Annotated in this window: 32 protein-coding genes (2 of these 32 cut by a window edge); 17 read left to right on the top strand and 15 right to left on the bottom strand. The window is 43.6% G+C overall.

The annotated features are described in order from the left end of the window. From INQ51_RS15995 to INQ51_RS16045, 11 genes are all read left to right on the top strand, one after another. Positions 1-2,653 carry the 3' portion of a TonB-dependent receptor gene (locus INQ51_RS15995; RefSeq protein WP_233378956.1) on the top strand. 776 nt of this gene lie to the left of the window's left edge, so only the last 2,653 of its 3,429 coding nucleotides appear in the window; its start codon lies off the left edge, out of view; its stop codon occupies positions 2,651-2,653. A gap of 11 nt (positions 2,654-2,664) precedes the next feature. Further along, positions 2,665-4,428, top strand: a complete 1,764-nt coding sequence (locus INQ51_RS16000) for a RagB/SusD family nutrient uptake outer membrane protein (protein ID WP_233378957.1) — start codon at positions 2,665-2,667, stop codon at positions 4,426-4,428. A 68-nt stretch (positions 4,429-4,496) separates the two neighbouring features. Continuing rightward, positions 4,497-6,977: a hypothetical protein gene (locus INQ51_RS16005; RefSeq protein ID WP_233378958.1), complete on the top strand. Its 2,481-nt coding sequence runs from the start codon at positions 4,497-4,499 to the stop codon at positions 6,975-6,977. 23 nt (positions 6,978-7,000) lie between these two features. Further along, entirely contained in the window at positions 7,001-9,424 is a 2,424-nt protein-coding gene (locus INQ51_RS16010; RefSeq protein WP_233378959.1) for a sugar phosphate isomerase/epimerase, read from the top strand. A 65-nt stretch (positions 9,425-9,489) separates the two neighbouring features. Continuing rightward, entirely contained in the window at positions 9,490-11,592 is a 2,103-nt protein-coding gene (locus INQ51_RS16015; RefSeq protein WP_233378960.1) for a hypothetical protein, read from the top strand. Positions 11,593-11,860: 268 nt separating this feature from the next. Beyond that, positions 11,861-12,448, top strand: coding sequence for an RNA polymerase sigma factor (locus INQ51_RS16020; protein WP_233378961.1), 588 nt, complete (start codon positions 11,861-11,863; stop codon positions 12,446-12,448). Between the two features lie 146 nt (positions 12,449-12,594). Next, a complete protein-coding gene (locus tag INQ51_RS16025) occupies positions 12,595-13,638 on the top strand; it encodes a FecR family protein (RefSeq protein WP_233378962.1) in 1,044 nt (347 codons plus the stop codon). A gap of 250 nt (positions 13,639-13,888) precedes the next feature. Continuing rightward, the gene (locus tag INQ51_RS16030; RefSeq protein ID WP_233378963.1) at positions 13,889-17,161 is read left to right on the top strand and encodes a TonB-dependent receptor; all 3,273 of its coding nucleotides are present in this window, start codon (positions 13,889-13,891) and stop codon (positions 17,159-17,161) included. A 12-nt stretch (positions 17,162-17,173) separates the two neighbouring features. Next, the gene (locus INQ51_RS16035; protein ID WP_233378964.1) at positions 17,174-18,754 is read left to right on the top strand and encodes a RagB/SusD family nutrient uptake outer membrane protein; all 1,581 of its coding nucleotides are present in this window, start codon (positions 17,174-17,176) and stop codon (positions 18,752-18,754) included. Positions 18,755-18,879: 125 nt separating this feature from the next. Next, positions 18,880-20,328, top strand: coding sequence for a sulfatase (locus tag INQ51_RS16040; protein WP_233378965.1), 1,449 nt, complete (start codon positions 18,880-18,882; stop codon positions 20,326-20,328). Between the two features lie 446 nt (positions 20,329-20,774). Further along, on the top strand, positions 20,775-22,223 hold the full coding sequence (locus tag INQ51_RS16045) for a carbon starvation protein A (protein ID WP_233378966.1): 1,449 nt from the start codon (positions 20,775-20,777) through the stop codon (positions 22,221-22,223). Between the two features lie 43 nt (positions 22,224-22,266). Here INQ51_RS16045 and INQ51_RS16050 read toward each other — a convergent pair whose 3' ends face one another. From INQ51_RS16050 to INQ51_RS16100, 11 genes are all read right to left on the bottom strand, one after another. Then, positions 22,267-23,403 (bottom strand): dipeptide epimerase, encoded by a 1,137-nt coding sequence (locus INQ51_RS16050; RefSeq protein ID WP_233378967.1) that lies wholly within the window; start codon positions 23,401-23,403, stop codon positions 22,267-22,269. Between the two features lie 39 nt (positions 23,404-23,442). Then, positions 23,443-24,612 carry a C40 family peptidase gene (locus INQ51_RS16055; RefSeq protein WP_233378968.1) on the bottom strand — a complete coding sequence of 390 codons (1,170 nt, stop codon included), beginning with the start codon at positions 24,610-24,612 and terminating at the stop codon, positions 23,443-23,445. Between the two features lie 76 nt (positions 24,613-24,688). After that, positions 24,689-26,509 carry a SusD/RagB family nutrient-binding outer membrane lipoprotein gene (locus tag INQ51_RS16060; RefSeq protein WP_233378969.1) on the bottom strand — a complete coding sequence of 607 codons (1,821 nt, stop codon included), beginning with the start codon at positions 26,507-26,509 and terminating at the stop codon, positions 24,689-24,691. Positions 26,510-26,530: 21 nt separating this feature from the next. Next, a complete protein-coding gene (locus INQ51_RS16065) occupies positions 26,531-29,680 on the bottom strand; it encodes a SusC/RagA family TonB-linked outer membrane protein (RefSeq protein WP_233378970.1) in 3,150 nt (1,049 codons plus the stop codon). Between the two features lie 257 nt (positions 29,681-29,937). Next, entirely contained in the window at positions 29,938-31,788 is a 1,851-nt protein-coding gene (locus tag INQ51_RS16070; protein WP_233378971.1) for a PQQ-binding-like beta-propeller repeat protein, read from the bottom strand. Between the two features lie 44 nt (positions 31,789-31,832). Next, the gene (locus INQ51_RS16075) at positions 31,833-33,041 is read right to left on the bottom strand and encodes an N-acetylmuramoyl-L-alanine amidase (RefSeq protein WP_233378972.1); all 1,209 of its coding nucleotides are present in this window, start codon (positions 33,039-33,041) and stop codon (positions 31,833-31,835) included. Between the two features lie 145 nt (positions 33,042-33,186). Further along, positions 33,187-34,380, bottom strand: coding sequence for an exo-beta-N-acetylmuramidase NamZ domain-containing protein (locus tag INQ51_RS16080; protein WP_233378973.1), 1,194 nt, complete (start codon positions 34,378-34,380; stop codon positions 33,187-33,189). Between the two features lie 114 nt (positions 34,381-34,494). Further along, positions 34,495-36,327 carry a RagB/SusD family nutrient uptake outer membrane protein gene (locus tag INQ51_RS16085; RefSeq protein ID WP_233378974.1) on the bottom strand — a complete coding sequence of 611 codons (1,833 nt, stop codon included), beginning with the start codon at positions 36,325-36,327 and terminating at the stop codon, positions 34,495-34,497. Between the two features lie 13 nt (positions 36,328-36,340). Further along, positions 36,341-39,709, bottom strand: a complete 3,369-nt coding sequence (locus INQ51_RS16090; protein ID WP_233378975.1) for a SusC/RagA family TonB-linked outer membrane protein — start codon at positions 39,707-39,709, stop codon at positions 36,341-36,343. Between the two features lie 156 nt (positions 39,710-39,865). Continuing rightward, entirely contained in the window at positions 39,866-42,871 is a 3,006-nt protein-coding gene (locus INQ51_RS16095) for a glycoside hydrolase family 3 N-terminal domain-containing protein (protein ID WP_233378976.1), read from the bottom strand. A gap of 43 nt (positions 42,872-42,914) precedes the next feature. Further along, positions 42,915-44,024 (bottom strand): acyltransferase family protein, encoded by a 1,110-nt coding sequence (locus tag INQ51_RS16100; protein WP_233378977.1) that lies wholly within the window; start codon positions 44,022-44,024, stop codon positions 42,915-42,917. 354 nt (positions 44,025-44,378) lie between these two features. Between INQ51_RS16100 and INQ51_RS16105 the strand changes: the two genes are divergently transcribed. Then, positions 44,379-45,491 carry an anhydro-N-acetylmuramic acid kinase gene (locus INQ51_RS16105; RefSeq protein ID WP_233378978.1) on the top strand — a complete coding sequence of 371 codons (1,113 nt, stop codon included), beginning with the start codon at positions 44,379-44,381 and terminating at the stop codon, positions 45,489-45,491. Here INQ51_RS16105 and INQ51_RS16110 read toward each other — a convergent pair. The 3 genes from INQ51_RS16110 to INQ51_RS16120 all read right to left on the bottom strand — a co-directional run bounded on the left by INQ51_RS16110 (position 45,488) and on the right by INQ51_RS16120 (position 51,051). After that, on the bottom strand, positions 45,488-46,936 hold the full coding sequence (locus INQ51_RS16110; RefSeq protein ID WP_119439621.1) for a sodium:solute symporter: 1,449 nt from the start codon (positions 46,934-46,936) through the stop codon (positions 45,488-45,490). The genes INQ51_RS16105 and INQ51_RS16110 overlap by 4 nt on opposite strands. A gap of 53 nt (positions 46,937-46,989) precedes the next feature. Further along, on the bottom strand, positions 46,990-48,441 hold the full coding sequence (locus tag INQ51_RS16115) for a transglutaminase-like domain-containing protein (RefSeq protein WP_233378979.1): 1,452 nt from the start codon (positions 48,439-48,441) through the stop codon (positions 46,990-46,992). Positions 48,442-48,573: 132 nt separating this feature from the next. After that, positions 48,574-51,051 carry a glycoside hydrolase family 9 protein gene (locus INQ51_RS16120; protein ID WP_233378980.1) on the bottom strand — a complete coding sequence of 826 codons (2,478 nt, stop codon included), beginning with the start codon at positions 51,049-51,051 and terminating at the stop codon, positions 48,574-48,576. Positions 51,052-51,159: 108 nt separating this feature from the next. Here INQ51_RS16120 and INQ51_RS16125 point away from each other — a divergent pair, with 108 nt between their 5' ends. Together INQ51_RS16125 and INQ51_RS16130 are read left to right on the top strand one after the other, a co-directional pair. After that, positions 51,160-52,005 carry an ATPase gene (locus INQ51_RS16125; RefSeq protein ID WP_233378981.1) on the top strand — a complete coding sequence of 282 codons (846 nt, stop codon included), beginning with the start codon at positions 51,160-51,162 and terminating at the stop codon, positions 52,003-52,005. A 10-nt stretch (positions 52,006-52,015) separates the two neighbouring features. Further along, entirely contained in the window at positions 52,016-52,831 is an 816-nt protein-coding gene (locus INQ51_RS16130) for an N-acetylmuramic acid 6-phosphate etherase (RefSeq protein WP_233378982.1), read from the top strand. A 3-nt stretch (positions 52,832-52,834) separates the two neighbouring features. On the opposite strand, the gene INQ51_RS16135 is transcribed toward INQ51_RS16130, so the two are convergent. Then, on the bottom strand, positions 52,835-53,563 hold the full coding sequence (locus INQ51_RS16135) for a FadR/GntR family transcriptional regulator (protein WP_119439655.1): 729 nt from the start codon (positions 53,561-53,563) through the stop codon (positions 52,835-52,837). Positions 53,564-53,880: 317 nt separating this feature from the next. Between INQ51_RS16135 and INQ51_RS16140 the strand changes: the two genes are divergently transcribed. The 3 genes from INQ51_RS16140 to INQ51_RS16150 form a co-directional block, all read left to right on the top strand. Then, the gene (locus tag INQ51_RS16140) at positions 53,881-54,453 is read left to right on the top strand and encodes an RNA polymerase sigma-70 factor (RefSeq protein ID WP_233378983.1); all 573 of its coding nucleotides are present in this window, start codon (positions 53,881-53,883) and stop codon (positions 54,451-54,453) included. Between the two features lie 296 nt (positions 54,454-54,749). Then, a complete protein-coding gene (locus tag INQ51_RS16145; RefSeq protein WP_233378984.1) occupies positions 54,750-55,676 on the top strand; it encodes a discoidin domain-containing protein in 927 nt (308 codons plus the stop codon). 67 nt (positions 55,677-55,743) lie between these two features. Next, positions 55,744-57,671, top strand: partial view of a SusC/RagA family TonB-linked outer membrane protein gene (locus INQ51_RS16150; protein ID WP_233378985.1) — the 5' portion only. It continues 1,072 nt past the right edge of the window; the window shows 1,928 of its 3,000 coding nt (coding positions 1-1,928); its start codon is at positions 55,744-55,746; its stop codon lies beyond the right edge, outside the window.

Raw genomic sequence — 57,671 nt, forward strand, 5'->3', positions numbered from 1 at the left:
TCCTTTGTTTGTAATTGATAATATAATTTCAGATAAAAGTGATTTTGATGCTTTGGATGCCAACGAAGTGGAAAGCATTAACTTCCTGAAAGACGCGGCAAGTGCAGCAGTTTATGGTTCGCAGGCCGGTAACGGAGTTGTAATTGTAACCACCAAAAAAGGTGCGGTTCAAAAGCCAAAATTCGAATATAAATCTTCTTTCTCCACCTCGCGTACTACGCAACCCATTCAAACGTATACAGCCCAGGAAGAGTTACAATACTTGAATGACAGGGAAATAACACTGGCTACCATTGCAGGTAGAGAGCCCAACATCCCGTACGGGCAGGACGTAATCGATTATTTCGCTGACAAAACCTACGACATTAATGACCTGATCTGGCAGGATCCTAACTCGCAACAGCACAATCTGAGCGTGAACGGTGGATCAGAAGCCATTAGTTATTACATGGCTTTGGGATACCACAAAGAAAATGGTTCGTACCACAATACCGATTACGATCGTTACAACTTTCGTTCGAATGTAACGGCCAATGTCACAAAACGTTTTAAGATAAACCTGAATCTTAGCGGAAATCAGCGTAACTACAATCGTTGGTACTGGCCTTATGATGGTTCCGAAGACCAGGCGGTTGGCGACTGGTTCAGGTCTACATTTAACTGGTCGCGTTTACGTCCGTTTTATGTTGCCGAAGACGGTACTCCTACCAACGATCCGAATGATTATCCTGTGGGTATTGCATCTGGTTTCCATCCTCCTGAGATTATGCTTCACGGTGGTTACCGCGATACCAAATACAGAACGTTGAACGGAATTTTACGTTTTGACCTGGATCTGGGACAATACGTGGATGGACTGAAAACCAGCTTCCAATCGAATATTACTGCCTATGACCGAAATATGAAATCGTTTGTGAAACACAACAAATGGTATGTATTTCAGTCGGCAGGAACAGATAATAAGTTTATTCCCGGCCCTATTGATTTTACCCAAATGGCCGGCCACAGCCTGAGCAATGCTTACGAAAATGTTCAGGAAGATGTAACGCTTAGTACAGAGTATCAGGTTAACTGGTTTCTGAATTACGATAAAACGTTTGGTGATCACGAAATATCGGCTTTGGCAGTTTACGAACAACGGGGCTACAATGGGAAAAATGTTTTCGGAAGGGCCGAACAATTACTCTCGTCATCCATCGACCAGATTTACAATGCTTCTTCCGATACAGAAAGAAGATGGTTTACCGGTTCTGAAGGTGAATCAGCTGCAACATCATGGATTGGCCGTGTAAACTATAGTTATGCCTCGAAATACATTGTCGACTTCTCGTTCCGATACGATGGCAGTTATTTCTTTGCTCCTGAAAATAGGTGGGGATTCTTCCCATCCGTTTCAGCAGCCTGGCGTTTGTCGGAAGAAAAGTTTATGAAAGATATTGCCTGGTTAAGCAACCTGAAATTACGCGGATCGTTTGGTACTACTGGTAATATTAGTCCAATTGGTCCCTGGCGTTGGACCAACAAATACCAGAAAGTGGGCGGTTATGTATTTGGGTCTTCATTTATGGATGGCCTGCAGCCCGGAGCAATGCCAAACTACGACATTACCTGGGAAACGGTTGAAAACTGGGACCTTGGTTTTGATTACGGTTTATTTGATAACAAACTTACCGGTGAATTCAGTGTTTGGGGAAAAACAAGAAAAGATATTCTTGGAGAACGTTTAGGTTCAACACCATCCACATTGGGAGCGAGTTTACCGGCTGTAAACTATGCACAACAGTCATTAAACGGATTTGAAATTTCAGCATCGTACAAAAATAAACTGGGAGAACTTAATTACGAAGTATATGCCAACATGGGTTATACCATTGACAAATGGGATATTTATGACGAAGCCGAAGCATATACCAATGGTACTTACAAAGACAACTGGAGAAGTCGTATCGGACATCCTGATAATCGGGTTTATGGCCTGATCTGTACCGGAATGATTCGTACTCAGGAACAATTGGATGAACTTGTTTCCTCGGGATATACCGTTTACGGGCGTCAGCCAATTATGGGAACCCTAATGTTTGAGGATATTCGTGGTGACAACTATTCGGAAGGTCCTGACGGGAAAATTGACGCCAACGATATGACCTATTTAAGTGACAATGGCGCTCCACGTATCAACTATGGATGGGGAGTTAATCTCGACTGGAAAGGATTTACGGTTAATGCACACTTCCAGGGTGTAGGCGCTTACGACCGTATGGTAGCTACCCGAAACTCAACGGGCGGTGGTGTATTCCAGATTGGTGACAGACCTTATTTCGAAATGTGGGCTCGGGATTACTGGACTCCTGAAAATCCGGATGCAAAACTTCCAAGGGTTTCCGGAGCATGGTTGCAGGCTGAATACGCTGGTACAGCTTCTACCTATTGGATGAAGAACGGAGCTTACATGCGTCTTAAAAACTTAAACATTGGTTACGACCTGCCTTCTCAGTGGTTCTCAAAAATCGGGGTTAGTAAGGTGCAATTGTTTGTCAATGGAACCAACTTGTTTGTCCTCACCGGCTTTAAAGAATACGATCCGGAACAGGCAACGCTTGATTCCTATCCGTTGATGAAAACCTTTACAGGTGGTGTAAATATTAATTTTTAAAATTTACAACAATGAGAAAAACAATATCAAAAAATAAAACTGCAATAAAACTGCTAAGCATCTTTTTTGCCTTGCTTATTGCAACAGGGTGTGGAAATGTGCTCGACGAGGTGGAAGATCTGAGCAACTACCCGGGTGAAGGTACTTTCGACGATATTCAAACTGTACAGGCATACCTGGCCCGTTGTTACAATTTAACGCTTGGCGGTTGGCCCGTAAACGATGGCAACAAAGCCGATGAAAGTGGTAGCATTATTCCTACCGACTGGATTACAACCAGCAACGGAGCCATGAATTACTGGCCTTATTCAAGTATCCGTACTATCAACATTCTTATTCAGGAATTGCCTGAAGGAGCTGTTCCGGAAGACGATAAACCTGCAATTCTTGCACAAGCCAGATTTTTAAGGGCCTACCATTATTTCAAAATGGTGGTGTATCATGGTGGAGTCCCAATTATAAGGGAACCTCAGAGTTTGGAAGATGATCTTATGGTAAGCAGAAACTCTACCAAAGAATGTTTCGATTTTATTATCGAAGACCTTGACTATGCCATTGCCAATCTTCCCAATAAGTATACTGGTTCCGACTTTGGAAGAATTGACAAGGCATCCGCTCTGTCATTCAAAGGCCGTGTATTGCTTTACAAAGCATCGCCACAGTTTAATTCATCGAATCCATATGGAAACGCATATTGGCAGGAAGCATATACAGCCAACAAAACAGCCATTGATTTCTTAAATGCCAATGGTTATGGTTTGCTAGAGGATTATACTTCTATTTTCGAAACAGAAGGGCACAAAGAAAATATCCTTTCAGTAGTTTATAAAGATCCGGTAAAATCAAACGGGCGTGGAGAAAATTCTGTACGTCCGCTTTCTGAAACAAAAAATGCTACCGGTGGAGACCAGCCAATTTGGGCGCTCGCCGAAGCTTATCCTATGCTGGATGGAAAAATGCCCGGTGATCCGACATCAAAATACACGTACGATGTACAAACTTTCTGGAAAGATCGTGATCCGCGTTTTGCCGCTACCTTGGTTTGGAACGGCGAAGTTTACGAGTTAAGCGGAAAATCAGGCCGTCGCCAATACACCATGACAAACATTGCTTCTTCGGTTGATGCTTTTGGTTATGTCATTCAGGGGGAAAGTACTTACCGTACAGGTTTGTTCTGCCGTAAAGGTATTAACGAATCGCTTACGCCAGAATTGGTTGGTACCAACGATTACGACTGGGTGGAGATTCGTTATACCGAAGTACTTTTCAACTACGCAGAATCTGCTAACGAAACCGGTAAATCAGACGTGGCTATTCAGGCTTTGAAAGACATCCGTGAACGTGCAGGTATTGAGCCTGGGACAAACGGAATGTTTGGGCTTAAATCGGGTATGACCAAAGAAGAAGTTCGTGAAGCGCTGCTTCAGGAAAAATACATTGAAATGGTTTTCGAAGGAAAACGTTTCTGGGATCTTCGCCGCCACCGTATGTTAAACCGTATAGATGGAATGCATAAATACGGTATTATGACTATGAAAGTGGAAGACAGAACTTACGACCAGGTAACACCTGACGATGCTGCAAAAGCAAACAAATACGAATGGTTACCTGAAAACTTTACCTACTCGGTTGAAGAATTAATTACTACCGGTCAAACTCAAATGTCAATGCCGGATAAATATTATTTCTTCCCAATCCAGTTGGATAATATTGATAAAGACCCGAACCTGGAACAAAATAAAGATTGGGGCGGTACTTTTAATCCTGAGTTATAGAAATCAATATGAACATTATAAAGGTTGCTCCACTATGGGGCAACCTTTTTTATAATTAACGGAAAACCATGTTACTAATAAACCGAAAGCTATTTTTACCTCTTATCCTCGTTTTTCTTATCCTGATTTCGTGTACACGCAAACCGGTGCAACTGCAAACTGAAACGTTTACACTGGATATCAATCAAAAAGGATTGCTCGTTAAGCTATGTGATACCAACAATAACAATTACTTGGTTCCTGATTTGTCTTCCCCGATTTGTCAAATATCAATTGACGGAAACTATTTCAAGCCCACCCGCCTGACACTAAGAGACGGCTATTTGAGTATTAATTTTGAAGAACAAAACACCCGCCTGAAAATAGCCTGTACAGAAAAGCACAATTACATTACCTTCGAACTTGTCGAACTGAATTCTCCTGAAAAAATTCAAAAGATTGTCTGGGGCCCCTATAACGTCACCTTGGCTGATAAAGTTGGTAAATCGATAGGACTTGCTTATAACAACGATTTTGCAATCGGGTTAATAGGGCTGAACCTGAAGAGCTGTGGTGGCTTTGAATTAATTCCGCGCGAACGTTTTGGAAATGCAGCTCAAAAAACAGAACACGGAGCTGTTTTGCAGGGATTTACCAAAAACCGTTCAGAACAAGTATTGGAGAACAGTTGTTTGCAGGAATTGACACAGGCTGCTCCGGTAAACGATTCCGATTCTACACTCATCGGATCGAAATTTGCTATTTATGGTGTACCCACTGAAAACTTAAAAACATTGATTCCAGAGATTGAACAGCATGAAGGACTACCTTATTTGACCCACAACAATGAGTGGCTAAAGAATACGCTATATGCCACTTCTTCCAAATTTATTATGAGTTTTAACTCCCATAATATTGACGCTTGCTTGGATGTCGCCGAAAAAGCAGGAATTACCTGCATTTATCATCCCGGCATCTTTGAGTCGTGGGGAACTTACCCGGTTCGCGAAAAAGATTTTCCAAACGGATACCAGTCGGTTTTGGAGTGTACACAAAAAGCAAAAGCACGGAACATGACTTTAGGTGCACACACCTTATCGAATCTCCTGACCAAAGACGATCCACTTGTCTCCCCGGTACCACATCCTAACCTGCAACTGGCTGGTGTAACTTCGCTAAAAAAGGCGATTTCGGAAGATGATATTGAAATAATACTTGCGGACCTGCAAATGGCTCCGGCTTATACCAAAGACAAGCTGGACATATCGCCCGAAGAATTAAACGCCAATGAAAATAAAAACCGCGAAACTTTTGCGGTAAAAATTGGAAATGAAATAATTGAATATTCAACAGTAACAAAAAACGGAGAGTTGCTTATAAGCGGGTGTAAACGCGGAGCTTTTGGTACCCAAAAAAGCAGCCACAATGCAGGAGCAAAAGTTGGTCGTCTGGTTTCGCATTATTACAAGGTATTTTTTCCCGATATCAACCTGCAAGATGAGGTAGCCAAAAACCTGGCTCACTTTTTTAACCAGACGAAACTTGAGCGCATCAGTTTCGATGGCATTGAAGGAGCAATGGCAACCGGTCATGGCAGATACTCGTGCGACCGTTTTATAAAAGTCTTTTTCGATCATCTGGAAAACAAAAATATTATCGCCAATTCATCGGATGTAATGCACTACAGCTGGCATTATTTTGCCAACGAAAGCTGGGGCGAACCCTGGTGGGCGAAAAATTTCAGAGAGTCGCAGCTCGATCACCGTTTAAAAGTGCAAAAAGAACTGGAAGAAGACCTGATGCCACGCAAAATGGGGCAATTCAGAATTGATGATAAAACTACATTCAAAGATATACAATGGGTAATGGGGCTTTGTGTCGGTTACGATGCCGGAGTCGATTTTTATATCAGCCCCCAAAGTATTAAGCAGAACCGGGAGGGCGAGGAAATACTGAACGAGATTAAACGATGGGAAAAAGTGCGTTGGGATCAGACTCTTACCGAGGAACAGAAAGAGCAACTTCGCGATCCCTTTAGTTTTTATCAGCTAAATGATTCGGGAAGTAAACCGGAATTGGTGTTTGTGGAATCGTGGGCTCCCGAAACGGGCAAAATTCAGGGCGACAACGACCGCAATACATTACCCGAAACCATTCTGAAAAGAGATTCTGAAACGGTAATCTCACTCGATTATGAGCATATAAACATGCAAAAAGAACCCGGTCAGCCTACTTTTGCTGAATGGGAATTTTACAATGCAGGAAAAAAACAGAAGCTGCAATTTTCCATACGTCTCCCAAAAGAAAGTAAGGAAAACGCAAGTGGAATTTACCTGAAAATAGATGCGGACGTGTGCGCCATCCCTTTCACCCTAAAACCCGGTGAATATGTTACGGCAGAAGCCAACGAACAGGCTGCACATTACTCGGCCGATGGAAAGCTTTTGGCGTCGGAACCGATACCGGAACTTTTTATTGAAAAAGGAAAGAATAGTATACTGTTTGATTATAAAGGAAAAGGCCGCGAAGCCGGACCAAAAATGCTTGTAAATTTTAAAGTACAGAAGTGATTAATAAACTAAAATAGAATGCGATGAAAAAATATATTTTCCATTTAATTGTACTGGTTCTTTTGGCCTCTTGTTCGCAAAAGAATCTGACACTGACCAACAACAATTTTCAAATTGAAATAAACAGTAATGGACAGATTAAAAGTTTATGCGACCGGCAAAAAATGACTGAATATTTTCCGGAAAACCAAATTTCGTATCTATTGTCGCTTCGTGCTGACGGAACCATTGTTCACCCCGACAAACTGGTGTGGAACGAAGATAATACATCCTTACACCTCACTTTTAAGTCCATTAACACCGTGGCACAAATTAAAGTGGAGCAAAAATCCACTCACACCACTTTTGAGTTGCTTAAGATTGAAGGGAATTCAAATCCCGATTTAGCCATTTGGGGACCTTTTGCCACAACCATTAACAAAACTGTGGGCGAATGTGTGGGGGTTGTCCGGAATGATGATTTTGCAATAGGTATTCAGGCCTTAAACATAAAAACATTGGGTGGCTACCCAACGAATGAAGACGATACAGAACCGGCCTACGATATTTTTGCTTCCAGCAATTTGGTAGATATTGGCGATTCTGTAAAAGTGTTGTACCGTGGGCAAACCGCCAAATACACCGAATTTGGGAGTGTGTTACAGGCTTATTGCCGCGACCGAAGTCATGACCGGATAATTCCTGTTTGGAAACATGATAATTATGAAGTACCGGCATTTGATGACGGTGGTTTAACAGGAACTAAAATTGCTCTTTTCGGCTGTGCTGCGTCCAATGCCCTTGAAACCATCGGGAAGGTTGAAATAGAGGAAGGATTACCCCATCCCGAAATTGAAGGAGAATGGGGAAAAACAGCAAACGCCGCTATGGCATCGTATTTAATTCAGTCGTTTTCTGAAGACAATCTCGACCGTGCTATCGAGCTCACCAAAAAAGCCGGTTTAAAATACCTTTATCATGGCGGGCCGTTTAAAAACTGGGGGCATTTCGATTTGCAGGAAAAACCCTTCCCCGACAATTGGGAAAGTATGAAACGCTGTGTGGAGCGTGCTGAAAAGCGGGGCGTGCGCCTGGGATTGCACACGCTTTCGAATTTTATTACGACCAACGATCCGTATGTTACGCCAATTCCCGATCCGCGCCTGGCCAAAGTGGGTAGCAGTAAACTGACTTCGACCATCGACGAAAACGCCACTGAAATTGTAATTGAAGATCCCATGTTTTTCAACCAAATGAAAAACAACAGTCTGCATGCCCTTGTTATCGATAATGAAATTGTCCGTTATGCAAAGGTATCGGAGACCGAACCGTGGACTTTGCTGGATTGTGAGCGCGGTGCTTTCAATACCCAAAAAGATTCACATCAGAAAGGTACTATCATTTCCAAACTAATGGATCATGGCTACAAAACCTTCCTGACCAACAACGAACTTTCGGATGAAATGGCCGTAAAAATCGCTGATTTATTTAATTATACCGGGCTACGTCAGATATCTTTCGATGGCTTGGAAGGCAATTGGTCAACCGGTATGGGACAATATGGCAGAACGCGTTTTGTAAAAAAATGGTACGATAGCCTGAAACCTGAATTGCAGGGTAAAGTAATTAACGATGCCAGCAATCCCGGGCATTATTTCTGGCACATGTTTACCCGTATGAACTGGGGCGAACCCTGGTACGCCGGATTTCGCGAGAGCCAAACCCAATATCGCCTGATGAACCAGGACTTTTACCGCCGTAACCTCATGCCTTGTATGCTGGGATGGTTCAGCATGTCGGAACAGATCAGTCTGGAAGATGTGGAGTGGCTGCTGGCACGAGCTGCCGGATTCGATGCAGGGTTTGCTTTAACCACATCAGAACAAGTTGTAGCGGCCAACGGTCTGGGAGAACAGTTGTTAGAAACCATTGCCATGTGGGAACAACTGCGCCATGCAGGAGCCTTCTCTGCCGAACAGAAAAAATTGATGGAAAACATCAAAAATGAATTTCACCTGGTTCCTGCATCCGAAAACAGCTGGACTTTGTATCAATATAAAATAGACCGTTTTGAGCACAAACAAAAAACGCGTCAACCCGGTGAACCGGTATTTTCGAAATTCGAGTTTGAAAATACCAATGGAAAGCAAGCCCTTCAGTTTATATTGACAGCACCCGACGAAACTGCAATCAGCAATTTGAGTTTCGATATTGATAATTTTAAAAGAGTGGGGCTGGCTGTAAACATTCCGGCAAAACACCATTTAAAGTACGAAGGTGGAGAACATGCAGTCGTTTACTCTCCTACCTGGAACAAAGTGAAAACCGTTGATATTAATGCCGGTAGTTTTGAAGTGGATAACGGAAGTTGCAGCCTGATTTTTGATTGTAAATTTGTTGGGGAAAGCGATTCTCCGGTAAAGCTGGAGTTAAAAACGATAGACGAAGGAGAACTTATAACTCTCTAAATTGATGGAACAATTTGGACAATATTATTACTAAACATAAAAAATATCCAAATAAGAGTTTGACAATGAAATTCAATAAAATCAGTTTCAAATCAATGGTATTCATTGTTTTATTGATGATAATAGTATCCGCCAATATTCAATGTACGCAAAAATCAGAGTTTACAATCGGCAACAATTTTCTGTCACGTACAATCAGTATTGACGGAGGATTACTGCATACCCTGAAATTAGAAAACAAAGTATCGGTAAAAGAGCTGGTTCCGAAAAACAATACCGAATTTCAAATTCGGATTTCAGAAGGGACGGATAAGGAAGGAACCGATGTAATCCTTACTTCGGCAGACTTTAAAGTGAACAAAGTTCTATCAGAAACACCGGAGAAACTGGAATTCCTGTTGATAAATAAAAAACACGATTTGGAAGTTGAGGTGGTCTATGAAATTCAAGCCGGTAATTTTTACATGAACAAGTTTCTCAATATCCGGTCGGGAAAAGAACTGACACTTGAAAGGATTGATGTGGAAACAATACAACTTGACGACATGTACCAGCCCTATCAAATGAAGCAGATTACTGCCTGGGGGCCTTCACAGTGGCGACCGGGTTTAGGGCAGCCGCTTTACACAAAACAATCGGCAACCTTTTGGGGAACAGAATTTCCTGCTTCCTATAACTATGTGGAAAACAATACTGCTTATTGCGGTTATCTGTGGGGAAAAGCAATACAAGCGGGAGAAACGTATTCATCCTATAAATCGGTTTTTGGGGTGGGAGATGATGCTAATTATATTCAGGATACTTTTTTTGATTACATCGACAAAATCCGTATTCGTCCACTGCGTTTGCAAGTACAGTACAACAGCTGGTTCGATTTCGGGCCAGGAGTTGATAAAGAGAAGTTTGCTGCGAGTGTAAAAAAAGTGAGCCAGGAACTGAACGCTTCGCGTAGCGTTGCACCGTTAAGTGCTTTTGTAATTGACGATGGTTGGCAAAATGTAAAAATCGACTGGAGTGATAAGGTCTGGAAAGTGAACAATAAGTTTGATGCTGATTTTACAAGCAGTTTTGAAAACGTTAGGGAGGCTGGTTCCAATTTAGGTTTGTGGTTAAGTCCGGGCTGTAATTTTGGGGCTCGTCCCACAGTGCCGCTTATGCGCGAAAAAGGCTTGGAAGCACTCGACCAGTACATGTCGCTGGCTGGACCACAATACATGCAACTGCTTGAAGACCGCATGGTGGAACTAACAGAAATGGGCGTAAGCTATTTCAAATTAGATGGTTTATTCGGGCATCTGAACCGCCGGGAATTTGATTTTAATGGTGATGATTATGGAGTGCCAACAATGCCTCAACTCGATACCAAAGATTTTAGTCCGGCTGATGAACGTTTGAACGACCCAAAATACGACGAGCTGAAAACCTACTACCTGGTTGCCGGCACAGAGCGATTAATGCAAATTTTCGAGAAACAGCATAAGGTGAATCCTGATGTCTACATCGTCATTTCAAACGGAGCCTACCTCAGCCCATGGTGGTTGCAATACATAGATGCGGTATGGATGATTAACGCCGGCGACGCAGCAGGTGGAAGCAACCGGAACCAGGAGCTTGTGTACCGCGATGGCGTTTATTATGACACCTGGGTTACAGAGAAAACGCAATTTCCGATAAATTCAGTTTTTAACCACGAACCCAAGAAAACCAAGACCGGCGAAAGCAGAGAGCAGTTCAGCGAATACCTGTGGATGAACCTCTCGCGCGGAACTGGTTTTGTCGAGCTGTATATCATTACACAAAACCTGTCGGAAGCCGACTGGGATGTTCTGGCAGACGGACTGAAATGGGTGCGCAAAGTTTTTCCTTATTTCAAATACGCTAAAATGCACGGCGGAAATCCAAAGAAAGGAGAAGTTTATGGTTACACTGGATGGAACGAAAACGGTGGTTATACCTCCTTTCACAATCCTTCTGAAACTGAAGCGCAAACCTATTCATTCACTCTCGGCAGAGCTTTCGGTTTGAATGAAAAGCTGGATAAACTATTTATCTCTTCGCCACTCCCAAATGCCAATGAATTGGTTGGTAAAGCAATATCGGGAGGCGAAAAACTGGAGATTTCCTTACAACCAGGGGAAGTTAAAATTCTTGAATTCAATAAAAACTGAAAAATATTGTAGTGGTCGCTTTTTCCTGAGAATCTGTAAGATTAACCATACGATCTTTTTAAAATAGCAGAACGGGGAGCAGTGAATCTGCTTCCCGAAAAGTGGTTCCAGAGTTTGACGGTTGGTCCTTATAAGCACGAATCGACTTTCCCTCCTGATGAATTCAGGCGGGGTTGCAGTGGTCTAAAGATGACATTTCACTGAGGAGAGGTCCGATATATAATTAATATATATAGTTATCTTTATAGCCTAATTTATCTAACGGCTTTTGAAAAACAGTAAGTCAAATAAGGAGTTAATCATTCAAATTAGAAATGGGAATCGGGTAGCTTTTTACAATATCTACGAACGATACTGCAAAAGGCTTTATGGCTTTGTTTTGAGGTATATAAAAGTGGAGGCCGATGCCGAAGAAATCGTTCAGGAGGTTTTTGTTAAAATCTGGCAGGCACGGAACAAACTTGATGCCTACTCTTCGTTTGAGTCGTTCTTGTTTACCATTGCCTATAACACAACAATCGATCTTCTTCGCAAACGGGTAAACGAAAGAAAATACCTGGAAAACCTTGTTGCTTTGCAGCAAATTCAGGAAGCACCGGATATTCTGGACGAAATTCATTTTAAGGAGTTGGACGACAAACTTAAAAAACTCCTTGATGAACTTACTCCCCGTCAAAAGGAGATATTTCAGTTAAGCCGGGAAGAAGGTTTTTCGCATGAAGAAATTGCCGTAAAACTGGGTATTTCTGTAAACACGGTAAAAAAACACATGGCGAACACACTTTCTTTCTTAAAATCTCACTTCGATTATGGATTGATTATCAGTGGTTTGTTTGCAGATTTGTTTCTCTCGTAAAAAAAAAAGTCATTTTTATATAATCCCAAACTACAGCTTAATCGTATTACTGTAGCAAATGAGCACAAATAATAGAGATTAGGTTGTTAAGTTAGATTAGTTAAAATCTATACCACCCTGTTCTAGGGTGGTATAGCTCTAAAAAAATGACGTTAGAATTACTAAATAAATATCTGCAAAATAAACTGAGCGGAGAGGAGCTGCAGGAAGTGTTGCACTGGATACGCCAGGAAGCATTGACCGAAGACGAGAGAAAACTGGCGTTGGCCGATTGGGAAAATTACCGGGCAGAAGATACTTCGGAGTCTGATACCAAGTTTGTAGGACTTTTTGATCGAATTCAGGACGAAATTGAACGGCGGGAAAAAAAGACCAGGCTTTTACCTGCCGGATGGCTTTTGCGCGCCGCTGCCATTTTGTTATTGCCGGTTCTGGCGGTTTTGTTTTATACGCTTACCGAGAATATATCCATCAAGTCGCAATATACTTCAGCTGCTGCGGATTCTCTTGAGATCATCGCGCCAATTGGTTCCCGCTCAGTTGTTCAGCTTTCTGACGGCTCGCAGGTACACCTGAATTACGGTAGTAAAATCAGGTATCCGCTTTTCTTTTCAGGTGAAACACGTGATGTGGTATTGGAAGGAGAAGGTTTTTTTGAAGTGGCCCACAATCCTGAAAAACCATTTATTGTAAAGGTCGGAGATATAAATGTAAAGGCGCTGGGAACCGAATTTAATGTTTTGGCTTATCCGGAAGATAATGTAATACAAACAACGCTTGTAAACGGAAAGGTTGTGTTGGAACAGAGCGTTGCAGATGGCGAGTCGAAATTAATTGGCAGTATGGTACCCGGGCAACATGTAAAATACAACTGGGAAACGGAGGTAATTTCTTCGTCAAAAGGAAGTGTTGAGAGATACATAGCCTGGAAAGACGGGAAATTGATTTTTGAGGATACACCTATTTCCGAGATGGCTGAAAAGCTCAGTCGTATGTTTAATGTGGATATTGAAGTCGATAAAGAAGTGGAAGACTTCATTTACACCGTAACCTTTATTGACGAACCCTTGTCTCAGATTCTCGATTTAATGACCATTGCAACCCCTGTGAGATACACATCTCTGCCACGAAAAAAGTTACCGAACGGTACTTATTCAAAACAAAAAATAATCATAACAAAAAAAGAATAAATACAGTACCTAACTATAACAAACTATTTGCCTATGAAATGAACGAGCATTTTTAGACCATCAGCTGGTCACTCTGATTATCAATCCAAAAACAACAGGGAAATGCGTCAACATTCCCCTGTCGGGATTAAAATTTAACCCTGTATAACGGTACAGGGCATTAATAACTAATCATTACAAAAATATGAAAAATCTGACTAATTGGTCGGGGGGTGAAAAATTGCCCGGACTGGTAAAATTTTTTCGAATTATGAAGCTAGCGACCTTTTTAATTTTGATGTCAATTGGTTGGGCATTTGCCGGAAAAACCTATTCTCAGGTAAAACTTCTAAACCTGAATATGAACAAGACTACGGTTAAAGAAGTCCTTTCAAAAATTGAAGAGCAAAGCGAGTTTTATTTTATGTATAGCGGTAAACTTATTGATGTTGACCGCGAAATTTCGGTAAATCTCGAAAACCAAAAAATTGATGAAGTTCTGAGTGCCGTGTTTAAAGATACCAATGTAAGCTATGTGATAAAAGACAAGTTTATTGTGTTGACCACCGAGAACGTCGATAATATACTGTCTGTTTCCAGTCAGCAAACTTCCGTTTCAGGTAAAGTGACCGATGAGGCTGGTTTGCCACTTCCGGGGGTAACAGTGCTGATAAAGGGAACTACAAACGGAACAATAACAAATTTTGACGGGGAGTATACCGTCGCCAACATACCTGGTGGTGCCGTTTTGGTTTTTTCTTTTGTAGGAATGGTAACACAGGAAATTCCCGTTGGAACAGAAACTACCATTAACGTAAAAATGGCCACAGATGCCATTGGACTGGAAGAAGTTGTTGCTATTGGATACGGTATACAAAGGAAAGTGAGTTTAACCAATTCTGTTTCGCAGGTTGATGGCGAAACGCTGACAAGACGTCCGGTTGCCAACGTTGAACAGTCGCTTCAGGGATTGGCTGCCGGGGTTACAGTTGTAGACCAGGGTGGACGCCCGGGGGCTTCTGATGTGAACATTCGTATTCGTGGTATTACTTCACTTGGCAGCAGTTCTCCGTTAATTATTGTTGACGGAATTGAGCAACGAATGACGGATATCAACCCGGATGACATCGAAAGCATTTCGGTATTAAAAGATGCCTCTTCAACGGCCATTTATGGTTCGCGTGCTGCCAACGGTGTAATTCTTATCAATACGCGAAGGGCAAAATCAGGCGATGTACAGGTGGCATACCATGGATATTATGGCATTCAAAGAGCCAATAACCGGCCTGAACATATGGGGCTGAGAGATTATTTTGAATTGGAAAATGCTGCCCGGATTAATGCCGGCGGTCAGGCAACTTACAGCGAAGAATATATTAATGAGTATGTGAATGCCACAGACCGCGAACTTTATCCTTTGCCTTTCCCCTGGTTCGATAAAGGAGTAATGCTGAAAAATGCACCGCAACAAAACCATACTCTGTCGTTTAGCGGTGGTAATGAGTTTGTTAGAGCCAGGGCAAGTTTGCGTTACCAGGACATTGACGGTATTGTAAACAATTTCAATGATAAAACCAATGAAGTACGTATAAATACCGACTTCAATCTTTCATCAAAACTTAGCGTTGCGTTCGATATGAACCTTCGTATGTCGGAAGATGTACAGCCATATGCCGGTGTTTACAATGTGTTTAATTACATGTTGCATGCTACCAAATTTTCGGTTCCGCAATACGCAACAGGCGAGTATGGCTTAGGGCCACAGAACAACAACCCGTTGATTTTTTCTGATTTAACTGGGCTTAGTACAGGTAAAAACAATTATTTCATCGGGAAGGTAAAAGCAAATTATGAGATTTTGCCCGGCTTGAAATATACATTTGAATACGGAATCCGCGATTCAAAATCGGAAGGATCGGCTTATCAAAACAAATACCGGAACGAAGACCCGATTACCGGCAGAGTGAGACAGGTTACGCTTAATTCGTTGAATGAATCACGCGGAAGTTTAAAGGAATTGACCTTGTCGCATTTGCTGAATTACGAAAAAACATTCGAAAATCACGAGTTTAGAGTACTGGCCGGATATTCTACCATCGACAACCGTCAGAACAATCTTTCTGCCTATCGTCAGGACTTTTACAACAACGATATTCAATCTTTGGATGCAGGATCAGAAGATAATAAAGACAACTCCGGGAAAAATTCGGAATATGCTTTACGTTCGTATTTCGGACGTTTCAATTATGCGTATGACGACAAGTACCTGTTTGAGGTAAATGCCCGTTACGATGGTTCATCAAGGTTTAGTACCACCAAGCAATATGCTTTCTTCCCATCGTTCTCAGGTGCCTGGAGGATTTCCCAGGAAGATTTCTGGGCCGATATGTCGGAAACTATTAACGAATTTAAAGTTCGCGCTTCGTGGGGCTTAACCGGCAACCAGGCCATCGCCTTGTACGAGTTTTTTCCGGCCTTATCGGTGGTTAGCTATGCCTTTAATGAAACACCGGTTCAGGGTTATACTCCAACTCAGTTTGTGAACGAAGACCTGACCTGGGAAAAAACCAGACAGCTGGATATTGGTATCGACCTGGGATTGTGGAACAGTAAAGTAACGGTTTCTGCCGATTATTACGACAAGTTGACCAAGGACATTCTGTTACGTCTTCCAATTCCTTCAACCATCGGTCTGAATGCTTCATACCAGAATGCCGGATCGGTAAGTAATAAAGGATGGGAACTTGGAGCAACCTATCGCGGGGGAAGAAAATTAACCTATGATATCGGGCTGAATGTAAGCCGGAATAAAAACAGGGTAGAAGACTTAAAATCAACAGGTCCGTACATCAGTGGAAGTGGTGCCAATGTTACAACCATTATCCAGGAAGGGATGGCTATCAATAGCTTGTGGGGATATCGTACCGACGGATTCTTCCAGTCACCTGAAGAAATCGCCAATTACCCTACGTATCAGTCCAATACAAAACCGGGAGATGTTAAATACCTGAATCTTAATGACGATGACAAGATCAATCCCGACGACCGGGCTTTCCTCGGGTATACCTTCCCGCTGACGAACCTGGGTGCAACCATGCGTTTTGCTTACGAAGGGTTCGAACTTTATATGCAGTGGCAGGGTGCTTTTGGGCATACCACGCAATTAGAAGGAGGATTGGCTCACCAGGCAACGTATGAGGCATTCACTCATGCCAACTATGCGGACTACTGGACAGAAACCAATACCGATGCACGTTGGCCAAGACCCATAAAATCGAACCTGAGAAACCTGCAGGCTTCCGACCTGCTAACCATCGACGCTGACTACCTGAGGCTGAAAAACATTATGCTTTCATACAATGTAAAAGCTTCCTGGCTGTCAAAATTGCCTATCAGCAAAGCGCAGCTTTATGTAAATGCAACCAACTTGCTTACGTTCTCGAAACTAAACAAATGGGGACTTGATGCAGAAACTCCTGCCGGAAGAGCGAATTATTATCCGCAGGTTGATTTGTACACCGTTGGTTTGAAGTTAAACTTTTAAGAAAATAAGGAGATGAAAAAAATAGTATATATTTTATTATCAGTATTTATTCTTTCTTCTTGTCAGGAAGATTTATTAACTACCGTGCCGGACGATCGTATCTCAACTGAGATTTTCTGGCAAACTGAAAACGATGCTATTCTGGCTGCAAATGCAGTGTATCCAACACTCGACGGGAATGCAATTTTTGCCTACGATGGAATTACCGATGTAGTGCATACCAACCGCTTGTTTGACGACAATTCCATAATCGAAGCAGGTAATGCAGATGCAACCTTGTCGAGGTTCTTAAACGAATGGGATGCAGATTACACGGCGATCAGACGAGTGAACGACTTTATGGAAAATATTGACCGTATTGAAACCGATAACACCGGGCTTATCAACCGGCTTAAGGGCGAAGTGCGCACCATCAGGGCTTATCACTATACTAAATTAGCGATGTTGTTTGGCGATGTCCCCTTGATTATTTCCAACATTAATGTGGAAGAAGGTAAAACCATCACCAGGGACGCAGTTTCTTCGATCTGGGATTTTGTATCGACCGAGCTTACCCAAGCGGCAGAAGATCTGCCCAAAGAATATACCGGCGACGATAAAGGCCGCGTAACCAAAGGAGCTGCTTTGGCTTTAAAAGCCCGTGCAATGCTTTTTGCCGGTCGTTACTCAGAAGCGGCTACCGCTGCCAAACAGGTAATGGACCTGCAGGTGTATTCGCTGTATAATTCATACGAGGACCTTTTTCAGTACGAAGGTGAGAACTGTAACGAAGTAATTCTAGACCGACAATTTGCCAAAGATGTGTTGGCGAACAACTACTATAACGTTATTGGCCCCTGGAGCTTGATTCCGGGAAGTGCCGGTAGTGTTTATGTGCCTACTAAAAAGCTGATGGACATGTACGAAATGAAAAACGGTTTATCGATTACAGATTCTGAAAGTGGTTTCGATCCTCAAAATCCATACGAGAACCGCGATCCGCGCTTAAAGCAATCGGTTTTTGTTACGGGAGCAAGCCTGCCCAACGGAAAAACATTTAATTCAATTCCCGGAGATGCGGCGGCTACAGACCCAGTTGGCGGAACTTTGTATACCACTGCTACCGGATGGAACATCAAAAAATACATTGCCAACAGCGATTTTGATACTCCGGCGAATTCAGGAATTAACCTGATCCTGATTCGCTACGCTGAGGTATTGCTTACTTATGCCGAAGCTAAAATTGAAATGAATGAAATTGATGCTTCTGTTTACAGTGCCATCAACGACGTTCGGGCGAGGGAAAGTGTAGATATGCCCGCCATTGCTTCTTCATTATCGCAGGGCCAACTGAGAGACATCGTGCGCAAGGAACGTACTATTGAGTTGGCTTTTGAAGGAACCCGTTTGTTTGATATTCGGCGCTGGAGAATTGCTCACGAAGTAATGCCCGGCAAGGTATACGGCATGACCTACAACGATAATGGCACATTGGTAACCGTCAATATCGACGGGTACAACCGTGTATTTGATGAGGGGCGCGATTATCTGTGGCCAATCCCGCAAAGGGAAAGAGAATTGAATCCAAATTTGGAGCAGAATCCAAAATATTAATAGCTATTTTCATTGAAGTGAAAGGGTAAGGGACTGTTAACTCTTACCCTTTTTTATCTTTGTCCAGAATCCCGGTATAAAGGAAAAGAAAAGGGGACATTAAACGTAATTTGAAATTGATGAAGATGAAAAAGATGCGCATTCTTATTGCACTACTTCCATATTTATTACTAGGAAATTCATGCTCTCACACCAGCGAGCAGGAAACCACCCAAAAACCCAACGTGGTGCTGATTTATCTCGACGACAGTGGATACGGAGATTACGAACACAACGGAAATCCTGCCATTAAAACACCTCATATCACCCAATTAAAGCAGGGAGGAATTAATTTTACGCAGTTTTATGTCTCTTCTCCGGCATGTTCAGCATCACGTTATTCGCTGCTGACCGGGCGATATCCGGGGCGATCGGGACTGGGATCGTGGGTAATCGGGCCCAATTCAGAAAAACACATTCACGAAGACGAGCTAACGCTTGCCGAGGGACTAAAATCGGTCGGGTATAAAACGGGGATGTTTGGAAAGTGGCACCTGGGAACTCCCAATCAGAACAACGATTTTTCTGAGCTTACCTTGCCGCTGGCGCATGGCTTTGATGAATGGATCGGAACCAATGTATCGCACGACTACGATATTTCCATGCTCCTGAAAAGCGATCCTAATGGTAAAAATCCAATACCCGGATACAATTTGATTGCAAAAGACTTGCCTTCCGACAAACTGGCATCTGAATCATTAACCGGCGTATGTACAAAGGCCGCTGTTGATTTTATCAAACGGAACAAAGAGAATCCGTTCTTTGCCTATATTCCTTACAATATGCCGCATTTGGGACTTTTTGTAAGCGATAAATACAAAGGCACCTCGCGTAACGGTGTGCTGGGAGATGTGATGGAAGAACTCGATGCATCCATCGGGGAAATTTGCCAGGCCTTGGAAGACATAGGTGTGAAGGAAAATACCATCGTTATTTTGTCGTCGGATAACGGACCATGGATTCGTTTTAGCGATCAGTCGGAGTCCAAGTATGGAGATACACGTTTGCAGGTAGGCTATGCCACTCCGTTTCGCGATGGCAAAGGCTCAACCTGGGAAGGTGGACATCGTGTGGCCGGAATCATTAACTGGCCGGCACACATTAACGGAAACCGAAACGAGCAAACTCCGGTGAGTACGCTGGATATATTGCCCACCCTGTTTGCCATAGCCGGTGTGGAATTGCCCGCCGACAGAACCATTGACGGGCGTGATATCCGGTCGCTGCTTATGCCGGGAGAATATAAAGATACATCGGGTGAGTTTGAATTTCTCTATTCGTATGCTGATAACCAGCCTTCGGCCATTCGGAAAGGCCCCTGGAAGTTGCACGTTCGTATCGGCTCTCAAACCGGAAATAACTATGGTTTTGAGGCATCCCGCGAAAAGCCATTGCTGTTTCAGGTGGAAAAAGATTTGGGTGAAAGGATAGATGTGGCTGAACAGGAACCCGAAAAAGTGGGTGAAATGTTGTCCGATTTGGAAAAACTTGAACAGCAAATAAAAGAAGAAGGATCTTTCTGGGATAAGAATTAGTACTGTCCGGGAAAAGGCAACTATTTCGACAATTCATTTTACTACGCTGCGCTGCAACTGATTCTTTAGCAACAGCGTTGCGATAATATTTATAGAAAATTCCAGACGAAAAAAACAAGCCCCGTCGGGGCGGAACATTCTTAATTGTTTAACGGGCCAACGTTACCATAACGTTCGTTCCCCCGAACCAAAGTGGAGTAACGTTACCATAACGTTGGGCCGCCCAAACAAAAATGGAGCAAGGTTACTGTCAATTTTAAGCGTTTTCCAGGATGATTGGCAGCATATTTTTGCTATTTTTCGCATCGTAATTTTAAACCAATTAAAACGTATCCCATCGACGCGCCAACGCTTGGTTCCCTTTTGTGGAGTTTTGGGTTGTTGCGGAGATACTGGTGTCGGAAGAAAAAAGGCACCGGTTTTACGGATGGATAAGCTAAACGACTATGATCACTTTTTTTGTTTCTCTGATAATTCTGATCCTCGGATATATTTTCTATTCCCGCATTGTTGAACGCATTGACGGCATTGATGCCACCCGCGAAACACCCGCCTATTCAATGAAAGACGGAGTGGATTATTTGCCCTTGCCCTGGTGGCGCATTTTTTTGATCCAGTTTCTGAACATTGCCGGACTGGGGCCCATTTTCGGAGCCATTGCCGGTGCCATGTGGGGCCCGGTGGCCTTTTTGTGGATTGTGCTGGGATCGGTATTTGCCGGCGCTGTACACGATTATTTTTCGGGCATGCTATCGATCAAACACCGGGGATTAAGCATTACCGAGATTGTTGGTATCTATCTCGGAAAAGGAACGAAGCAAGTGATGCGCGGGTTTACTGTGATTCTGATGATCATTGTGGGCGCCGTGTTTATTATGGGACCGGCAAAAATCCTGGCAGGTCTTACGCCTGGTGCGCTTTCCATTACCTTTTGGGTGTGGGTGGTGTTTGTCTACTACCTGCTGGCCACCATGTTGCCCATCGATAAAATAATCGGCCGGTTTTACCCGATTTTTGGTTTTGCACTGGTTTTTATGGCACTCGGTTTAATCATTGCGCTTTTTGTAAAAGGCTATCAAATTCCGGAGCTGAACCTGGCAAATATTACCAATTTTCATTCGGGAGCGGATAAATTCCCGATTTTCCCGATGTTGTTTATCACCATTGCCTGTGGGGCTATTTCGGGCTTTCATGCCACGCAATCGCCGTTGATGGCACGTTGCCTTACCAATGAAAAGTACGGGCGTAGGGTGTTTTACGGAGCCATGATCACCGAAGGTGTGGTGGCTTTGATTTGGGCCGCTATCGGAATGAGTTTCTTTGGCGGAATCAGGGAACTAAACGATGTGATGAACGCCAACAACGGGAATGCGGCCTTTATTGTCAATGAAATTTCCAACTCCCTGCTGGGAACCTTGGGTGGGATACTGGCTTTACTGGGGGTTGTAGCTGCGCCCATTACCTCGGGCGATACCGCGTTCAGAAGTGCACGTTTGATTGTGGCCGATTTTCTGCGCGTGGAGCAGAAGTCCATCAAAAATCGCTTGGCGATCAGTATTCCGCTGTTTGTTATCGGTTTTCTGCTGACACAAATCGATTTTAGCATTATCTGGAGGTATTTTGCGTGGTCGAATCAAACACTGGCTACCGTGGTCCTTTGGACCATCACAGTTTACTTGCTGAAAGAGCAGAAGTTCTATTGGATAACGCTGGTGCCGGCCGTGTTTATGACCGCCGTTATTACCACTTACCTGATGTTTGCGCCGGAAGGATTTTCACTTTCCAAAGAAATATCGTATTCGGTAGGAGGGGCTGTTTCTGCGCTTGCCCTGGCTTCGTTTTTTGTGTACCAGAGAGCGCATAAAAAAATGAAAGTGAAACAAGCTGCTTATTAGGCAGAATGCTTCACTTTGATAATTATTCTATGAAGGTTGAGATCTATCCCAATGGCTGAATTCCGATTCCGGGTGCATCAATCAAGGTAATTTTTCCTTCTTTTACCAGAACGCCACTAAATACGTCGTTGCTGATCAGCAGGTTGCCATCCAGGTCGGCCCAGTCAACTTTGGGTGCCAGTTGTGCGGCAGCGGAAACGGCGCAGGAAGTTTCGGTCATACAACCGATCATCACTTTCATATCCAAAGCACGGGCGAGCGTAATCATTTTGTGTGCTTCCCGCATTCCGGTGCATTTCATCAGTTTAATATTGATGCCGGAGTAAATACCGTGTGCTTTCTTCACATCGGGGAGACGTTGCAAGGCTTCATCGGCAATAATCGGCAGCGGACTGTGTTGTGTCAGCCAGGCAATGTCGTCGATGGCCGTTTTGGGCATGGGCTGTTCCACAAACTCAATCCCTTTTTCCTGCAACCAATGTGTCATTTCCAGTGCATGTTTTTTATCGGTCCAGCCCTGGTTTACATCCACACACATGGGCACATCGGTTACCGCACGGATGGTTTCAATCATCTGTTTGTCGTTGTCGCGGCCCAGTTTTACTTTCAGAATTTTAAACTCTGCAGCTTCTTTTACTTTTTGCCTGACCACCTCGTCGGTGTCAATCCCAATGGTGAACGAGGTATTCGGGGTGTCTTCCGCATTAAATCCCCAGATTTTGTACCAGGGTTGCCCCATTATTTTTCCAAGCAGGTCGTGCAGAGCAATGTCAACCGAGGCTTTGGCAGCGCAGTTGCCTTCGGCTTTTTGGTCCACATATTCCAGTATCTCATCCAATCGAAACGGATTATTAAACTGCCCCAGATCAAGCGAGCTCAGAAAACTGGTGGCAGTTGCGTGGCTCTCGCCCAGGTAAGGCGGCATGGAAGCTTCCCCGTAGCCGATAACTCCGTCGTACTCAATCTCAGTTAGCATCACCGGAGTTGTGGTGCGCGAACTTCCTGCAAGCGTGAAAGTATGTTTCAGTTGCAGGTCGTAGGGTTTAAACCGAAGTTTCAAACCGCTTTTTAGTGTTTTTGCTTGCTTCTTGCTCATCGATGCAAATGTATTAACTCCTGCCATTCCGGCAACGGATAATAAACCGGCTGAGCGAATAAATGTCCTTCTTGACTGTTCCATGATTCTAATAATGCTTTTGCCTCTGTTTTTAACAATGATCTAATTGTACCAGGGGTGATCTTTAATCGGAATGATTTGCTCCGTATTTAATGAATTTAAAACACGACAGGCAGCAACAAGCCTCTTTTTTAAGCCTTCGTCAAAATCTTCATCTTCCGCTTGAAAGCTGTTGATTTTTACCCTGCCCGAAGAATGAATAAAACGATCGTTGCCAATGAATAATCCCACATGCGTAATACGTTCTTTACTTCGTCCAAAAAACAACAAATCGCCCGGTTGAAACTGAAACTGGCTGATGTCGAGCTGTTCGCCGTAGAGCGCCTGCTGCGATGCATCGCGGGCCAGCATAACCCCCTGCGAATAGTAAGCGGTTTTGGTAAAGCCTGAGCAGTCAACTCCTTTGGTTGATGTTCCGCCCCACAAATAAGGTCTTCCCAGCAGTTTTTTTGCGGTTGCGATAATGTTCTCCACTTCGGGAGTAATGGCCTCCCATTCGCTGAAAAGGGCACAATCGGCACTCGGGACAAAACCTTCGCGTCCGTCAGGGAATTTTACCTCAATAAACCCGTTGGTTTGTTGGCCACCTTCAAAAATACAACCCAGTACCAAATCAGAAACCGGTGCTGCACCTGCTTTGGGAGCTTCCAGTACCGACCCGCTTATTTGGGTGAAAATGTAACGGTTGGAGGCTTTCCAGTTGTTTAGTTCACTTTGCGACAGCGAAACTATTCCACTGCCATATACCCAGCCAATGTACTGATCAGGTGTTTGAATACGGTACCAGCCACCTTCCTTGTCCAATAGTTTTATTGGTGTACCCATGAGGGTTTGAGAAACCATTTCTGCTGCATAATCGGGTGTTTTTCGCATCGGGATCACCGAAAGAGTAATTAGTCCCCAAACCTGCTCTTCGAGTTGCTCACCGGGTAAAATCCGGATGGAATCAACGACCTGAATTTGTGCCTTGCCCAAGGTATCCAGCAGAAAAGCATGTGCTTCTTTCAGGTTGGTTTCTCCTTTCAGTACCACCGTTCCCTGTTTCGTTTTTTCGATCTTGAAGTTTAAAACGGCCACCCGTTTGTCGGGGGCAAACCGCGCGGAAACATCTGATAGTAACGTGTCAAACTCCTGTTCGTTGGTGGCGGTATTGCATGCCCACACACTGAGCACGAGCGCTGCTATCCAAACTGACTTTATAAACCTTCTCATAATAAATGTAAATCAACTAATTACAAAAGTAATGCAAGGGAAGGATTCAATCAATCCTTCCCTTATGTTCTTAAAATTAATCTTCAGTATCCCACCATACCGGCACTGACCAAATGTCGGTGTCAAATGCTTTCGGGTTAGAGGCGGCAAGGTTATCCGAGTTGTAGTTTACCTCGTGAGAACATTGTGCCATTCTCCTGAACCAGTAGTTTACATCGGTTTTACTTCCTCCCGGAATTTTTGTTGCGGCTACAGAGCCAAATTCTTTCGGACGGTCGTATCCAGGGTAAACCACGCCAAAACTGCCAATGTTACCAGCTGAAAAGTTGAAACGGCGCATGTCGTTCCAGTTCTGCTGTGTGAATGACATGGCAATAAATTTCTGTTGCATAATTTTAGCCATTGTTAGTTCACTGGCTGTTTGAGCAACTGCTGCACTGGCCATAAAAGCATCGATAGCGGCTTCATCCATGGGCTGTTTGCCCGGATTTTCAGAGCCGGAGTATTCTTTCAGTTTGTCATTCATGTATTCCATGTGAGCGCGAATTCCTGCTTGGTAAGCAGTCAGGGCTTCGCCAGCTTTTCCTTGTCTGAACAACACCTCCGCTTTAATAAAACACATCTCGTGATAGGTGATAATGTCCGTAGGTGATTCAGGTCTTGAGTAAAAAGTTCCGGTTGAAAGTACGGTGCCGTCGCTGGCTTTGTAGGTACTTTCTTCGGATGTTGCGCCTGTCATGGCACATAAGGCTTTGATGTTTACATAAACAGTATCACCTTGACGGTCGGCAGCTGTAGAGCTTACGCTGTAAGATTTCTTTGCCGTATCGTAGTTTACGAAAGAAGGGCCGTTTTGCAAACGGATGTTGCTGTTGATCACATCAACCCCTTTGGTACGGATGAATTGAGAAGTATAGGTTACGTCTCCTGATTGTTCGTCTTTTTGCGCAATCCAGTGTTGAGCCGAAGGAAGCATTTTGTCAGTACGCGGGTCTTCAACACCTGAACCACCAGTAAAGGTATTTTCCAGCAGGTCAACGTACCATTGGGTAAAACGTGCCCAATCTGACCAGGCGCCTGAATCGAAAATAAAGGCTGTTTTTAAGGGGTCTCCGAAGAGAACATCGCCTGTTAAATCAGCCGGATCATTCACATGGTCGATAACTGTGCCTTCAGCATTGCTTTGCGGGCCTTTGGCTATGGCGTCTAAAATGGCAGCCGGATCATAATTTGCCTTTTTCGAAATGTTATTCAGCCAACGGGCTTTTAAACCGTAAATCAGTTTGATCCACTTCTGTACATCACCACCGTTCCAGTTGTCGCCAGCTGAAAGAGGAGAAGCGGTTGCAGGTTGTGTCATCTGGAAATATTCCAAAGCTTTTTCCAATTCTGCAAAACAACCTTCGTAAATGGTTTTTCCGTCGTCGTAAACCGGAGTGAGGCTCGAGCCCAAAGCATCGGTGTAAGGCATTTCGCCGTACCAGTCAACCATTAACATAAAGCCCATTGCTTTTAAGGTGTGAGCAGCTCCCAGATAATGCCAGGCTTCTTCTTCTTCCGCTTTTGCCATAATATCGTTCAGGTTGGCTGCCGACCCTACAAACCATTGCTGGTAAGGGGTGGTAGAAGCTGAAATAACCGGATTCCATGCAGGTAAAGTACCATTGGTTCCTGTAAATGTTCTGGAAGTAATGGTTCCTGTAATCAAAGAAGCACGTACACTGGCAGCACCGTAACTATAACCGTAATGGTGTTGTATCCAGGGAAGTCGCGAGGAGGCAGATGCCACAACGTTTGTCGGGTAATCCGGATTTACGTTCACATCCAGATAATCTTTGCAGGAACCGATACCGATTAAGAGGGTTCCGAGTAAAGCTATATATAAGAATTTTTTCATGATAGCATTCATTTTAAATGATTACAATGTTATGTTCACGCCAAAGGAAAACCCTGCTGTTGAAGGAACTCCGCAATAATCAAATCCAACAGAACTTGATCCCACTACGCCTGATCCCGCTACGCTGGTTTCAGGATCCATGCCTTTGTAGTTGGTGAATAAGAGCAAATTAGTGCCGGTTAACGTAAACGACATTCGTTTGATGAGTTGTTGCTTGTTAAGGAAAGCATCCGGTACGTTATACGACAATGTAACAGTCCGCAAGCGAAGCCAGTTGGTTTTAGTAAGGTAATTACTTGTTTCGAGCGGATAATAGTTTTGCCAGTATTTGCGAATGATGTCGGCACCGTAACTGTTTTGAGTTGCACCCGATGAGGTGGTGATGGTGTACATCTGATTAGCATTGTAAGTAAACTCTTTTGCTTCGTATTCTTTTGTCTCAGGGTTTTTGGCAACTCCGCTCAGTGTCAAGGTTTCGCGGTCGAGCGAACGTTGGCTCATACCTGCATTGGTCATGTAATAGTCGGTACCGTTGAAAATATCTCCACCAACACGCAGATCGAACAAGAACGAGAAGTTCCAGTTTTTCCAGTTGATGTTGTTGTTGATACCGCCGGTGAACTTGGGCTCACGGTTTCCAACATAATGAGTTGTTGAGTTATCACTTAAAGGCATACCTGTATCCCAGTCGAGGATTACGTTGCCATTTTCGTCACGTGACCATTCCGAGCCTGATATCCCCATGAATTTACCGCCGTTAAACGATGCAGCTTTGGCGTTTCCAACCTGTACATCTGTTACATACAGTACGTCCTGGCCGGTAAGAAGGTTTTCAACCGAACCACGGTTGCCCGCCAGGTTCAATGAAACATCCCATCTTAAATCCTTTTTCTGAACCGGTGTTCCGGTAATTGAAAGCTCCATACCCTTGTTCAGCACGTTTCCTACGTTGGTTGAAAGAAGAATATAACCGGTAGTCTGGCTCAAACGCGGTGTTACAATCTGGTCGTAACTGTCGTTGGTGTAGTAGCTATAGTCAGCTGTCAGTCTTCCCTTGAAGAAATGAAGCTCTAAACCTACCTCGGTAGATGTGGTACGTTCGGGTTTCAGGTAAGGGTTACCACGTGTCCAGCTGTTGGCAACACCAACACCTGCCAAAAACTCACGAGGCGCCCACAACGATGTGGAAGTGGCATAAGGATCGGTGTCTTTACCAACTTTTGCCCACGATGCCCTGATTTTACCAAACGATAGTATATCATTTTTACGTAACAATTCGGTAAATACAAAACTACCGCTTACCGATGAGTAGAAATACGAATTATTCTCTTCGGGCAAAGTAGAAGTCCAGTCATTACGTCCGGTAAATGTTAAGTAAGCGATGCTTTTGTACGAAGTACGTAATTCGCCATAAGCACCAATTAATCTTTTGGTGGAGTGTCCCGATTGGAACGATTTGTTCCCTTCGTTAATGTTTTCGAAGCTGTAAATACCGTCACTCACAAAATCGTAGCCTCTTCTGCGCTGGGTGGTAACTTTTGTTTCTTCGGTTGATTGCCCCAACATTAAATTGAAATCGAAATCATCCACTTTTTTGTTGAAGTTCAGCATCAGGTTCGAAGAAAGATATTTGTATACAACATCGCTCTCCGACATGAATCCATTCTGATACGTTTCCTTAATGGCCCCGCCCGGTGCAATAAATGTATGGTCATTTTTAGTGTAGGTATCGTAGCCTAAACGATAGTTGATGTTAAACCAGTCGGTAGCATCGAGAACGGTGTAGACGGTTCCGGTAAAACGGTCGGTCTCGTCACTTAAGCTATTTTTGTTGATGATCCAGTATGGGTTTTCCACATCGTCTGATAAGTCCTGAAGACCTTCAAACATGCGGTATTTGCTTCCGTCCTCATTCAGGTACTTGGTCATATCGTCGCTGGGAGCCCATGAGTAAATAGCTGTCATGGCACCATTGCCGCCGGCCGACCAAAGACCTGAGGTAGTCAGCGTTTTATCGGTGTTGGCGTTGGAGAAAGCTACGTTGGCACCCACGGTCAGTTTCCCGTATTTCTGATCGCCGTTAAAACGGAAAGTCGATTTGTCATAACCGGTTTCAGGAACAATTCCTTGCTGGTCGTAACGCGAAGCCGAGAAGAAAAAAGAACCTTTGTCATTTCCGCCCGAGATGCTTACGCTGTTATCCCAAACCGAACCATTCTGGAAGAAGTTTTCAATGTTATTGTAGATCTGGTCTCCCGAAGAGAACGGGTCGCCCCACGATTGAGTGGTATAGTCGCTAAACACACCGGCCTCGTTGTAATAACCTCTTTTGTACATATTCTGTTGCTCGGGGTAACGATTCACCCAGTTAACAGACAATTTGGAGCTCATATTCACCTGAACCGCTCCTTTACCACCGGTTTTGGTGGTTATCAGAATAACACCCGCCGCAGCACGCGAACCATAAAGTGCTGTAGCGGCCGGCCCTTTCAGGATCGACATACTTTCGATGTCTTCCGGGTTGATGTCCATGATACGGTTACTGGACGAAGTAGCCAGTTTACCCATGCCGTCGAAACCCGTGTTTCCCCCAATTGGTGTTGAGTTGTCGTAAATAACCCCGTCAACCACAAAAAGAGGCTGGTTGTCACGTTCCAGTGAAGTACCTCCGCGAACAATGATTTGCGCACCGGCACCAGCTGATCCGCTACTTTGTGTAACGTTTACCCCGGCAATTTTTCCGCTCATTGAGTTGATTACGTTCGGACTTTTGTTTTTCAGAATTTCATCGCTCGAGATTTCCTGTACGGCATATCCCAGCGCTTTCTTTTCCTTCCGGATTCCCATCGCAGTAACAACCACTTCATCCATTTCTTCCGTGTCAGGTTCCATGGATACAGTAAAATCGTTCTTTGTTCCAACAGTAAATTCCTGTGTTATCATACCGATGAAAGAAAATACCAGGACTGATTTTTCTTCTACCGACAATTGGAAACTACCGTTTACATCGGTTATGGTACCGTTTGTGGTACCTTTTTCATACACACTTACACCAGGCAACGGAGTGCCGGTTAATTTTTCAGAGACGATTCCGCTAACCGTCTTTTTTTGAGCAATTGCCAGTGAAGACAATAAACACAAAATGAAAATGAATAGTACGCTTTTTCGCATAATCACAAATTTTGGTTTTAATACTGAATAATTTTGGTTCTATTTTATATGCTATAAAAGTCAGGATGAAATGTTCCTTTTGGGTAATTGAGCATAATTTAATGTTAGGTAATTTATCGTTAATGAGTTATTTGCTTGGTAATAAGTACGCTGGTTTATTAAGTTTTTTTATGTTCATTAGGAAAGAAAGGTTGTTTTATTTATGATTTATATGATTTTTCTTATTTATTTTTTAATGCTCAAATAATGAATCTCGCTTACGGAGTCTGCTGGTATTGCAGGCAGGCAACCTTTCCGTCTAACAGCGAAACCAGTATTCGTTGCTTATCCAGTGGTAAAATGTAATTGACCAAGGCATTGGAAAGCTTGTATTTCCATGCCACTTCCTGTGTGGTTTTGTCGACCGCGCACACAATACCGCTTGTGGTAGGAACAAACACCAGGTTTCCGGCCTCGGTAATGGGAGAGGGGGCAATTTCATACCCCAGATCGGCCTTGCACTCCCAGGCAAGTTTTTGCTCATCAGCCGCCGAGTAGAAAGCATCCACGTTTCCTTCGTGCATGTTTTTTATGTAAATGAGTGATCCATCAGCTGAAATTCCGATGGATTCGCGGCACGAATATTTTTTTGAATGCCAGATCTCCTGCCCGGTTTGCGCATCCATAGCGGTCATGTGCTGGTCGGGGGCCACAATAAATATTTTTCCGTTGGCAGCTACCGGCCACACTGCTGCCGGCGATAACATCCGGTTGGTGTATTTTTCGCGCTTCCATTCCAGCTTTCCGCTTTTTGCATCGAGTGCATAAAACGTATTGCCCCACGATCCGAAATAAACTTTGTCTTCATAGATAAGCGGTTTACTTTCCACAAAGTTTTTTACCCCGGTAAATTCCCAATTTAGCTTGCCGGTCTTCAGGTTGATGGAACGGAAAATTCCCTCAGATGAACCGATATAAACCGAGTTTTTATCGATAACAGGTGATGCAACGATCGATTTTCCGGTGGCGAAGCTCCAGTACTTTTTCCCGGTTTTCAGATCGAGACAGTAAATATAATTGTCGGTTGAAGCGAAAACCACCTTGTTTTTCGAAATAGCCGGTGTAGAGTAGATTTTTCCGCTGGTTTGAAACTGCCAAAGTGTTTGCCCGGTGTTAACGTCAAGCGCTACAATTGCTCCTGCGGCATTGCCGTAAATGGCTGTGTTGCCTGCACTGGCCAATCCGGTGCCAATGTCACTTACATCCTGTACTTCCCAAACCTTTGAAACGCCAGGATATTTGTTATTTATCGAATAATCCGGACGAGGGTATTCTGTTTGATCAGTAGTAAATTGATGGTTTATCAGCGGGACTTTACACCATACTTCGTGTGTTTTCAGGCCTGGAGTTCGTTCGGAGTAAAACATGGTATCCTGTTGGATGGTAACAAGATTGTAGCCACCTATTTCCTTTTTTGCCCGTAGGTTGGAGCGACCCATCACACCGGGAATGCCTTCAAAATCAAATAATTTGTTGGAGTGGCCGTGTCCCAGCAAGTCGGCCTGTATATTTCGTGTTTTTAGCAGATCGATGATTTTGTCCCAGTTCGAAAGAGAGTTGTCAAGCGGGTAATGATTCACAAAAATGATCGGTTGACCGGGATTTTTCATGTTCGTCAAAACCGAGTCGAGGAAAACGATTTGCTCGTGTGGTACCAGCCCGGGAGCCATTCGCATGTTGGGGCCGCTGGCTGTTCCTATAAATAAATAGCCACCGGCTTCGAAACTAAATTCCTCGCATCCGAAAATCCGGACAAAGCTGTTGTTCCCACTTTCCGACCATTTGGAATCATGATTTCCCGGCACAATGTACCAGGGTTTATTGAGTTTTGAAATGATTGATTTCGCTTCATTCAGCTCTTCATCGGAGCCAAATTCAGTAATGTCTCCTGAAAGAATCACAAAGTCGATATCATCCTGAGCATTGATATCGTTGACGGTGATTGTCAGGTCCTCGGCACCGGTGCTTCCTCCCACATGAGTATCGGTAACATGCGCAAAACGAAATGTTTGTGCTGAAAGTATTCCTATTTGAAAACTCAGGAGGAAGAGGAAGGTAATTTTTTTCATTTAGCTACTTAAATTGAAATATTGATGATCGCGTCGTATAAAATCTACTTGTTTTCTCTTAGCCAATCGGTTATTCCTTTACGAATTTTCTTGGCAACTTTCTTTTGAAAATGTGGATCGCTTATCCGTTTTTCATCCGCCTCGTTGCTTAAAAAAGCCACTTCAACCAGGCAGTTTGGATATTCAGTAGGGCCATTCAGTGAAAAGTTAAAATTGCCAATATTGCCGAAGTCATTTAGTCCGAGTTCAAGCATTCTGTTTAAGACGGTTACCGTAAGTGGCTTAAATCCGATATAACGGTAGTAAGTGCTTGCCCCGCTTATTTTAGGATTGGAAGAGGCATTGTGATGAATGCTGATTAAGAGATCCGGATTTTCTTCCCGTAACATTAATGTGCGATCCGTCATACTTATGTCTTCATCATTATTTCGGGTCATAAATACTTCGGCTCCGCGGCGTTTTAAATACGTTTCTAGTTTTTGGGCTACCTGCAGGTTACAGTCTTTTTCTTTAATACCGGTTTTTACCCCAGCAGCACCGCGGCTTGAACCACCATGTCCTGCATCTATGGCAATCTTCATGTTTTTTAACGCAAGGCGAGGCGGCTGGCGTTTTATCGAAATTCGTAAGGATTTATCTTTATAGGCAATAGAATATCCCCAGATTTGTTGATGTTTTAGTTCGATAATAACGCGAAAAACATCGTCTTCTATTTGGTCGTAAAACACATTTTTTATTTCAGTTGCCGATTGGTGTTGTGTAATCCAGTTCGAGTTGTTGGTTGCGCCGTAAATATCTACAACTATCCGTGAGGGATTGATCATCTGGATACTTTTGTAGGGGAGCCTTTCGTCCAGCCGAATCGCCACAACGTCATTGTTTTCGTCTCCTCCAACATTCCAGGAAGAGGTAAGGGAGTACGAAGGTTTGGATTTCAACCCTGAAAGTTGAACATTTTCTTTCGGGATAAAAGCTTTATGATTTTTTGACAGCTGTACAACATAGTCATCACCTACACTGTCAATAACCTGCAAAACAACCGCAGTATCCAGATAAGTCATCTTTGCTCCGCCAAGACGGTCAACCCCCGGGCCGTATTTCAGGTAGGGCAAATCTCCGATGGTTGTTCCTTTTAGTACAAGGTCATTGTTGTGTGTTTGAACACTGTCGGTTTGTGCATGTAACCCTGAAAAGCAATAAATACCTATGAGGAATAAGAATGTTTTTATTCCGGTCGAATAACGATTGTCCATTTTATTGTTTTTCAATAACATCATACTACTCAATTAATTTCAATCTTTTGCCTGGGAAAGGTAATTTGGGCAATCCTGATTTGGTTTGCGAAAAACACCGTTCCTGAAAAAAGTAGTGTAAAAGTTGTTGTCGTATTCCTAAAATCTAATTTTCGTCGTATAAAAGATAGTTTTTACGCATTAGTTTGAACTTGTCCAAATCCTCCTGCCAACTTGCACGGATTTGTTCCTCGCTGAGTCCTTCTATGATTTGTTTGCGCAGTTGGTCGGTGCCGGCAAGTTTGTCGAAAAAAGGTGTGAAGAAATTTTCCTTGTCGTTGCATTTCTGGTAAAAATCGATGACGTATTTTATCTCAAGTTGCCTAATATCCTGGAGCTGACTCAGTGTCATGCCCGATAGGTCGTAGCCGTAACAGGTTTCACCTTCAAATTTTGGATGAAGCGCCAGTACGGGGATTGATTTGGGAACGTATGAAAAATCCTGCGGCGTATAATACGGTGCGCCAAATTGCTGAAAAGGTTTGTAAGTTCCCCGGCCTTCGTTTACTTCGGCACCTTCAAACAAACAAATGGACGGGTAAAGGTAAATTGATTTCATTTCTGCCAGATTTGGCGAAGGAAAAACGGGTAGCTGGTACTTTGTTTCGTGCGTATAATTTTCAACTTTAATAACTTCAAGATCACATTGAATACCATCCTTTAGCCAGCGTTCGCCGTTCACCATCATTGCATACTCTCCAACTGTCAAGCCATGAACTACCGGGATGGGGTATAAGCCTACGCCGCTTTCAAAACCTGGCTCTAACATAGGACCGTCGACGTAATAACCAATGGGGTTAGGACGATCGAGAACCATAACTTTTATCCCATTTTCGGCCGATGCTTCCATTACCCTGGTCATTGTATTAATATAAGTGAAGAAGCGCACACCAACATCCTGCATATCAAAAACCATCACGTCAATACCCTCAAGTATTTCAGGCGTGGGTTTCCGGTTCTTGCCATATAATGAGTACACAGGAATTCCGGTCTCCGGATCGGTTGTTCCATCCACATCCTTTCCTCTTTCGACATTGCCTTTATACCCATGCTCGGGTGCGTAAATGCCATTTACATCCACACCTTTACTAACCAGGAAATTGATTAAGTGAACTGAATCAACCATTGAACTTTGGTTGATAACCAACCCGACTTTTTTCCCTGCCAGCATTGGAAGGTAAATCTCTGAGCGTTCAGCACCAACGATCACTTTTGGTGCTGAATGTTCAGGAGAGTTGGTACATCCGGCCATTAAAATGTAGGCGAGAATGAAGAGTGAAAGAGTGAGCCCCGGTTTCATATAATAAATGTTTTGTTCTTGTTGAACGATCAAAATGATTAAAACTGTATGATAAAGAGAGACTGCCGTGAATATTCAGCAGCCTCTCTTTTATAATGCTAAAGCAATTGATGCTTAGTTCCAACCCGGAGTTTGAGTTAGGGTATAACCCTTGTCCAGGTATTCGCTGATTTGTGCATTTCCGATAGGAGCAAGATATACCCGATCCGTGAAAATATCGCGTTCGGCAATGCTTTCAGGAACAAAATACCCTACCATTTCAGCACTATTGGTTCCGTCGTAGGTTACAATTGTTCCGTTTTCTTTTGCTACTTTCAATACACCTTCTTTTTCTTCAACCAGCCACTCGGGAAATTCAGTCTGGAAATCAATCCACAAACCACGCATAATATCAGGATTTTCTGATGCTTTCATGTAATTGATTTTATTCCAGCGTTTAATATCCAGCAAGCGGGAGTGTTCGTATACAAACTCCATTCTGCGTTCGCGTCTGATCTCCCAAATCAATGCAGGGACATCGGTGTCGCGTTCCGGGTCATCCGGAATAGCATTTAACATCAAAGGAGCTGTTGGCGTAATGCCTTTCTCTGTTGCAACTGCATCAAGCGGGCGTTGACGGATGGCATTGATGGAGGCATCTAGGTCGGCCTGAGTAACTGCTGCTCCACTCATGGTGGCCATTTCTGCTTTTGCTTCAATCCAGTTTAACACAACTTCGGACAAACGCATAACAGGTGCATCGTTTGTATTGGTATTTGATCCATACATCGGAGGGTAGCTAGATCCATAAAGGGTAGGTCCAATCCTGTCGATGAACTTATCTGCATACAACAAAGTGGCCGATTCTTTCATCGGAGCATCCCAAAAGGTTGCTTCAAAACGTGGGTCGCGGGTGGCGATCATATTTGAGAGATCTAATTTATCTGCATTTTCAACTGTCGAAAGCTGGTACGGTTTTCCGTCGTTACAGATAAATGCCTTAGCTAGTGCCAGGTTAGGAGCAGTTCCTTGTCCTTCTGTTAAGTTTGAATAAGATGCAACATGGTGTGTTACCCCCAAGGCTGCATCGTAGTGCCGGTACATAATCACTTCTTTATTGCTTGCCAAGTCCTGAGATCCAAAAAGAGAGCGGAAATCACTTGTAAAAGAATATTTCCCGGAGCTCATTACAATGTTGGCAGCTTTGACTGCTTGTTGCAGATATTTATTTGCCTTGGCAGTATTGTTCATGTGATATTTTTGCCAGGTGCCTTCAAACAGCATAAAACGGGAAATAAAACCGGCGGCGATGTAACGGTTGAGGTACTGCGCATTGCCGTCCGAAGTTCTCATATTCTCCAATACGTATTCAAAGTCTTCGTAAACTTTATCCATTACCATGGTGCGATCGTCCCGGTCTTTGTACAATGTATCCAGTTCAGAGTCTTCGATTACTCTGCCATAATAAGGAACATCTCCAAAAACACTAACCAAACGGCTGTATTCGTAGCCTCTGAAGAAGCGGGCAACAGCACTCCAGTGATTGTATGATTCGTCATTCAGAATACTCCCTTTCATTCCATCTATACGGTCGAGGTACAGGTTTGATTTTCTAACCCAGGAAAAGTTCCAAGTTGGGCCTGCATATGTCGTTTCCATACTGGGCGTTGAGCTTGTGCTTGCTCTTGAAGAGGGAGCCTGTGTTTCGAAACCACCTTGTTTCCCCCTTGAAGTAAAGTCGTCAGAAAAATAATATCCACGTAATGGCGCATAAGCTGTTCCCCATGCTACGTTATATCCAACAAAGTAATTCTCGTAAAAACCATGGGAAAACAGACGGACATTGTTTTCCGAAGTCCAGTAGTTATCATCGTTCATCTCTGTCAGCGATGGCCTGTCCAGAAAATCGTCGCAGCCAATAAATACAAGCAGGATGAAGGTCATTAAAATTAAACTATACTTTTTCATGATTGTGTCGATTTTAGAAATTTAACTGTAGACCAATTGACGCACTTTTAAAGGTTGGAGTCCCAACTCCCGTTCGGCTTAAATTATAGTTACTGTCGTTCCACATAGAGTAACCGGCAATTTCTTCCGGATCAATTGGCAGATCGCGCAGATGATCAAACGTGAAGAAATTTTCAAGTGATATGTATACCCGAAGACTGTTCAAACTTGCTTTTTGAACAAGCTCGGCGGGAAGAGTATATCCAAATGTGATGTTTTTAATTCTCAGGTAAGCCATATTAAGCAGATACTTTGATTGAGGAACCATGTTTAGACTTGTGCTACTTCCCGCCAGGTTATATGGGCGTGGATAGAAAGCATCAGTACGGTCTTCTCTCCAGAAATCGCTGGCCATTGCTTCGGGCATTGCACCGTCAGAAGCATTAAACCCGGGAATCGCAAGGAATCCGTTACCCCAAATATCACGTTTCCCAACACCCTGGACAAATACAGAAAGATCAAAACCTTTGTAATCCGATCCGATTCTAAAACTGTATTCGTAACGTGGTGTAGTGTTGCCAATAACTTTCTGGTCACCGTGATCATCTAGTAGTCTGTTTCCATAATTGATTACTCCGTTTCCATCTAGATCTTTGAATTTTACGTCGCCGGGGCCAAACATAAAGTTGCCAGACTGAAGAAATCCTTGAGTAGCAGCTTTGGGATCTGAAAGCTGATATATTTCTTTCCCTTCTGGAGAAGTTGTTTTTACGAGTTCTCCGTTTGCATAGACAAAGTCTTCTTTTTGATACAGACGATCGGTTTCGTAGCCCCATATTTCTCCGTACGTTTTGCCAACATACCAGCTGTTGATACTCTGGGTTGAGCCATATTTGGTGATCTTGGTTTTTGCGTCGGCCAATGTGGCAACAACGTTAATTCCCAAACCATTTTTAAACCGGTGGTTGAAATCTAACTGAACTTCGAAACCGTTGGTACGCAAAGAACCAAAATTGCCTTTAGGTGCCAAAGTTCCATAAGTTGTAGGCAAGCCTTCCTGAGGTACGATCATGTTTTCGGTATCACGTTGATACCAGTCGAAAGTAAGTCCCAGTTTATTGTCAATAAAGCGGGCATCGAAACCCAGGTCGAGGGTTGTAATGTCCTGCCAGGTGATAGATGCAGCTACCGAAGCAGGGGTTCCAAACTGGTAAAGTTTTGCTCCGCCAATGATCCAGTTGTTGTACCCTCCGCTCATAGTGGGTATATACAATGAATTATCTACAGTTTGATCTCCGATTGTTCCCCACGATCCTCTCAGTTTCAAGGAGCTGAGTGCCGGTTGCAATCCCTGCATCCACTCTTCTTCGCTAATACGCCATCCTGCAGAGAATGATGGGAACCAACGCCACTGAAGATCTGAGGGAAACTTGGAAGTACCATCGTAACGAATGTTGGCTTCCAGTAGGTATTTTTCTTTTAGATTATAATTTATACGGCCAAAGAACCCAAGTTGAGATTCCCAGTATTCACCGCCGCCAGATGTTTGAGTTCCGGTTGCCAGATCAAACTGTGGGTTGTTATAGTCTATTAATTGTGTTTTCTGTGACCAGTTAGACGCGACTTCGTATCCTACCCTGTTCATACCTGCCATGAAATTGAAACTGTGAATTTCATTAAGTGTAAGTGCATAAGTGGTGTTAAGGTTAATGGTTGACCATTTTTTATTCTGAGCAATACGGTATACGTGGTCAGGATTTGAACCTACCCCGGTATAAGTCAACAAATCGAGTTGGTAGGCCCCCATGGCTCCTTCCGCGGTCGATGATACTTGTTCGCCTGCACTGTTAACATAGATTCGTTCACCGTTTTCGTTGAATTTCGGCAGCGCTGCACCCCAACTGTTACGCGCTGTATAGCGTGTTCCAGGCCTTTTATTAATGTATTCCTGGTCGGCATACGTATAATCAAAATTGATCTCCCAATCTTCAATTGGAGTGATAACGAATCCTCCATTCATACTGGTGTAATTTATTTCTTGGAAAGCAGTGTTAGCCTGAGCTGTTTCTGATGCAGGGCTTCTGATTGGATCACCGTCTTCTGTTGTTAAAGGATAAATGGGACTCCAGCGGTAAAGATATAGCCATGGGTCGGCTGTAGTTGATGAAGTTGCATAGGGATATCTTTTTTCACGCTTGGAGAAAATAGATCCGGCATGAACTCTTAGCCAGTTATTGACCTCAGTCCCCACTTTAACCGAACCGTTGTAGCGTTTAAAGTCGTCTTCTTTGGCGGTTTTCATCATTCCTGTCTGATCCAGATAACCAAAGCTGATGTTGTAATCTGTTTTTCCCGATCTGCCGTTTACTGAAAGATTATGTTGTTGGGTTGGTGTCCATTCTTTGATCATGTAATCATAAGGATCATAAGTCCGTAGCCCAAGCTTATAATTGTTGGCATCAACGTACCAGTCGCGACCGTAGACCATCGGGTCGTTGGGTTTCACAACGCCACCCCATTGTTGTTCCCACTCTACTGCTTTTTCATAGCTGTCGCGGGTAACTTTCCAGAAGGCTCCGGTGGCCGTTGCACCTACTCTTTCAGCTGCTAAAATGGAATATTCCAGAGCATCAACTCCTCCCATTTCAATTTTCTTGGAAATGTTTTGGAATGACAGGTTGGCAGAATAAGATACCTTTACGCTTTCTGTTGATGCTCCCTTCTTAGTAGTAATAAGGATTACCCCGAAAGCACCTTTGGCTCCATAAATAGAGGCAGAAGCAGCATCTTTTAAAATAGAGATTGATGCAATGTCGTCCGGATTTATCAACTGGATAGAAGGAATCTCAACGTTATCAAGTAAGATAAGCGGAGCAGTGCCACCTTCGAATGAAGCCAGCTGACCACGGATTTTCAGAATCGGATCGGATCCGATTTCTCCACTTGGAACGACAACGTTCAACCCAGGGGTTAATCCTTGCAACCCGCGGCCAACATCGGGAATAGGACGGGCTTCGAGCTCTTTAGTATCAACCGAAGCGACGGCTCCCGTTAGATTGGTTTTTTTTTGGGTTCCATATCCCACCACCACAACTTCGTTTAACTCGGCCGATGTTGATTCGAGTACAATGTTGTATGTAGAAGAACTGCCAACTACAATCTCTTGCGATTCCATCCCAATGAAACTGACTTGTAGTGTAGCGTTTGTTTTAACCGTGATACTGAATTTACCATCAATGTCAGTAATGGTGCCATTCGTAGTACCTTTTTCGACTACTGATACACCAGGCAGTGGTTCATTTGTCGACTTTTCCCGTATAATCCCGGAAATCAGACGTTCCTGCGCAAAAACCAGGTTTAAGCATATAGACAGGAAAAAAATTAATAATAAGCCTTTTTTCATGATAGATAAGGTTTAGAAAATTAATTTAATTAAACGTTAGTATTCATAATTTGTAGTTCTCGAGATGCAAGGCAAAACGTGCGTTATTTATTTAGAGAACGAAATTTTACTTGCACCATCTATTTTCTAATACATCTTATATTAGTGTAGTATCAGTTACTTCCTCATTTCATCATAGAATGTTTGCAGAACCTGGGATCTAACATTCAGTTTGCCAAGCATATTTGTTTCACGCGTTGGATAGACACGGTTACTCAGAAAGATGTAAATGAGGTTGTAAGTGGGGTCGGCCCATACAAATGTTCCGGTAAAACCGGAATGCCCGAAACTATCGGGGCTCGCTCCCGGGCAAGGATAGCTTTGCTCGGGTGTTACTTCTTTATTGTTTAACAATGGTTTGTCGAAACCGAGTCCGCGCCGGTTGTTATTTTCTGGAAACTGAACACGGGTAAATTCTTCCATGGTTTTTCTGCTCAGGTACTGATTTCCTCCGTATGTTCCCATTTGCAGGTACATTTCCATCAGCTTGGCAAGGTCGTTGGCATTGGCAAAAAGGCCCGCATTGCCTGAGAAGCCACCAAAAACAGCAGCTGCCTCGTCGTGCACGGTTCCCTGAATTTGCCGCTTCCGGTAGTGGACGTCGTATTCCGTTGGCACAATCCGGTCAAGCGGAAATTTATCGAGCGGATTGTAGGTAATGTTGTATGCTCCCAGCGAGTGGTAGAAATTATTGTCCAGAAATTCAGCATAGGTCTGACCGGACAGATTTTCGGTAATCTGCGGAATGATCAGAAATGAAAGGCCACTGTAAACATATTTTCCCGGAGGATTTAGTTTCGATTTGCGGATATCTTTGTAGATCCTTTTTTTGAATTTATTTTTCAGGAACAGGCCAGGCGCAACTTCCAACTGATAATCGTTGGTTTCCTGGACAGAATACCAGCGGTCTTCCAGTTTGTTGTCTTTTACTGTTTCTGTCCAATAGTTTAGGTAGGGGATTAGCCCGGCCTGGTGAGCAAGAATCTCGCGCCAGCCTAAATCTTCTTTGTCCGAAGAATGAAACAGGCTCTTTTTCCAGTCGGGCCAGTCATGCGAGAATTTATTGTCGAGATTGATTTTTCCTTCATCAGTTAATTTAAGAACAGCTGCAAGTGCACCTGAAATTTTGGTCACTGAAGCCAGGTCGTACAAATCGTCTTCCGAAACCGGAGTACGCTGATGGTAGGTGTGAAAACCATAAGTTTTGCGAAAGATGATTTTTCCGTCTTTGGCTGCGAGGACACTACATCCGGGAGTGGCTTTTTTCTGAATCGCTTCTGAAACAATTGAGTCGATCCGGTGGTTAAGACGCTGGCCATTCATCCCCACTTCTTCCGGGATGGTGTATTTCAATCGCACAGCATTTTCAATGTTTATTCCGTCGCCAATTTTGTAATAGTTACCCAGGCTCACGGGCAGTTTTCCCGATGCGCCAATTCCGCCGAAAATCAGCTGGGCTGCCAGTTCCTGAACCAGCGAATCGTTTTGGTAAGCCATTATCAGTCCGGCAGGCGGAGTAAAGTTTTTGACCTCGGCCAAAGCATACGGACTGGAGAAAAACACGGCAATTGATTTTTTCTCATTAGCCAGGTAATTCAGCAAATTCTCCGTTTCGTGGGTCAAACCATACGATCTCTGTGGCCTGACTTTTTGCATATTGCCTACCTGCATCGAGTGTCTTCTTTTGCTTTCATACAAATGAAGACCCGTAACGACCAGGTTGTAATCTTTCAGCTTTGTTTTGACTTCTTCCAGTTCGGCGGCAGTAAATTGCTCCGGAAGAAAGAAGTTATCTGTTTTCGTGTATTTTGAAAGGATGTTCTGGAAAGGAGTTGGCGAGGTTCTGCCCACTGACAGGCAGGCTACTTTTAGAGTATCAAGTCCCTGAACCGGAATCAACTGGTTTTGGTTTTCGAGCAGGGTCAACGAAGCCTCGATCATTTTCCGTTTTACCAGTTCAGCCTGCGGATTGTTTAGGTCCTGCATCAGGTTAAAGGATGAAACACGGGAGAGTTTGTTTAACCCAGCCCAATATTTAGCTGCCAAAACTCTTCGGCATTTAAGATCAATCTCCTCCTGCGAAAGTAGTCCGTTTTCAACCGCATTTTTTATCCCGGCAATTGTTTGCTCCACATCTTTCGGAAATTCAATCACATCGTTGCCTGCTTTTAGTGCAAGTGCTTCAATTTCGCCTGGCTCGCCATACGTGCTGGCACCTGCCATATTCATTGCATCGGTAATTATCAGGCCGTTGAAGTTCCATTTGTCGCGCAGTATTCCGTTAATTATTTTAGGTGAAAGACTGGACGGAATACCTTCCTGCTCGTCTAATTGCGGAACATTCAGGTGGGCACTCATTACTCCGGCAATACCTTGCTCAACCAGCTTTTTGAACGGATACAATTCTACAGAATCGAGTCGTTCGGTTGAATAGGGAACAACCGGTAGGGTAAAATGCGAGTCGGATTGTGTATCTCCGTGACCGGGAAAATGTTTGGCCACCGCAATAATGTTGTTTTCCTGTAAACCCTGCATGTAAGCCAGCCCGCAAGCAGCTACCTGCGCGGGAGATTCACCAAACGAACGCATCCCGATGATCGGGTTCTGAGGTTCGGTGTTGATGTCAACCACCGGCCCCAGGTTGACGTGAACCCCCAGGCGTTTCATTTGCCGGGCCATTTCACGGGTTGTTTCTTTTATTAGTTCCGGGCTGTAAGACGCGCCCATCATCATATTGTAAGGAAAGGGAATAACGCCGGGCATGCGCATACCCACTCCCCATTCAGCATCCATGGCAACAAACAGAGGTGTTTGTGCCGAAGCCTGGTAAACATTGGTTAATTCAACCTGTTCTTCCGGGTCGCCGGTGAAAAAGATCACACCCCCAAGGTTGTATTTTTTTATAAGTTCAGTTACTTTCAGCTGAGCAGCAATGTCGTTGTTAGCAGCAGTGTTTACCCATACCAGTTGGGCAATGCGCTGGTCCGGTGTAAGCGATTGAAATACTGAGTCTACCCACGGGTTTTCCAATAACTCATCCATTCTGAACTGGGCAAAGGTTTTTCCCCATGCCGCTGTAAAAATGAGGAGTAGTAGAATCGCTTTTTTTATCCTGTTTGTCATTACAATAATCAGTTAAACGAGATGAAAATGAGTTAATTCAGTATTATACTTTTATAAATATTTTTTTGCGGTACAATACCCAGCCAATCAGCCAGAAAAAGCACACATGTGTCAGTGCAAAAAGCAATGAGCCGTTTAAGGGACCGGCCAGAGGTTCAAAAATATGGTGGTACAGCCAGCTGTATCCATTGGTCATTTTTCCTTCGCCGTTATCAAAACGGATGATGCGCGACAGAGTGATGGCCCACAAACCCGAAAGAGCAAAAATGAAGAGCGGGTTCATTCCGAACACAACGAAGACCGACGTCCATTTTTTGTATGATTTAATATCGATTACCCAGATTAGAACCGCCAATACAACCGCTGCCCATCCCGCGGAATAGAGTACATAGGAACTGGTCCAAAGCGGTTTGTTGATAGGGAAAACCAGCCCCCAGATTAACCCGGCCGCAATACCGGCCACACCTCCAAGCAGGAGTCGCTGCGGAATCTTTTGTTTATCGGTTTCCCTGATAAGTGCACCGGCCATATAGCCCAGCAATGCGGTAACAATAGCCGGCAGGGTACTTAGTAAACCTTCGGGATCGAACGGAATTCCAAAGCCCCGGTATAAATGATTTTCACCCAGGATCATGCGGTCGAAAGCAAGCGTTGCGTTGCCCTTTAAGCTGTAAGGATCGTCGGAGCCAAAATAAAACAAGATGCCCCAATACAATAATAACAGTGCTGCCGATATGTAGGGGAGCCATGTTCTCTTTGCCGATAATACAATTAATGAAGCGATACCGTAAACAATGGCTATTCGCTGAAGAACACCCATTATTCGTAAGCGCGAGAAATCTTTGTCCCACTGGGGAAACGAATTCAGAAAAAGCCCAATGGCAAAAATCAAAAGTGTTCGTTTGCCCAACCGGATGAATGAATCATGATTCAATGCATTCCCGTATTTTGAAAATGAGAAAAACATGGAAACGCCTACTACAAAAAGGAAAAACGGAAAAACCAGATCAGTTGGGGTACACCCGTGCCATTCTGAATGTCGCATTGGTGCATAAATATAGGACCAGCTCCCGGGATTATTAACTGCAATCATGGCCACAATGGTCAGGCCGCGCAGTACATCAAGAGCCAGATAACGTTTTGCTGTTTTCATCCACTTGTTACTTTGTTCCGGTTAAACAAATAATAACCGTCTGGTTAGATTTCAGTTAAAAAGTACATTTTCAAATATATATTTTTTTTGTAAGATGTATGACATGTTCTATGTATAATATTTCTTCTTAATGTATTTTTCATATTGATATGTAGTTATTCGTATTTGTGTCGTTTTGTTTTGTTATTAGTTTATTGTATGTGTAAAAAGTTTGATGTTGGTCTGATTTGTATCTTTTGTGATTTGTGTTATTGAAAAAGGGATTATTAAAAACATATGTTGTACAAAATAAAATGTAAGATGTATTACAAATTCTGCAAATCTTTGTCTTGAATCACAACTTAAAAACTATCTATGGAACAATATATCGGAATCATGTCAGGAACAAGTATGGATGGTATTGATACAGTTCTGGTTGGCTTTGAAGACAATAAAATACTGCGTGTTCAGATGCATTCGCAGTCTTTTCCGGAAAAGCTTAAATCCGTATTGACTGAATTAATTAATAGTTATCGATCTGAAATATATGTGCTTGGTGAAGTTGATCATCAACTGGCTTTGTGTTATGCGGATGCGGTGAAACAGCTGTTGCAAAAATCGAGTACTGATTCAAGTGATGTTGTGGCCATTGGTTGCCACGGACAAACGGTGTTTCATTCTCCGGCTACCCAATTTCCTTTTACTATGCAGTTGGGAGATGGAAATGTAATTGCTGCCCAAACCGGAATTCGTACGGTTGTTGATTTTCGTCGGATGGATATGGCTTTTGGCGGACAAGGAGCTCCGTTAGTGCCGGCTTTTCATCAGGCTTTTCTATATAGCAAGCGCGAGAAGCGGGTGGTTCTGAACCTGGGCGGCATCGCCAATATTACGGTTCTTGCTGATAACGATGACTCGGTTCTTGGCTTTGATACCGGGCCGGCCAATTGTTTGATGGATGCCTGGATACTGCATTGTCTGGACCGCAAGTTTGACAAAGATGGTGAATGGGCCGCAAGTGGGAAAGTGATTCCGAAGCTACTGAGCGAAATGCTGGCTGACGACTATTTTAAACAACCGGCACCGAAAAGCACGGGACGTGAATTGTTTAATCTGGATTGGCTGAACAAACACCTTCAAGGAATTTCTGAATACAGGAAGGAAGATGTGCAGGCTACCTTGCTGGAATTAACTGCGGCTAGTGTGGCTCAGTCTGTGGAGAAATATGCGCCGGAAACTGATGCTATGTATGTTTGCGGGGGGGGGGCTTTCAATAAAATTCTGATGAAGCGGCTTGCCTTTCATTTACCCGGTGCCCGCGTTGCCAACACCGAGGAGCTTGGGATTCACCCGCAACAAATGGAAGCTGTAGCATTTGCGTGGCTCGCCATGCGACGGATTAAAGACGAACCCGGCAACCTGCCTTCGGTTACCGGTGCACATAAAAAAGTATTGTTGGGAACGATTTACGACCCGAAGACTTTTTAGCGGGACTCTTGTTTGTTGTGCGACAGGAGAAGCAGACCTGTAAACATAATTAGTCCGTTCAGAAGCAAAAGCTCAAATCCAAATTTGTAGCCCCCGAACCAGGCTTCTGAATTGGCATTAACGATGTAGGTTAAAACCGGCGACAGTAAACCCACCAGCGGAACGAAGCGGTCTTTCACCATTCGTTTGGTTAGAATCCCGAAAGCAAACAGCCCGAGCAAGGGGCCGTAAGTGTAGCCTGCCACCCTGAATACGGCGGAAACAACGCTTTCATTATTGATAATTCGGAAAATCACAATTACTAAAAACATCAGCAGCGAAAAACCAACGTGTACCAATATCCGGGTTCTCTTACTTTTAGGCGCTGCCGGATCCAGGTTCAGAAAATCAATGCAAAAGGATGTTGTTAAGGCTGTCAGGGCCGAATCGGCACTGGAGTAAGCTGCGGATAAAATTCCGAGCAGGAATAGTGCCCCTGCAAGAGGCCCAAAATATTTGATGGCCAGTAACGGGAAAAGGTCGTCGGTTCGCGATGGCAGATCAATCCCTTTTTGAGCTGCATAATAATACAACATCACTCCCAGCGACAGGAAGAAAATATTGGCAATAATAAAGGCAAAGCTGAACCAGAAAATATTTTTTTGTGCGTCTTTTCTTGTTTTACAGGTCAGGTTTTTTTGCATCATGTTCTGGTCCAGTCCGTTCATGGTCAGAACAATTCCAACACCCGCCATAAATTGTTTGAAAAAGTTGGTTTTCGATTTCCAGTCCCAGTCAAAAATCCGGCTAAACGGATGGTGATCAACTACTGTCACCATGTCGCCAAAGCTTAAATCGAGCTGGCTCAGGATCACCCAAATGGTAATTCCCACGGCACCCAAAATAAAAAACGTTTGCAGCGAATCGGTCCAAACCACGGTTTTAATTCCTGCGCGGTAGGTGTAGATCCAGATGAGGAAAAGAGTGATCAAAACGGTTAGCCAGAACGGGATTCCAAAGTCGTTGAAAAAAGCGATCTGAAGTACACCTGCTGCCAGGTATAGTCTGAAAGAAGCCCCGATGGTTTGCGAAACAAGAAAAAAGAAAGCTCCTGTTTTGTACGAACGAAGCCCAAAGCGCTGATCGAGATAGGTGTAAATGGAAACCAGGTTTAGCCGGTAGTAAAGCGGAATAAGCACCAGTGCAATTACCCAGTATCCGATAAAGTTTCCGAGCAGAAATTGAAGGTAGGTCCATGCCGAGTTGCCAACTTCGCCGGGCACCGAAATAAAAGTTACCCCGGAGATGGTGGACCCGATCATCCCAAAAGCAACCAGGTACCAGGGAGAACGGCGATTTCCGGTGAAAAAAGTTTCGCTGTCGGCATTGCGCGAGGTAAACCATGACACGCCCATCAATACCGCAAAAAACATGAGAATAATAATAGCAATCAGCAGTGTACTCATTTTAAATCAGTTTTCAGAAGTGTTCGTAAAGATGCAAAACTTAAAGTAGTAATTTATTGATAAGTAACATCCATGTCCCAACTCCATTGGTCAAAATATAAGTTTCCTTTTTTCCACTCTACTTCTCCGCGCTGGAAATCGTAAGGTTCGCTGCGCGGATGCTTTTTCTCAGGATATAGTTTCTGCGCGTAATCGTCGTTTACAATCAGGCGGTATGTATCTATTCCCTGGAAATAAAAATTGCGTAGTTGTTTGTTGCTTGTGGGTTGTAGTTTGAACGACTGGTCGAGGGGAACCCAGCCAATTCCTTCGTAATAAACTTCACACCAGTCGTGTAAATTCTCAAATCCCGGGTGAAGCATAAAACCGCTTTGCCATTTTACAGGAATTCCCTGCGAACGGGCCAAAGTCATAAAAAGGAGTGTTTGCATGCCGCAGTCACCGTGGTGGTTGGCTAGCACGTATTGCGGAATGTTGGGAATAGTTCCGTATTCCAATGCACTGGCCCACGGGATTGAATCGCTGATCCAGGTATAAATTGCTTCCACCTTTTTCAACGGATTGTTTTCATTGCCAACGATTTGTTGGGCAAGCTCCACCATTTCGGAAGAGAAAACAATATGCGGAGGTCGCTCAATGGTGTTATTGCGATAGATGTCACTGGTCGTATCGTATGCCTGAATATTTTCAGGTTTCAGGTTAAAGTACTGAGGTTTTGTTCGTACCGAGAATTTTACTGAAAATAGGGTGGCTTCGTCTTTCACTGCTTTTTTCTCCATGTAAAAAGTACGCTGCAAACATTCATTCGGAGCAATTGTATAATCTCCGGGTTCAGCCTCCAGTACCTGAAAATCACTTTGTCGCGGATTACCTTCGCGCGGAGCGGGCAGCCAGCAACGAATCGTTTCTCCGGCAGGCACCGCGTTGGGTTTTACCGTCAGCGTGTAAGCAAAAGTAACTTGTTGGGAGGGGGCAGCGTTGGGATTTTCGGCACAAGCTTCCAGTACCTGTTGAGTATGTGCGAGGCGGAGCTCTGTCAGTGAGTTAGGTTCTATGTTTTGTTCCGGAACGGGTCTGTTTTTGTTCTGGGTGAAATCAATCAGACGGCGCAAATTCGGGACTGAGTTTTTAAAATAACGCTTTTCTCCGTCTATGTATCGCATCTCCAGTTTGCCGGATGTTTCCCAGTTTGCCTTGTCTGCATCGCTGGCTGAAGGGAAAGTATTTTTCAATTGCTCCTGTATTTCAGGCTCAGTGCGAGAAAAATCAACCCGAATGGCATGGATTAGCTGCTCCACAGAGTCCAGTTCAAAAGTACTCCATTGTGTTGTTCCCGATTTTTTGAGTGAATCAATGGTGTGCTGGAGCCTTGTAAATTCTCCCTTGTCCAGGTATTGTGCAAACGTTTTGTTGGCATCCCTGGTAGAACAAGAGAAGGTAATCACAGCCAATGCCGCGGTTAAAAGAAAGCTTAGTTTATGCCGTTTGATTAATCTGTATGACATGTTACAAATATATAAATTCGAAATATTTTCAAAACAAAAAATGAAAATAATGATGAAAAAAATTTCCTTCGTTTATTTTCATCTCAACAAATAAGTCCATTGGCTCTATAATAGCAATGATTTAAGAATTAGTTACAATCGTTTGAGTTGATAGTTTTTGCTTTCCAGAAAGTCGATCAGTTCTTCCAGCCGGTTGTAGAGCTTGTCCGTACGTTTTTCGCTTGTTCCGAGGTGAATCAAAATCATGCTGCCTTTAAGCATCCCCGGTTGATTCTTTTCCTTCTCTTTCAGATCGTTCAAAATCCAGTCTGATGATCTGTAATTTTTCATATCCGGAGTGGTGTAATCGGCGTTGGTTCTGATGCCGGGCGTAAAATTCACCAAGTTTAGCCCCAGTTGACTGGTCCAGTCGGTAATGCTTTGGTTGTACCATTCAAACGGCGGCAAAAAGTAGGAGGCAGAAGAAATGGCTATGCCTGCTTCTTCCATTTTGCGATAGTTGGCGGTTAAATCCGATTCAAACTCATCGCGGCTAAGCAGCAGCGAATCACGTTGGTTCCAGTCGGCGTACAATAAATGCTTGTCGGAATGTGCACCCAGGTAATGCCCATCCCGAATTAACTGACTGATCAGATTTTTGTTGGAAGGATTGTCGTAAAAACTTCCTGTAAAGAAGAAGGATGCTTTTAAATTGCGTTGTTTTAAGGTGTTGGCAATTGTCTCACCACCATCGTTAAAATCGTGAGCGGAGAATATCAGGTAAACATTGGCCTGGGTAGTGTCCATTCGTATGATGGTACCTTCCTTGTCTTTTACACAGTTCGTTAAGTCTGTTTCTTTTTGCCCTTCTGCTTCGAGCGAAGAAAGTACAAAACTCAGGCTGGCTGTACCATCCATGGTTGGCTCGTTGGATGAGTAGTCGCCAATATCGTCGTGGTAAACGGCTTTGCCGTTCTGGTAATTGGCGTACACATCTTCTTGGGTCAGCTGTATCCCTCTCAGACTTTCGTAGATGTAGCTGTAAACGGGACCATCCACCAGGCCTCCGGTGGTGGTTTGGTTCATTAAAACCGTAATGGACGAGTGGGGGTGTTGCGGGTTGTCGCCGCCCTCGGGTAAGCCGCAGATCATGCTGGTTCCCCACGGGTTACATCCGAAAAGCCAGTCGATAAGTGCGGCTTCCATCTTTTCGTACGATCTGTCGCCCGTCAACTCGCGGTAGAGCCTTGCCTGCGTAGCGGCTGCCACAACAAAATTATTGGAGCACCAAACAAAGGGAACCCCAATCCGGAAAGGATCGTCCCCTGCATGTCTTTTTATATCATCCAGTCCTTGTTTCATCAGTGTCTGGTATTTTTTTGCAATTGCGGGGTCGGTGGATTGTGCCTGCAGGAAGTGTCCCAGGTTCACAAAAGGGTAGTATTGATAATGCCTGGCGCGGTGCAGTTCCATCCATGGTGTTACAGGTTCAAGTTCGCCCCAGTAGTTGGCTTGCTGGCTGTATGTTTTATCGCCCGATGCATGGTAAAGCGAGGCTGCCGCCAGTTCCATGTCGTCGATGTAGTTGCCTTCTTCGTAAAAATAGGGAGATACAACACAGGCGGTTTGGCACACTCCCGGATCCGATATAGCGAATTCCCAGGCGTCGCCTGCTTTGGTATTTAGTTGGGCTGCAAATGCCGCATCAATCGGTGTGAAAAGTTTTGCACCCAAGGCAAATGCCGATGTGTATTTGGCAGCGGTGGAAGCAACGCCCGTACTTCGGTTTTTGTGCTTTCCCAGCCCCTGGGGTTTTCCGGTAACAAAGTAAACTGGTCGGGCATTTCCAAGCCCGTACGAAACCGTGTCCTCGGTTGGGAGTCGGTATCCACGGTGGTCGCGGTCGTCGGCAATTTGGTTGTACATTTCGTTTTTGGCCGGATTCATTTTTAGTAACCACTCCAGCCCCCAGCGTGCTTCATCCAAAATGTCAGGTATCCCGTTTTTTCCGGGTAAGCCGTTTGCGTCGTAGGCATCGCCAAACACGCCCGGATTCTGTTGATAGGCAAACAGCATCTGATAGGTGGCATTGGCCGATGTTGTTACATACTGAAGGTAGTCAGAAGCGTCGTGCCAGCCTCCTGTGACATTTATTTTCTCGCCGGTTCGGGTAGGATGATCCACAATAATGCCGTCGTGCACATGGCAGGAATCCTCCAAAAAAGGATTGAAGCCACAGCGCTGCTGGCGCATGTAATTTAATATGTAATCAGCGGTTCCCTTGTATACATCTCCGGCAATTCTAAACGACGGAGATTGGGTGGAAGCTGCCACAATGTAATAGCCACCTTCTTTTTTCAACTCCGAAAAATCAAATTGATAAGCCGATTGCTTTCCCCATATTTCGGCGTTGGCTGCTTGAGCTTTTGTTTCCAATACCTTTTTATTCGACAATGTATTGTAGACACTGAATGTTTCAATGTGTATTTTTTCATCGCTCAAAAAAACGGCTGTTTTGGCTGCATTGGGCAAGTAGCCCAGTTGGTTAATACGAATTGTGTTTTCGGCAAAACTAACGTGGACACAAAAAAGCAGTAACAGAATAGTGGAAAGAATCGTAGGCTTTTGCATATTGGATAGTATTGGATTTAATTTCTCAAAATTAACTTTTAGAAAAGAGAAAAACAATATTTGTAATACATGTTACATCTTATCTGATGAAAATATTATATTTGTGGTATGACAATTCTAATTGCAGATAGCGGATCAACCAAAACAGACTGGTTATACACTGATGTTGAGGGTAATTCCCAGGTTATTCAAACCAAAGGGATAAACCCTTTCTTCAGATCAAGCGACGATATTTATCAGGAGCTCAAAAGTGAGTTGTTCCCGAAAGTGCCGGAAGTTGATGAGGTTTTCTTCTATGGTGCAGGAATTATCAATGCGGAGCGTGGCAATGTGGTCAAAGAGGCATTAAGCCCGTTGTATCCTGTAGCAAAAATAGAAGCAAACAGTGATGTGTTGGCTGCAGCAAGGGCCTTGTTTAAACATTCAACCGGAATTGCCTGTATATTGGGGACCGGCTCAAATGCCTGTTTGTACAATGGTGAAACAGTGGAATTTGGTATTCCTCCGCTTGGTTTTATTTTGGGAGACGAGTGCAGTGGCGCTGTTTTGGGACGAAAGCTGCTGGGGGACTATTTTAAAAATGTCATGCCGGAAGAACTGAGAAAACGTTTTGCTGAAAAATACAATGTAACTCAAGCAGGCGTGTTGGAAAGGGTTTACAGAACGGAACGCCCCAATAAATACCTGGCTGGATTTGCCCCGTTTTTATCCGAAAATATTTCTGAAATGTATTGCGAAACACTGGTGCGAAAAAGCATCGGCGAGTTTCTGGAGCGAAATGTATTACAGATTCCGGAAGCAAAAAATTACCGTTTAGGCTTTTCAGGGTCCATTGCCTGGAATTTTAAACCGATCATTGAGAAAGTGGCGGCCGAATATGGTTTTGCGGCTCCTTTCATCATTCAAAAACCGATTGAACATTTAAATGATTACCATACTAACTCCAAAAAATAATTTAACAGATATGACCAATCAAAGCATAACCGAGTCGGAATCGTTGTACAAAGATCTGGATCAGATGTCAGTCCGACAGCTTTTGGAAGGCATTCATGAAGAAGACAAAAAGGTGTTGCCGGCCGTTTACCAAACCATTCCGCAAATTGAAGAGCTGGTTTCGAAAACGGTTGAACGGATTAAAAAAGGTGGTAGGCTTTTCTATGTGGGAGCCGGTACCAGCGGTCGTTTGGGCATCCTGGATGCTTCTGAAATTCCGCCGACTTATGGCGTTGGTTACGATGTAGTGATTGGTTTGATAGCCGGTGGCGATCAGGCTATCCGGAAAGCGGTTGAAGCCGCCGAAGACAATATGGATTTGGGGTGGCAGGAACTGCAGGCTTTTAACATTAACGAACATGATACGGTGGTCGGAATTGCGGCCTCGGGAAGAACTCCCTATGTGATTGGTGCGGTTAGCACGGCCAGGGCACATGGCATTTTAACGGGCTGTATTACCAATAATCCGAATAGTGAACTGGCCCGGAATGTTGATATTCCCATCGAGGCAATTGTTGGCCCTGAGTTTGTTTCGGGTAGTACCCGGATGAAATCAGGAACTTCGCAAAAGCTGATTCTGAACATGATAACCACAACGCTCATGATTAAACTGGGCCGGGTAAAAGGCAACCGGATGGTAAACATGCAGCTTACCAATCAAAAACTGGTGCAGCGCGGTACCCGCATGATTATGGAGGAGTTGGGTTTCGACGAAGAAAAATCAAGACGTCTTTTATTGGTTCACGGATCGGTGAATGCAGTTCTGGAGAATTACAAAAACAAGTAATTGTCAGGCATTCGAATTTTTAAGAAATTTGTTGTAAACCTGCATATTGCGTCCGATGTGTGCCTGCATTTTTTCATAGGCACGATCGGCGTCTTTTTCGCGAATCGCATTCACAATTTCTTTGTGGTAGCCCAAGGTAATTTCCTTTTCACCTTCAACGTTGGCATAAATATAATTACGCATCCGGGGTAAAAGGTTGTGAACGGGTTCCATGGTTACAATCACAAACGGATTCCCGGTGGCACGTGCCACTGTTAAATGGAATTTGTTGTCGAGATCTGATTCCAACTGGGTATTGTCAGGATCGCACGCCGCAAATTCTGTCAGATTGGTTGTCAGGTTTTTCAGGTCGTCATCGGTACGGTTTACCGCGGCCATTCTGGCAATTTCGGGTTCAAAAGCCAACCTCAACTCAATGATCTGGGTGAGCAGATCCATGTCAAACTTCAGGTCATAATACAAGTTCAATGAGTCGATCGCATCTTTCATGTTGATTTTCTTCACGATCATCCCGCTTCCTTTACGGATCTCGATTAACCCGCGGGCGCTCAGGCGGCGAAGTGCTTCGCGTAAAGCTGTACGGCTTACTGCAAACATTTCGCAAAGTTCACGTTCTGAAGGCAATTTTGAGCCAACAGGCAATTTCTTTTCCCGGATGGCACGCTCAATGTTTCGCTCAATTTTTTGACTAAGCGTTTGGGTGGTGCCAATCTTTTGAAAAATATTATTCATTTCTGCCATATGCGCTATCTGTAGAATGTGCCAAGTTAAGCTTATTTTTCCTTTTCGCGTTCGCGATTTTGAATTTTCTCGGTTTTGTATCACTGGACTTTTAAATTAGAAAGCGTGTTATCCTTATTGTATCCTTTTGAACGGGAAAATCTCATACATGTGAATACTTGTTTTCTAATGTTGAGAATATTTGGAGTAATGCGCAGAGTATTTGTCAGCTAAGACCTAAGTGCCTGTCTTAATTGTAATAATGGCAGGGCTGTTTAATTGTCATTCTTTTATTTTTATATTTGAGGCACATTTTTCATTGACAGGAATTGGGGGATTACAGTAACGATTTTTTATTATACGAATTAAAAAGTGGTCAGGAGAGGGCTTTCGACTACATTTTCAGAAAGTACTACAAGGGACTTTGTGCGCAGGCAATATCTTACATTAATGATATGGATGCTGCCCAAAACCAAGTGCAGGAGTGTTTTATCAAGTTTTGGGAAAAACGTTCGGAATTGAATGAAATACAGAACTTGGCAGGGTATCTTTCATTTATGGTACGAAATCAGTGTATCGATTACCTGCGCAAGGAAAAAGTGATCGCTAAAGCTCATGACTCGGAGCTGGACAAGCCTGTTTCTGAGAATTCAACCGAAAACGAATTATTGGTACATGAGTTTGAAGAGAAATTAGTAGTTGCTCTGTCTAATTTACCCGAACGTTGTCGGATGGCTTTTGAATACAGCCGGTTTGAAAACAACACTTATCCTGAAATTGCAAAAAAAATGAATATTTCGGTCAAAGCAGTGGAGGCCTTGGTAGGCAGAGCGCTAAAATCGCTGCGAACGGAACTGAAAGATTACCTCCCATTATTGTTTTTATTCTTCCGAATTATGTAACAGTTCGATCCTTGCTCCCGGGTTTGGGCTTTTATTTCTTAATAATTAAGCTAGTCGGACGCAAAACACTTTTGGCTGTCAGAAGAGTGGATAAGTCTTTCATCTTTAGCATTTTTTGAAAATTGAAATTTCTGGTTGATCATCAGCATATCAGAAAAATATATCCTAAGGCCGTTTCACTTATTAATTATTTTCAAATCTAATGTAGGGTATTCGTTATCGGGCTTCGTCATACTTCATATGAAATCATATTGTTGAATCATTTTATTTTATGTTAAACTAAATGTAAATAACTTATGGAGAGACGAAGAACTAGAGAAAGTAAGTTCCGGATTGTTTCAATGATGGACTTTTCAAGGATCTCATTTTTATTGATTGCTACAGCAATGATCCTTTTCACAAGTAGTTGCGATGATGAGGAGTCTGGCAGCCTTCCGGCAACTACAACTATTGAAGTGACGGATATAACCGATGTGGATGCGGTTGTGAGCGGAGTTGTAACTTCCAATGGCGGTTCAAAAATGTTGGCAATTGGTGTTTGCTGGACTACCGAAGATACCGAACCTACTGTTGATGACAACTATGAACCAGTTGGTGAGTACACAACAGAGGGCATTCTGCAGGATGACTGGAATTATTCGATTACCCTTGGTGGGCTAACTGCAAAAACCGATTACAAAGTAAGATCGTATGCTGCTAACGAAGCCGGTCTTTCGTATGGCGAAACCATTGCCTTTACCACAAAAGCAGGCAAAACTTTCCATACTCTCACTCCTGATATGATTGATACATATACACAGGAGATTTGGGAAGGACCAAAGGAAAGCCTGGTTGATGGTGACCTTTCTACATTCTGGCACTCAGCCTGGTCGAATGATGAGGGAGCAGAAGTGATGCCATTGCCACACCACGTGCAGATAACTTTCAGCGAGGCCAAATACATTGGAGGATTCAACTTCTGGACCCGGTCGGTTTCGGCAAGAGGAATTGACCCTGCTCAGTTTGATGTACAAATCAGCTCTGATGGAGTTGAGTATACAACGGTATGGACTTCAACCCGTTTTGACGCGAAAGTTCGTCCTGATGCAAATCAGCTTAAGCTCGATAAAAATTATTCTTCAAAATACTTTAGAATCCGAATATTGGATACCCGTACAACCGGGCAAATGTTCACTACGATGAGTGAATTACAAGTATTTGAGGATGGTTTACTACCGTATTAAGAGGGGAGCTCAATTAGTGGCAACGAGTTTTTAAGTTCATGTATCTAAAAGACTAAATATAAAAAATATGAAGTATATACAGCAAATAAGGCTTTTCCAGGGGATCAGTCAATATAATATCCTAAGCACGCTAAAGCATAGCATGGGCGCATTGGGCCTGTTGATGTTTGTTATGCTGTTTTCTTTTAATGCAAATGCACAGTCGCTTGACGTGAGCGGTACTGTTGTTGATGATAATACGCAGGAACCTCTACCCGGCGTAACAATCGTGGTTAAAGGAACCACTACCGGAACTACCTCCGATATTGATGGAAATTTTGCCATTACAGTGAATAGTGCCGACGCTACCCTGATATTTTCATTCATCGGTTACGAAACCCAGGAAATTGCGGTTCAGGGCCAGACAACACTTGCCATCCGTTTGAAAAGTGAAACAAGGGATATTGACGAGGTGATGGTAATTGCATATGGAACAACTAAAAAGTCGAATCTTACAGGATCGGCTGTGGCCTTGGATAATGAAGAGCTGAAGGATGTATTTACATCGAGTGTTTCTTCGATGCTGCAAGGCAAGGTCGCAGGTGTTTATACGGCAACAGCCAGTGGTCGTCCGGGCGATAAAACAACGATAACCATTCGTGGAAAAGGCTCTTTGTCGGGCGAAACATCACCTTTGTGGGTAGTTGATGGTATTATTTATGGAAACAGCGATCCCGGACTGAGTCCTGCAGATGTGGAAAGCATTACTGTTTTAAAAGATGCTTCCGCAACGTCTTTATACGGGTCGTTGGCGGCAAATGGAGTAATTTTAGTACAAACACAACGTGCTGGAAAGGGTATCTCCAAAATCAACGTAAATGCTACGCGTGGGTTTACCACATTTAACACCGGGAACTTTTCTGTTATGAATTCGCAGGAACTGTACGATTATCAGAAAATCTGGAATACAAAAATTACCGAAGACGTTTTGAATACTGATACTGACTGGATGGAAATTGGAACCCAAACAGGTGTGGCGCAGGAATATAATGTGAATTACAAAGGCGGAAACGATAAAATATCAGCTTACCTGTCAGGAACTTATTACGATGAAACAGGTGCACTGAAAGGTTACGAATACGAACGTTATTCAGGACTTGCAAATATTGACATAAAAGCCACCGAAAAGCTGACACTTAAAGCCAATCTTTCAGGCGACTATCGCCAGACACATGATCAGCAGCATTCTACCTACGCCATATTTACCTACATGCCGTGGGACGACCCTTATTTTCCAGATGGTTCGGTGCTTGACCCCAGAACTTTAGCCGGGGAGCAATACTTGCTTGATAACAACAAAGTTTGGTACGGAAGGGACAATAGCAACTACTTATACGATTTACAGTACAACTACGGTACATCGCGTGGTAACAATTTCAGGATAAATGTTGGTGCCGATTATCAGATTAACGACTGGCTTACTTTTTCGTCGATGAACAACATTGCTCTTGGGTATAGTCAGCAGGAATATTACACCGATCAACGTTCAATAAGCGGTTTGTCCGATAAAGGTAATCTGTATGAATATTATGGATTTAGCCAGACACGTTTTACCAACCAAATGCTTAGGTTTAAAAAAGAAATCGACCAACATGCTGTAAATGCATTTGTGGCCTGGGAATACACCGATTATCACACTGATAATGCTGATGCTGAAGGCAAAGGAGTTGCGGCTGGATTGACGGTTCTTAATGCAACTGCCGAAGCAGTTTCAGTAGGAGGCTATAAAGGAGAAAGTGCGAAGCAAAGTTACCTGGTTAACTTGCAGTATGCTTACGATAATAAATATCTGGCCACGGCATCTTTCAACCGTCAGGGATCAAGTAGCTTTGGTCCTAACAACCAGTATGGTAATTTCTGGTCGGCAAGTTTGGGTTGGAATGCCTACAACGAACAGTTTCTAAAAAATGTAAAATGGCTAAATGTGTTAAAGCTCTCGGCCAGTATGGGACAGGT

The sequence above is a fragment of the Maribellus sp. CM-23 genome (assembly GCF_021354595.1).
Lineage (GTDB): Bacteria > Bacteroidota > Bacteroidia > Bacteroidales > Prolixibacteraceae > Draconibacterium.

Coding starts and splice junctions, on each gene's coding strand:
- INQ51_RS16005 (WP_233378958.1), top strand. CDS start 4,497: ATGTTACTAATAAACCGAAAGCTATTTTTACCTCTTATCCTCGTTTTT.
- INQ51_RS16105 (WP_233378978.1), top strand. CDS start 44,379: ATGGAACAATATATCGGAATCATGTCAGGAACAAGTATGGATGGTATT.
- INQ51_RS16060 (WP_233378969.1), bottom strand. CDS start 26,509: ATGAAAAAATTCTTATATATAGCTTTACTCGGAACCCTCTTAATCGGT.
- INQ51_RS16035 (WP_233378964.1), top strand. CDS start 17,174: ATGAAAAAAATAGTATATATTTTATTATCAGTATTTATTCTTTCTTCT.
- INQ51_RS16125 (WP_233378981.1), top strand. CDS start 51,160: ATGACAATTCTAATTGCAGATAGCGGATCAACCAAAACAGACTGGTTA.
- INQ51_RS16055 (WP_233378968.1), bottom strand. CDS start 24,612: ATGAGAAGGTTTATAAAGTCAGTTTGGATAGCAGCGCTCGTGCTCAGT.
- INQ51_RS16115 (WP_233378979.1), bottom strand. CDS start 48,441: ATGTCATACAGATTAATCAAACGGCATAAACTAAGCTTTCTTTTAACC.
- INQ51_RS16085 (WP_233378974.1), bottom strand. CDS start 36,327: ATGAAAAAGTATAGTTTAATTTTAATGACCTTCATCCTGCTTGTATTT.
- INQ51_RS16075 (WP_233378972.1), bottom strand. CDS start 33,041: ATGGACAATCGTTATTCGACCGGAATAAAAACATTCTTATTCCTCATA.
- INQ51_RS16110 (WP_119439621.1), bottom strand. CDS start 46,936: ATGAGTACACTGCTGATTGCTATTATTATTCTCATGTTTTTTGCGGTA.
- INQ51_RS16120 (WP_233378980.1), bottom strand. CDS start 51,051: ATGCAAAAGCCTACGATTCTTTCCACTATTCTGTTACTGCTTTTTTGT.
- INQ51_RS16015 (WP_233378960.1), top strand. CDS start 9,490: ATGAAATTCAATAAAATCAGTTTCAAATCAATGGTATTCATTGTTTTA.
- INQ51_RS16090 (WP_233378975.1), bottom strand. CDS start 39,709: ATGAAAAAAGGCTTATTATTAATTTTTTTCCTGTCTATATGCTTAAAC.
- INQ51_RS16010 (WP_233378959.1), top strand. CDS start 7,001: ATGAAAAAATATATTTTCCATTTAATTGTACTGGTTCTTTTGGCCTCT.
- INQ51_RS16030 (WP_233378963.1), top strand. CDS start 13,889: ATGAAGCTAGCGACCTTTTTAATTTTGATGTCAATTGGTTGGGCATTT.
- INQ51_RS16025 (WP_233378962.1), top strand. CDS start 12,595: ATGACGTTAGAATTACTAAATAAATATCTGCAAAATAAACTGAGCGGA.
- INQ51_RS16095 (WP_233378976.1), bottom strand. CDS start 42,871: ATGACAAACAGGATAAAAAAAGCGATTCTACTACTCCTCATTTTTACA.
- INQ51_RS16100 (WP_233378977.1), bottom strand. CDS start 44,024: ATGAAAACAGCAAAACGTTATCTGGCTCTTGATGTACTGCGCGGCCTG.
- INQ51_RS16045 (WP_233378966.1), top strand. CDS start 20,775: ATGATCACTTTTTTTGTTTCTCTGATAATTCTGATCCTCGGATATATT.
- INQ51_RS16135 (WP_119439655.1), bottom strand. CDS start 53,563: ATGAATAATATTTTTCAAAAGATTGGCACCACCCAAACGCTTAGTCAA.
- INQ51_RS16130 (WP_233378982.1), top strand. CDS start 52,016: ATGACCAATCAAAGCATAACCGAGTCGGAATCGTTGTACAAAGATCTG.
- INQ51_RS16000 (WP_233378957.1), top strand. CDS start 2,665: ATGAGAAAAACAATATCAAAAAATAAAACTGCAATAAAACTGCTAAGC.
- INQ51_RS16070 (WP_233378971.1), bottom strand. CDS start 31,788: ATGAAAAAAATTACCTTCCTCTTCCTCCTGAGTTTTCAAATAGGAATA.
- INQ51_RS16040 (WP_233378965.1), top strand. CDS start 18,880: ATGAAAAAGATGCGCATTCTTATTGCACTACTTCCATATTTATTACTA.
- INQ51_RS16050 (WP_233378967.1), bottom strand. CDS start 23,403: ATGGAACAGTCAAGAAGGACATTTATTCGCTCAGCCGGTTTATTATCC.
- INQ51_RS16065 (WP_233378970.1), bottom strand. CDS start 29,680: ATGCGAAAAAGCGTACTATTCATTTTCATTTTGTGTTTATTGTCTTCA.
- INQ51_RS16080 (WP_233378973.1), bottom strand. CDS start 34,380: ATGAAACCGGGGCTCACTCTTTCACTCTTCATTCTCGCCTACATTTTA.
- INQ51_RS16145 (WP_233378984.1), top strand. CDS start 54,750: ATGGAGAGACGAAGAACTAGAGAAAGTAAGTTCCGGATTGTTTCAATG.